The 56331-nt window shown below is 56.5% G+C and carries 50 protein-coding genes, 1 tRNA gene, 1 other RNA gene, 1 pseudogene and 1 CRISPR repeat array (1 of these 54 only partly in view); of the genes and pseudogenes, 29 read left to right on the forward strand and 24 right to left on the reverse strand.

Annotation, left to right across the window (positions count from 1 at the left end):
* Positions 1 to 239: 239 nt before the first annotated feature.
* From ACVW0B_RS05295 to ACVW0B_RS05305, 3 genes are all read left to right on the forward strand, one after another.
* Positions 240 to 1238 (forward strand): hypothetical protein, encoded by a 999-nt coding sequence (locus ACVW0B_RS05295; RefSeq protein ID WP_457491127.1) that lies wholly within the window; start codon positions 240 to 242, stop codon positions 1236 to 1238.
* 32 nt (positions 1239 to 1270) lie between these two features.
* A complete protein-coding gene (locus ACVW0B_RS05300) occupies positions 1271 to 1981 on the forward strand; it encodes a DEAD/DEAH box helicase (protein WP_457491128.1) in 711 nt (236 codons plus the stop codon).
* 115 nt (positions 1982 to 2096) lie between these two features.
* Positions 2097 to 6953, forward strand: a complete 4857-nt coding sequence (locus tag ACVW0B_RS05305) for a helicase-related protein (protein WP_457491129.1) — start codon at positions 2097 to 2099, stop codon at positions 6951 to 6953.
* Between the two features lie 113 nt (positions 6954 to 7066).
* On the opposite strand, the gene surE is transcribed toward ACVW0B_RS05305, so the two are convergent.
* The gene (gene surE, locus ACVW0B_RS05310) at positions 7067 to 7864 is read right to left on the reverse strand and encodes a 5'/3'-nucleotidase SurE (RefSeq protein ID WP_457491130.1); all 798 of its coding nucleotides are present in this window, start codon (positions 7862 to 7864) and stop codon (positions 7067 to 7069) included.
* A gap of 416 nt (positions 7865 to 8280) precedes the next feature.
* On the opposite strand from surE, the gene ACVW0B_RS05315 reads away from it, so the two are divergent.
* Together ACVW0B_RS05315 and ACVW0B_RS05320 are read left to right on the forward strand one after the other, a co-directional pair.
* Complete coding sequence (locus tag ACVW0B_RS05315; protein WP_011432518.1) at positions 8281 to 8946, forward strand: Crp/Fnr family transcriptional regulator; 666 nt, start codon at positions 8281 to 8283, stop codon at positions 8944 to 8946.
* 30 nt (positions 8947 to 8976) lie between these two features.
* Positions 8977 to 9894, forward strand: a complete 918-nt coding sequence (locus ACVW0B_RS05320; protein ID WP_457491131.1) for an alpha/beta fold hydrolase — start codon at positions 8977 to 8979, stop codon at positions 9892 to 9894.
* Here ACVW0B_RS05320 and ACVW0B_RS05325 read toward each other — a convergent pair.
* From ACVW0B_RS05325 to ureG, 5 genes are all read right to left on the reverse strand, one after another.
* Positions 9822 to 10433: a Ycf51 family protein gene (locus ACVW0B_RS05325; protein WP_414343408.1), complete on the reverse strand. Its 612-nt coding sequence runs from the start codon at positions 10431 to 10433 to the stop codon at positions 9822 to 9824. The two genes, ACVW0B_RS05320 and ACVW0B_RS05325, sit on opposite strands and share 73 nt — an antisense overlap.
* A gap of 204 nt (positions 10434 to 10637) precedes the next feature.
* Positions 10638 to 10717: transfer RNA gene (locus ACVW0B_RS05330), tRNA-Leu, on the reverse strand.
* A 58-nt stretch (positions 10718 to 10775) separates the two neighbouring features.
* Complete coding sequence (locus ACVW0B_RS05335; RefSeq protein ID WP_457491132.1) at positions 10776 to 12290, reverse strand: hypothetical protein; 1515 nt, start codon at positions 12288 to 12290, stop codon at positions 10776 to 10778.
* Between the two features lie 51 nt (positions 12291 to 12341).
* Positions 12342 to 13145, reverse strand: a complete 804-nt coding sequence (locus ACVW0B_RS05340; RefSeq protein WP_457491133.1) for an urease accessory protein UreD — start codon at positions 13143 to 13145, stop codon at positions 12342 to 12344.
* Positions 13142 to 13804, reverse strand: a complete 663-nt coding sequence (ureG, locus tag ACVW0B_RS05345) for an urease accessory protein UreG (protein WP_011432513.1) — start codon at positions 13802 to 13804, stop codon at positions 13142 to 13144. Before ureG ends, ACVW0B_RS05340 begins: the two co-directional genes overlap by 4 nt.
* 60 nt (positions 13805 to 13864) lie before the next feature.
* On the opposite strand from ureG, the gene ACVW0B_RS05350 reads away from it, so the two are divergent.
* Positions 13865 to 14119, forward strand: a complete 255-nt coding sequence (locus ACVW0B_RS05350; protein ID WP_414331870.1) for a hypothetical protein — start codon at positions 13865 to 13867, stop codon at positions 14117 to 14119.
* A 166-nt stretch (positions 14120 to 14285) separates the two neighbouring features.
* Positions 14286 to 14843 (forward strand): carboxymuconolactone decarboxylase family protein, encoded by a 558-nt coding sequence (locus ACVW0B_RS05355; RefSeq protein ID WP_414352218.1) that lies wholly within the window; start codon positions 14286 to 14288, stop codon positions 14841 to 14843.
* Between the two features lie 57 nt (positions 14844 to 14900).
* Here ACVW0B_RS05355 and ACVW0B_RS05360 read toward each other — a convergent pair whose 3' ends face one another.
* Complete coding sequence (locus ACVW0B_RS05360) at positions 14901 to 15224, reverse strand: DUF3288 family protein (protein WP_457491134.1); 324 nt, start codon at positions 15222 to 15224, stop codon at positions 14901 to 14903.
* Positions 15225 to 15394: 170 nt separating this feature from the next.
* Between ACVW0B_RS05360 and ACVW0B_RS05365 the strand changes: the two genes are divergently transcribed.
* The 4 genes from ACVW0B_RS05365 to ndhI are packed head-to-tail and all read left to right on the forward strand — an operon-like array spanning position 15395 to position 18662.
* Positions 15395 to 16579, forward strand: coding sequence for an NAD(P)H-quinone oxidoreductase subunit H (locus tag ACVW0B_RS05365; protein ID WP_041437160.1), 1185 nt, complete (start codon positions 15395 to 15397; stop codon positions 16577 to 16579).
* A 39-nt stretch (positions 16580 to 16618) separates the two neighbouring features.
* Positions 16619 to 16822 carry a hypothetical protein gene (locus tag ACVW0B_RS05370; protein WP_011432507.1) on the forward strand — a complete coding sequence of 68 codons (204 nt, stop codon included), beginning with the start codon at positions 16619 to 16621 and terminating at the stop codon, positions 16820 to 16822.
* 56 nt (positions 16823 to 16878) lie between these two features.
* A complete protein-coding gene (gene nuoH, locus ACVW0B_RS05375) occupies positions 16879 to 18000 on the forward strand; it encodes an NADH-quinone oxidoreductase subunit NuoH (RefSeq protein ID WP_414331864.1) in 1122 nt (373 codons plus the stop codon).
* 38 nt (positions 18001 to 18038) lie between these two features.
* Entirely contained in the window at positions 18039 to 18662 is a 624-nt protein-coding gene (ndhI, locus tag ACVW0B_RS05380; RefSeq protein WP_457405761.1) for an NAD(P)H-quinone oxidoreductase subunit I, read from the forward strand.
* Positions 18663 to 19079: 417 nt separating this feature from the next.
* Here ndhI and ACVW0B_RS05385 read toward each other — a convergent pair whose 3' ends face one another.
* The gene (locus ACVW0B_RS05385) at positions 19080 to 20570 is read right to left on the reverse strand and encodes a right-handed parallel beta-helix repeat-containing protein (protein ID WP_457491135.1); all 1491 of its coding nucleotides are present in this window, start codon (positions 20568 to 20570) and stop codon (positions 19080 to 19082) included.
* 296 nt (positions 20571 to 20866) lie between these two features.
* Positions 20867 to 21220, reverse strand: coding sequence for a hypothetical protein (locus tag ACVW0B_RS05390; RefSeq protein WP_457491136.1), 354 nt, complete (start codon positions 21218 to 21220; stop codon positions 20867 to 20869).
* A gap of 220 nt (positions 21221 to 21440) precedes the next feature.
* Between ACVW0B_RS05390 and ACVW0B_RS05395 the strand changes: the two genes are divergently transcribed.
* From ACVW0B_RS05395 to rnpB, 3 genes are all read left to right on the forward strand, one after another.
* Complete coding sequence (locus ACVW0B_RS05395) at positions 21441 to 21794, forward strand: rhodanese-like domain-containing protein (protein WP_457491137.1); 354 nt, start codon at positions 21441 to 21443, stop codon at positions 21792 to 21794.
* Between the two features lie 21 nt (positions 21795 to 21815).
* A complete protein-coding gene (locus ACVW0B_RS05400; protein ID WP_457491138.1) occupies positions 21816 to 23042 on the forward strand; it encodes a C45 family autoproteolytic acyltransferase/hydolase in 1227 nt (408 codons plus the stop codon).
* 32 nt (positions 23043 to 23074) lie between these two features.
* An RNA gene (rnpB, locus tag ACVW0B_RS05405) (RNase P RNA component class A) lies at positions 23075 to 23504 on the forward strand.
* Between the two features lie 200 nt (positions 23505 to 23704).
* Here the strand turns inward: rnpB and ACVW0B_RS05410 are convergent.
* Positions 23705 to 24409, reverse strand: coding sequence for a TetR/AcrR family transcriptional regulator (locus ACVW0B_RS05410; protein WP_457491139.1), 705 nt, complete (start codon positions 24407 to 24409; stop codon positions 23705 to 23707).
* A 310-nt stretch (positions 24410 to 24719) separates the two neighbouring features.
* Here ACVW0B_RS05410 and ACVW0B_RS05415 point away from each other — a divergent pair, with 310 nt between their 5' ends.
* Positions 24720 to 25604 carry an acyl-CoA desaturase gene (locus ACVW0B_RS05415; RefSeq protein WP_457491140.1) on the forward strand — a complete coding sequence of 295 codons (885 nt, stop codon included), beginning with the start codon at positions 24720 to 24722 and terminating at the stop codon, positions 25602 to 25604.
* A gap of 597 nt (positions 25605 to 26201) precedes the next feature.
* Here ACVW0B_RS05415 and ACVW0B_RS05420 read toward each other — a convergent pair.
* The 4 genes from ACVW0B_RS05420 to ACVW0B_RS05435 form a co-directional block, all read right to left on the reverse strand.
* Complete coding sequence (locus tag ACVW0B_RS05420; RefSeq protein WP_414343320.1) at positions 26202 to 26462, reverse strand: hypothetical protein; 261 nt, start codon at positions 26460 to 26462, stop codon at positions 26202 to 26204.
* A gap of 280 nt (positions 26463 to 26742) precedes the next feature.
* The gene (gene pedR / locus ACVW0B_RS05425) at positions 26743 to 27006 is read right to left on the reverse strand and encodes a photosynthetic electron transport-dependent transcriptional regulator PedR (RefSeq protein WP_011432496.1); all 264 of its coding nucleotides are present in this window, start codon (positions 27004 to 27006) and stop codon (positions 26743 to 26745) included.
* A gap of 154 nt (positions 27007 to 27160) precedes the next feature.
* Entirely contained in the window at positions 27161 to 28420 is a 1260-nt protein-coding gene (locus ACVW0B_RS05430; protein WP_457491141.1) for a sensor histidine kinase, read from the reverse strand.
* 72 nt (positions 28421 to 28492) lie between these two features.
* Positions 28493 to 29260 carry an SDR family oxidoreductase gene (locus ACVW0B_RS05435; RefSeq protein WP_011432494.1) on the reverse strand — a complete coding sequence of 256 codons (768 nt, stop codon included), beginning with the start codon at positions 29258 to 29260 and terminating at the stop codon, positions 28493 to 28495.
* 254 nt (positions 29261 to 29514) lie between these two features.
* Between ACVW0B_RS05435 and ACVW0B_RS05440 the strand changes: the two are divergent.
* Positions 29515 to 29698: pseudogene (locus tag ACVW0B_RS05440) on the forward strand (hypothetical protein); the annotation flags it as partial.
* On the opposite strand, the gene ACVW0B_RS05445 reads toward ACVW0B_RS05440, so the two are convergent.
* Complete coding sequence (locus ACVW0B_RS05445) at positions 29685 to 30707, reverse strand: ketopantoate reductase family protein (protein WP_457491142.1); 1023 nt, start codon at positions 30705 to 30707, stop codon at positions 29685 to 29687. The pseudogene ACVW0B_RS05440 and the gene ACVW0B_RS05445 sit on opposite strands and share 14 nt — an antisense overlap.
* Before the next feature lie 124 nt (positions 30708 to 30831).
* Positions 30832 to 30939, reverse strand: a complete 108-nt coding sequence (petM, locus tag ACVW0B_RS05450; protein WP_414329137.1) for a cytochrome b6-f complex subunit PetM — start codon at positions 30937 to 30939, stop codon at positions 30832 to 30834.
* Between the two features lie 477 nt (positions 30940 to 31416).
* Between petM and psbD the strand changes: the two genes are divergently transcribed.
* From psbD to cobW, 3 genes are all read left to right on the forward strand, one after another.
* On the forward strand, positions 31417 to 32475 hold the full coding sequence (gene psbD / locus ACVW0B_RS05455; RefSeq protein WP_414332488.1) for a photosystem II D2 protein (photosystem q(a) protein): 1059 nt from the start codon (positions 31417 to 31419) through the stop codon (positions 32473 to 32475).
* A 210-nt stretch (positions 32476 to 32685) separates the two neighbouring features.
* Positions 32686 to 34035, forward strand: coding sequence for a photosystem II reaction center protein CP43 (psbC, locus tag ACVW0B_RS05460; protein ID WP_457491143.1), 1350 nt, complete (start codon positions 32686 to 32688; stop codon positions 34033 to 34035).
* 131 nt (positions 34036 to 34166) lie between these two features.
* On the forward strand, positions 34167 to 35225 hold the full coding sequence (gene cobW, locus ACVW0B_RS05465; RefSeq protein ID WP_457491144.1) for a cobalamin biosynthesis protein CobW: 1059 nt from the start codon (positions 34167 to 34169) through the stop codon (positions 35223 to 35225).
* Between the two features lie 103 nt (positions 35226 to 35328).
* Here cobW and ACVW0B_RS05470 read toward each other — a convergent pair whose 3' ends face one another.
* Positions 35329 to 36285, reverse strand: coding sequence for an NAD-dependent epimerase/dehydratase family protein (locus tag ACVW0B_RS05470; RefSeq protein WP_457395952.1), 957 nt, complete (start codon positions 36283 to 36285; stop codon positions 35329 to 35331).
* A 234-nt stretch (positions 36286 to 36519) separates the two neighbouring features.
* Between ACVW0B_RS05470 and ACVW0B_RS05475 the strand changes: the two genes are divergently transcribed.
* Together ACVW0B_RS05475 and ACVW0B_RS05480 are read left to right on the forward strand one after the other, a co-directional pair.
* Entirely contained in the window at positions 36520 to 37713 is a 1194-nt protein-coding gene (locus ACVW0B_RS05475; protein ID WP_457491145.1) for an RNA-guided endonuclease InsQ/TnpB family protein, read from the forward strand.
* Positions 37714 to 37794: 81 nt separating this feature from the next.
* Positions 37795 to 38823 carry an ABC transporter permease gene (locus ACVW0B_RS05480; RefSeq protein WP_414332248.1) on the forward strand — a complete coding sequence of 343 codons (1029 nt, stop codon included), beginning with the start codon at positions 37795 to 37797 and terminating at the stop codon, positions 38821 to 38823.
* A gap of 24 nt (positions 38824 to 38847) precedes the next feature.
* Here ACVW0B_RS05480 and ACVW0B_RS05485 read toward each other — a convergent pair whose 3' ends face one another.
* Positions 38848 to 39843, reverse strand: a complete 996-nt coding sequence (locus ACVW0B_RS05485) for an AAA family ATPase (protein ID WP_457491146.1) — start codon at positions 39841 to 39843, stop codon at positions 38848 to 38850.
* 130 nt (positions 39844 to 39973) lie between these two features.
* Between ACVW0B_RS05485 and ACVW0B_RS05490 the strand changes: the two genes are divergently transcribed.
* Both ACVW0B_RS05490 and ACVW0B_RS05495 read left to right on the forward strand, forming a co-directional pair.
* Complete coding sequence (locus ACVW0B_RS05490) at positions 39974 to 40414, forward strand: RrF2 family transcriptional regulator (RefSeq protein WP_457491147.1); 441 nt, start codon at positions 39974 to 39976, stop codon at positions 40412 to 40414.
* 71 nt (positions 40415 to 40485) lie between these two features.
* Complete coding sequence (locus tag ACVW0B_RS05495; protein ID WP_457491148.1) at positions 40486 to 41400, forward strand: S1 RNA-binding domain-containing protein; 915 nt, start codon at positions 40486 to 40488, stop codon at positions 41398 to 41400.
* A 43-nt stretch (positions 41401 to 41443) separates the two neighbouring features.
* Positions 41444 to 43219: a CRISPR direct-repeat array (repeat unit 36 nt; unit sequence GTGCTCAACGCCTTACGGCAATCAGAGGAAAATCAC).
* A gap of 254 nt (positions 43220 to 43473) precedes the next feature.
* On the opposite strand, the gene cas2 is transcribed toward ACVW0B_RS05495, so the two are convergent.
* From cas2 to cas7i, 4 genes are all read right to left on the reverse strand, one after another.
* Positions 43474 to 43767, reverse strand: a complete 294-nt coding sequence (cas2, locus tag ACVW0B_RS05500; RefSeq protein WP_457440190.1) for a CRISPR-associated endonuclease Cas2 — start codon at positions 43765 to 43767, stop codon at positions 43474 to 43476.
* Between the two features lie 3 nt (positions 43768 to 43770).
* Positions 43771 to 45432, reverse strand: a complete 1662-nt coding sequence (gene cas1 / locus ACVW0B_RS05505) for a type I-MYXAN CRISPR-associated endonuclease Cas1 (RefSeq protein WP_457491149.1) — start codon at positions 45430 to 45432, stop codon at positions 43771 to 43773.
* Positions 45433 to 45620: 188 nt separating this feature from the next.
* A complete protein-coding gene (cas5, locus tag ACVW0B_RS05510; RefSeq protein WP_457491150.1) occupies positions 45621 to 46220 on the reverse strand; it encodes a type I-MYXAN CRISPR-associated protein Cas5/Cmx5/DevS in 600 nt (199 codons plus the stop codon).
* Positions 46217 to 47068 carry a type I-B CRISPR-associated protein Cas7/Cst2/DevR gene (gene cas7i / locus ACVW0B_RS05515; RefSeq protein WP_457491151.1) on the reverse strand — a complete coding sequence of 284 codons (852 nt, stop codon included), beginning with the start codon at positions 47066 to 47068 and terminating at the stop codon, positions 46217 to 46219. The genes cas5 and cas7i overlap by 4 nt, the downstream gene beginning before the upstream one ends.
* Positions 47069 to 47214: 146 nt before the next feature.
* Between cas7i and ACVW0B_RS05520 the strand changes: the two genes are divergently transcribed.
* Positions 47215 to 47775: a formylmethanofuran dehydrogenase subunit E family protein gene (locus ACVW0B_RS05520; RefSeq protein ID WP_457491152.1), complete on the forward strand. Its 561-nt coding sequence runs from the start codon at positions 47215 to 47217 to the stop codon at positions 47773 to 47775.
* 114 nt (positions 47776 to 47889) lie between these two features.
* On the opposite strand, the gene ACVW0B_RS05525 is transcribed toward ACVW0B_RS05520, so the two are convergent.
* Complete coding sequence (locus ACVW0B_RS05525) at positions 47890 to 49134, reverse strand: RNA-guided endonuclease InsQ/TnpB family protein (RefSeq protein ID WP_457491153.1); 1245 nt, start codon at positions 49132 to 49134, stop codon at positions 47890 to 47892.
* Between the two features lie 57 nt (positions 49135 to 49191).
* Here ACVW0B_RS05525 and tnpA point away from each other — a divergent pair, with 57 nt between their 5' ends.
* On the forward strand, positions 49192 to 49653 hold the full coding sequence (gene tnpA, locus ACVW0B_RS05530) for an IS200/IS605 family transposase (protein WP_457491154.1): 462 nt from the start codon (positions 49192 to 49194) through the stop codon (positions 49651 to 49653).
* Between the two features lie 35 nt (positions 49654 to 49688).
* Here tnpA and ACVW0B_RS05535 read toward each other — a convergent pair whose 3' ends face one another.
* The gene (locus tag ACVW0B_RS05535) at positions 49689 to 50438 is read right to left on the reverse strand and encodes a Uma2 family endonuclease (protein WP_457491155.1); all 750 of its coding nucleotides are present in this window, start codon (positions 50436 to 50438) and stop codon (positions 49689 to 49691) included.
* A 142-nt stretch (positions 50439 to 50580) separates the two neighbouring features.
* On the opposite strand from ACVW0B_RS05535, the gene csx2 reads away from it, so the two are divergent.
* The 4 genes from csx2 to cmr4 all read left to right on the forward strand — a co-directional run.
* Complete coding sequence (gene csx2, locus ACVW0B_RS05540; RefSeq protein WP_457491156.1) at positions 50581 to 51915, forward strand: TIGR02221 family CRISPR-associated protein; 1335 nt, start codon at positions 50581 to 50583, stop codon at positions 51913 to 51915.
* 202 nt (positions 51916 to 52117) lie between these two features.
* The gene (gene cas10 / locus ACVW0B_RS05545) at positions 52118 to 55111 is read left to right on the forward strand and encodes a type III-B CRISPR-associated protein Cas10/Cmr2 (RefSeq protein WP_457491157.1); all 2994 of its coding nucleotides are present in this window, start codon (positions 52118 to 52120) and stop codon (positions 55109 to 55111) included.
* The gene (locus ACVW0B_RS05550; RefSeq protein WP_457491158.1) at positions 55108 to 56247 is read left to right on the forward strand and encodes a type III-B CRISPR module-associated protein Cmr3; all 1140 of its coding nucleotides are present in this window, start codon (positions 55108 to 55110) and stop codon (positions 56245 to 56247) included. The genes cas10 and ACVW0B_RS05550 overlap by 4 nt, the downstream gene beginning before the upstream one ends.
* A 50-nt stretch (positions 56248 to 56297) precedes the next feature.
* A protein-coding gene (gene cmr4 / locus ACVW0B_RS05555) for a type III-B CRISPR module RAMP protein Cmr4 (RefSeq protein WP_457491159.1) crosses the window boundary here: on the forward strand, positions 56298 to 56331 show its 5' portion. It continues 737 nt past the right edge of the window; only the first 34 of its 771 coding nucleotides appear in the window; the start codon lies at positions 56298 to 56300; its stop codon lies beyond the right edge, outside the window.

The following is a 56331-nucleotide window of genomic DNA, read 5'->3' on the forward strand; positions in this document are numbered from 1 at the left end:
ACAACTCTTTGCCGCAAATCCAAAGAATGAGTCGGCATTCCTTTCTCTCCTTCCTCTTGAATACCTGTACCCTATTTTAAATTAAAAGGCTGTATTACTTCTACTTGGGTATTAAGACAAATGCGCGCTCTGATTGGTCATCCACACAAAACACCCTTGAGCAACTGATTAAAACAGTGAGAGGTATCAGTATAGTTAGGATTCGAAGAGAAGGATTTTGCTGGGAAGATATTCGACACATGGTGGGTATCGCCTATGAGTTGGAACGGGATACCCAACCCATTGAGTATTTCCAAGTCAAGCGGCCACCTAAAGTCAACCCACTTGGTTTGGAAACACCTATAGCAGAGGCGGCAGGAAGCGATCGCTCCCAGCCGTGCGAACAGCTGCTTTGGTGGTTATCGGCAGCCGGTTCTGGTTCTTGGGAAACCTTTCAAGCCGTATGCAGTCACCTAGATCTAGTCCAACCGCGTCGGTTGTGGCGTCGGCTGCAGTTGTTAGGGCATCTTCTGGCAGCTCAGGATGGTCAACACTGGCAAATGCAGCCACCTTCCCTGCAGCCAGTGAGCAAAAATTGCTACGTGCTGTACGGTCAGCGAAACGCCAGCCTGCAAGAGTCTTTGCAGCAGTTTGGTCGCCTTGTGAAGATCCCTCAACCTCGAAGGGATGCTCCACCCTGTTGGCAGCTTGAGCTGCAAGCTGATGCTGCCACCGCAATTGCCGAGTTACGGGTCAAATATCCTGCTCTAGCCATTCGTCCGGTCGAGGCCCCTCCTCCTTGGGCTGATTGGGTAGCTACGCTAAAGGTCGTCGATTGGGTGCCACTTCACCGCTATCGACTAAAGCGCTACGATGGGAGCAGCTTCGTAGATGTGCCAGACGCCGAGGAAACGGGTTTCTACGAGCTGTACGAGGAGGGATCCCAACAGCAGCATGCCCTATTCTACGACCGCCAGCACAACGCTTGGTACAGCGCCGAATGGTACAGTTTACGTTTTTTGGCTTTGACTCATCTTGCTCCCAAAAACCTATCAGTTAGTTACGACCCCAATGCCCAAGAACTATCGATCCCTATCAGCCAGCGCTGGCCGCTAGCCTACGAACGCTACTTGGTCATGCAATCGGGTTGTCTGCCTCGCTACAATCGCACAACAGAAGAACTGATTTATCAGAACATTGCACCAACTGTGTGGCAAGTCATTGGTGAACAGCTGCCGTTTTTTGATCTGGAGAAATAGTTACAGTTTTTGCCAAAGGCAAAGGAAAAACCATGTACGACCTCGTCGGTATCTATCAGCGGTTAGATCGAATCTACCAGCTTTACATTAGAAGTGCTTTTCCCTTACGTTACCCTGCTCTTAGCGCCGAGCGGGATCGCCACTTGCAGTACAGACCTGAGAATGCTCTGCTTAGTACTCCTCCCCTATTGGAGCCTACACCACTCTACCCTTCTTCTGGCAAAACCCTTGAGGAAGCAGCGAAAGCTTTACCCGCTGGTTATGAAGATTTGGTATATCTAGGCCAGTCTTTATTTCCAAACTTTCCGCTGTATGAGCACCAATGGCAAAGTTTGAAGGCAGCCATCGTTAACCAGAAGGATATTGTAGTAACAACGGGAACTGGTTCTGGCAAAACCGAGTGTTTCTTGTTGCCAATCCTAGCCCACCTTGCCCGGGAATCCCGTACCTGGGATCCGATGTCTTCTCAGAGCGGAGATACGTTCTGGTGGAAGCACGCAGATGACAAGTGGGTGCCGCAGCGCCAAGGTCAACAACGACCGGCAGCAATCCGGGCGCTGATTCTCTATCCGCTGAACGCGCTGGTGGAGGATCAATTGCGGCGCTTGCGCAAAGTGTTGGATAGTCCAGAGACCCATGAATGGTTGGATCGCCATCGCGGTGGCAATCGCATCACCTTCGGTCGTTACACGGGACAAACCCCCCTCCCTGGCTATCGCACTCCCAAATCGCACTCCCAATAAGAAGGTAGAAGAACTAGCCCAGCAACTGCGAGAGTTGCAAGCAGAGCAGGAAAAGGCTGCCCAAAGTGAAGACCCAGATTTGAGGTTTTATTTTCCCCGCTTGGATGGGGGAGAAATGCGATCGCGCTGGGACATGCAAGAGCATCCGCCGGATATTTTGATTACCAACTATTCCATGCTCAACATTATGCTGATGCGGCAGATTGAGGAGGGGATGTTCGAGAAAACCAAAAGGTGGCTGCAGGGGGATCCCGAGCGTAAATTCTTGCTCGTCATCGATGAGTTGCACACTTACCGAGGCACGCCAGGCTCAGAAGTGGCCTACTTGCTGCGCTTACTTCTGTACCGCTTGGGGCTAACAGTTGACTCAGAACAATTGCAGGTTTTGGCAACCAGTGCCAGCTTGGAAGACAACGAAGCAGGACACAAGTTTCTCCGGGACTTTTTTGGTCGCGATCGCTTTGTGGTGATTGCCGGAGAACAAGTTCCTCCGGATCCCGAAGCGCCATTGCGAGTGCGCCAGTATCAAGCTGCTTTCGCTCAGTTTGCCCGGGACGTGCAGCCGGATCCCCTCCAGCCGCTGCGGCCCCTCCCCATTGCCAAGGAAGCCCTGACCAGACTGGTGCAAGCTTTGGGCGGCGATCTTAGCTCGGAATTGCCGGAGCGAGCCTTGGGGGAGTGCCTCGAGGAACTCAAAGTTGCCGATGCCCTGCGAGAGGCTTGTCGGCAAGTTAGCGGCAGCGTGCGCGCTACCCCCATCCAAAAAGTTGACAAGCAACTGTTCCCAGGTGCAACCATGCCCGAAGGGGGTCTGGTCTCTGAGTCCTTGCGGGGATTATTGATGGCGACAGCGGTAGCTCAACGAAAAGATGGGCGATCGCCTCAACCTGTGCGCGGCCACCTCTTCTTTCACAACTTGCAAGGGTTGTGGGCGTGCAGCAACCCGCGCTGCAGCGTCGCGCACCGTCCGTCGGGAGACAACCAACCCCCTCCACCTATTGGCGCCTTGCATAGCCAGCACCGCCTCAGTTGCGACTGTGGAGCGCGTGTTCTGGACTTGATCGTCTGCGAAGTTTGCGGGGAGGTATTCCTGGGGGGATATGCTTACCCATTTGCCAAGTCGGTCATCCTCACCCCCGATCAACCCGAGTTGGAGGGCATCCCTGATGATTTAGTGAACCTCACGCAAAAATCTGGGAACTATCGCGTTTTCTGGCCCCTGCCCCACGACCCAAAGCCTTGGGCGACCGAGCCGCAAGATTTGGAGTGGACTGCTAACGAAATAGAACGGCGGTGGCTTAAAGCCAAACTCAACCCCGCTACCGGCGAACTCACACAGGATATAATCCCCCCTAGAGAAGGCGAGGTTCCTGGCTGGCTGTACTGGGTGGAAGAAGGGAATCAGCCTGCCTTGCCGACCCGTTGCCCCCGTTGCGACACTGATCGCGCCCGCCGCGATGACTATCCCACCCCCTTGCGCGTGCACCGCACTAGCTTTCAGAGAGCCTGTCAGGTAATTGCCGGTGCTTTGTTGCGGGAAATGCCGACACCCCGATCCCGCAAGCTCGTGATTTTTTCCGATAGCCGTCAGGATGCTGCCAAATTGGCTGCTGGCATGGAAATGGATCACTACTGCGACATGGTGCGCCTGTTGCTAGTGCGATCGGCGCAGGAGTATTGGCAGGATCTGCGGGCCTTTCTGCGCAGCATTTTGCCTAGCCCAGAACAACAACGGCAGCGGTTGCGTGACTATCCTCGGTTGCTGCGAGAGGTTGAGGGGATGGATGAGGATCTGGATCGCTACAAGCGCTTCGTCAGTGGTCTGCAATCCTTCCTCAATGACGAGGCATGGCGTTGGTCGCAGGACATGCAACCGGCCAATCATGAGATCCGCCAACAATGGCTGGAAATGCTCGAGTCTTACGGTGAGAAAGTCCCGCTCCGCGAGCTTCGACGCACTCTGGCCAACCAACTCTTGCAGTTGGGATTGTGCCCTGGTGGTACGTCCTTTAGCGCCCTTTACTATTCCGTCAACAAGGATCGGCATCCCTGGACCGAGCTCTATAACTGGCAAAGTAAGCAAATAACACAAATTTACCGTCCAACAACAGAGCAAGACCGACACTTCAACAGACTCGACAACTATTTAGCTAATGAAATGATGTTCGCGCTGTTTGCCCATGCGGTTAGAAACATTGAGTCTTTTGGACAGGGCTATGTTACAGCTCAAGTCCCTTCAGAACTGCAAGATGTTGTGAGTTCAGTCATTCGCCAATTGGGAGTTCGCAAGCGGCATAAATACTCCGAATACTACCAGCAGGGTCACAACTGCGAATTACCCCAGTATGTGGCTCGATACTTGGAAAAGTTGGAAAAGTTAGAGCAACTAGGCAAGCCAGGACTGAAATCCCAGATTGAGCAGGAATCGTTCAAAATCGGTGTCAGCAGTAGGGGCGGACTGGTTTTGGATCCAGATCGCCTCTACCTCGTACCTGTCTCTAGCAAAGATCGCAAAGATCTTCAAGGCTACCGCTGTCCTCAGTGCAGCGCCTTTTACTTGCACTCCGCGGGAGGATGGTGCCCTGAGTGCAGCGGCGGTCGCAACACTAGCAGGTGCTCTGACCCCCAGGCAATTCGACTGCAACCCAGCAGCTTGCCGTGCGATTTGGATTACTACGCCTACCTCTCCGATCCTGACAACGAACCGTTTCGGATGAATGCTGCTGAATTGACTGGACAAACGGATAAAGAGGATCGCCTCAAACGGCAGCGCTGGTTCCAAGACGTATTTTTAGAGGGGGAAATACCGCTGGCCCAGGGCATTGATCTGTTAAGCGTGACCACCACCATGGAAGCCGGGGTAGATATTGGCGGGCTGTTGGCAGTGATGCTAGCGAACATGCCGCCTCGGCGTTTCAACTACCAGCAGCGAGTGGGTCGAGCTGGGCGGCGCGGCGCGGGGGTTTCCCTGGCGGTTACGTTTTGCCGGAGCCGCAGCCACGATGATTTTTACTTCCAGCGCCCTGAGGCCATTACCGGCGATCCGCCGCCTTCTCCTTACATCGACCTGCGCAGCCGTACCATTGCTCAGCGCGTCGTCGCCAAAGAAGTTTTGCGACAAGCTTTTCAGGAAGTCTCGCAACACGATCAATCCGCTGCAGTCCATCTTGAAGACGTGACCAGCGTCCACGGCGAATTTGGTCTAGCCGAAAAGTGGCAGGAGGTGGAGCCGTTGGTTCGCCAATGGATTGCTAGCCACGACCAAGAAATCCAAACCGTGATCACCCAACTCTGCCAGCAAACTCATCTCTCGGCTGACGATCGACAAGCCTTGCATCACTACATCTGCAACGATTTGGTCAATAAGATTAGCGAGATTGCCACTTCCAATGCCTACAGCCAATCCCAACTCAGCGAACGCCTGGCCAATGCTGGCATCTTGCCCATGTTTGGCTTTCCCACGCGGGTGCGCCTGCTCTATACCCGCTGGTCGGCTAGCCAAGGCACCATCGATCGCGACTTGGATACAGCAATCGCACAATTTGCCCCCGGCTCAGAAATCGTTAAAGATCGGGCGGTGCACACCGCCTGTGGACTGGTGGAGTTGGTGCCTCACAAAGGGGACGTGCGATCGCGTCCTGGCCTGGTGCCGGCTCTTGACCAACCTAACCGCTGGCTGGGCTTGTGCCGCAATTGCCAAGCCATGATTGAGGACTACCAGCCTCAGGGAGACTTCCCTTCTCCTCCCCCGGCGAACCTCAAGCTGGCGAAGCAAACTTGCCCTGTATGCAGGCAACCCACTCTTCGCTGTATTGATGCCCGAGAGCCGACAGGCTTTCTCACCAACTTGGAGCCGCGGGATTTTGAGGGTCAGTTTGAGTGGCAACCCCGCGTTAGCCGGCCCCTCCTGGGGGTATCTGAGCTAGAGCCTGGAGTGACAGTTGGCAACGCTTACCTGAGGGGAGGCAGCGGCAACATCCTGATCGTTAACGATCACGGCGGCGAGGGCGGTTTCTTACTGCAAAAAGAAGCTACAGTCTATGGCAGAAGGCAGCCAGGAGCCTATGTCTGTCTTGATCCCAATTCGCAAGCCCAAGGGAGACACGTCAAAGGGAGCGGCAATACCTATCGGATTGCCTTGCTGTCTAAGCGACGCACCGACGTGCTGCTGGCTGGCCTCCAGCGTTGGCCGTCTGGGGTGTTTGCCGACCCCAGAACCCTGGAGGGGCGAGCCGCTCTCTATTCCTTCGCTTTCTGGTTGCGAGCGGCTGCCTGTGCCTTTCTAGACGTCGATCCCGATGAGCTGCAGGCTGGCTTTCAAACTACAGCAGAGGGGGATCGAGTGATAGGTCAGGCTTTTCTGTTCGATCGGCTGGAGAACGGTGCAGGGTATTGCCCCCACCTTGCCCAGCCGGAAGTTTTTTCAAAGCTCCTGGAACAGGAAGACTGGACGCAGTCCAACAACAGTTTGGCCGCCCGTTGGCTGAAGCACCTGCACCAAGAGACCTGCGACACGTCTTGCAATAACTGCTTGCGCGATTATTACAACCTGGCTTACCACGGGTTGTTGGACTGGCGGCTGGCCTTGGATATGGCCCGCCTCCTGCGAGATGCCGAAGCGCCCCTCGGTTTGGACACCCCTTGGGAAGGGGAGGAGCAGGTGAATCCCTGGCAGCGCTTGGTGGAGCGAGCCTTGCCACCGCTGCTGGAAAACCTAGGCTTCCAAAGGGCATCTCAGAGCTTTCCGCTGCCGGTGTGGACGGGAAATCGCCAGCGAGAAGTGCGGATTGTACGCCATCCCCTGTGGACAAATGAGCACCCTATCTGGCGGCAAACTCTTGAGCAAGTCAAGCAAGCTTATCCCCAGGCCAACATTCAGGCAATCAATCCTTTTTTGACGTTGCGACGACCGGGAGATGTCCTGGCAAAACCGACAAACACTGCTAACTCTAGGCGTCCTACTACTGCCTGACTCTGTTTTGCCGCCGTCCTAAGTCGGTAAAGTCCAGTGGTAACCCACAATACTGGCAATTGCCCGTTCAACGAGCTGAGTGCGCTGTTGGGGGCAGTGAACTGCGTCAACCCCTACAGAGTCCCCACCGATTCGGAGCCAAAGGCTGAGAGGCCCCAGCGCTGTAGGCTATCGAAGGCCGCGTAGGCCGTTAGATCCGGCTGCAGGGGCGTAATCGACACATAGCCCTCAGCAACCGCCCGCACATCCGAGCGGGGATCCACCCCCTCTTCCACCACCTCTCCAGCTAGCCAGTAGTAGGCCTTGCCGCGCGGATCCACCCGTTTCTCATAGAGATCTGTGTACTTGCGCCAGGCCAGGCGGGCCAAGACCATGCCGCGTATTTCAGCCAGCGCTAGGGGGGGCACGTTGATGTTCAACAGCATCGGCTCCCCCAGGGGTTTCAGGCTCAGTTTCTCCAGTAGCTTCAGCACCACCTGGGCCGCTGGTTGAAAATCCTGATGGGTAAAACTGGCCAAGCTTACTGCCAGGCTAGGGATCCCTTCCAATAGCCCTTCCATTGCCGCCGAGACGGTGCCGGAGTAGAGCACATCCGTGCCCAGATTGGCTCCCTGATTGATGCCGGAAATCACCCAATCGGGAGGACGATCCAATAGCCCGTCCAGACCTAACTTGACACAGTCGGAAGGGGTGCCCGAACAGGCCCAGGCCTGCACTTCTGGAGGAAATCCCTCCCGCACCGGATCCACCCGCAGCGGCTTGTGCAACGTCAGGGCGTGGCCGGTGGCCGAGCGCTCCCGATCCGGACAGACCACCGTTACCTGGTGCCCCCCCAGCTGGGCCAGCGCTGCCGCCAAACACCGCACCCCTGCCGCCTGGATGCCATCGTCGTTGCTGATGAGAATATTCATCCCAGCCACCCCACACCCGCCCTTAGACATACACCAGTCTGACCCAATGATCTGCGCTGATCCCCCAGGTAGCCGAGTTCAGCGGCAGAATCTGAAAATTTACGGCTTCTTGGGGTTATTATTGGACGTAGCCTTTTGAACAATATCAGTAGGAACACAATGTCACCCTATGAGGTCAAGTGCCATTATGAAGCTAAGGTAAAGTAAACCCTGCGGTTTCCTTCCTCTTTGTATTTGCCTTCTTGTGTGTATCTTGCTGTTTCTCCATCCCCATCTTCCTAAGACTCCGTCCCGTTGACGTGTAGGTGCTCCGCACCGCCGGCGCGAACGCGGAAGCGTTGCATAGCCTACAGCCGGGTAAAGCTGGAAAGTCTGTAAAACCCATCAGGTCGCTCGAGCGACAGGAAGTTGATCTCATGTCACTTGTTTCCATCACATCGGCAACAGAGGCTCAGGAATGGCGTGAGCTTTGCCAGTGGGCCGAGGAGCACTACCGCTGTCGCACCTTTCCCAAAGACGTGCGCATTCCCACTCGTCCGGGATTGGTGTACATCACCCAAGAGGGAGTGGTGCGCCTGGTCAGCCAAACTCCAGAGCGGCGGGAGGTCTTTGTTGGGTTCATCACGGCTGGATTTCCTTTTGAGCTGAGCAACCCAGAGCGCTTTGAGTTGAAAGCCTGCACCCACGCCGATCGCACCACGGTGATGTGGTTTTACTGGCAGGATCTGGAGCAGTGGCCCTATCTGCACCAGAAGATTCAGGAAAACTTCCGCCAGCAACTGCAACGGAAGCTGCTGTGGTTGGGAAATCTGGGCCAACGGCGCGCCATCGATCGCCTCAAGGGCTTCTTGAGCCTGTTGATCGAAGAGTATGGACAGCCCTGTGAACAAGGGATGTATCTCCCCTGGCCCCTTACCCATGCCCAGATTGGGGATGCCATTGGGGCCACCCGCGTGACGGTGACTCGTCTTCTGGGATCCCTGCGTTCGAAAGGGTTTGTGCAGGTGCTGGATCAAAACTTAATTTGTATTCCCAACGGGGTAAAGCTCCAGCCCACTCCGAAGAAGGCGGCCAGCGCCTAACCCTGCTGTCTAGATGCTATCCAGAGTGTTATGCCTACAGCAGTCGGGAACTGCACTGCTGACGCGATGGGCCTGCAGCTCCACTACCGTACTTGGGGAAAAGGGATCCCTTCTCTCCCGATCCTGATGCTTCACGGCCACCCCGGCAGTGCCGACTGTATGCAGGTCTTCGCCGCAGCAGTGGCGGGGATCCACCCCTGTGTGGCGCCAGATCTGCGTGGCTACGGGCATTCCCAGGTGACGGATCCCTTTGAGATGCAGGATCACCTAGAGGACTTGGAGCGGCTGCTGGATCGCCTGGGCTGGCAGGAGTTTCTGGTTCTGGGCTGGTCCTTGGGCGGGATCCTGGCCCTGGAGTTGGCTTTGCGGCTGCCGCAGCGGGTAAAGGGTTTGGTCTTGGTGGCCAGTGCCGCCTGCCCCCGCAGCAACCATCCCCCCACCGATTTTTGGGATCAGGTCAACACCGGCGTTGCCTCGCTGCTCAACTGGCTTTGGCCCGGCTGGGAATGGAACATCGAGACCTTTGGCCGTCGCTCCCTTTACCGCTACCTGATGCAGCAACAGACCCCAACGGCCTATCGGTATTTGGCGCACATGGCCTTGCCCGCCTATCTGCACACCTCCCCCCAGGCTCGCCAAGCTCTGCGCGCCGCTTTGCAACGGGGCTACAACCGCGAGGGAGATCTGCACCGAATTCGCATCCCGGTACTGCTTATGGCCGGCGAGCGGGATCGCCACATCACCGCCAACAGCAGCCTGGCCACAGCCCGCGCCCTGCCCCACTGCACCTGCATTGTCTATCCCAACGTGGCTCATCTCTTTCCCTGGGAGATCCCCGACCGGGTGGGACAGGATCTGCGCCGCTGGCTCAGCGCTCAAGACTGGGCAAGTGGGATCCCGGTGGTTGGCTCTTCCGCTCCCTCTGCAGACAAGGCGGCAGAAGCCTGACCCTGGGCCAACTTCCGCAGCCGGGCAAAGGCCTCTTCCTCTAGATGGATCTGCTGCTGCTGTTGTTCTTCTGGGGTGCGCAGGCGCTTTCCCAACGGCTGTTGCAGCGTGCCCAAGAGCAACGGCTCGGAAACTCCCGGCTCGGGATGGATGACGGTGCGGGCCCGCAAGGTGAACACCGGCGAACCGGTGGAGAAGCGGCCCGGGGATCCCAAATCGCTGGCCGCCTGCTTCAGGGTGAGGATCAGTTGCTCTGGGGTGATATCCGGGCTGACAGCAATAACCGCTCGATCCGCCCCTTGGTCATAGACGGTGGTGTAGGGGGCAGCACCGGGAATGCGGGAGCGAAAGATCGGCCCCAAGCTGAGGGCAAAACATCCCGCTGTTAAAACCAGCGCAAACGCCGTGTAGCCCACCAGCGCAAACTTCAAGGGCCAATTGCGGATCCAGGCCAGCAGGGTGAGCACAGCCAGCAAGCCTGCTAGACCTAGCCCAATTTGGGTGGCAGAGGCAAAGAAAGATTCCAAAGTTGCATCCATGATTCCCCAGTTTAGCGGCTAGAGCTTCATCTCTAGGATGCAGGATGAGCCCGATTCTGGCTGCCCTATCTAAGGACTCCGTCCCGCTGGCACCCTGCTCCAGAAGGGCTTGGCTGGTTCTATCACCAAACCCCTGTGAGAAGAGGCAAGACGGATCAACCTACCAAACACAGAAAGCGGCGAGCCCTACAGATTTGAGGAGCATGGGCAAGGTCGGATTCGAACCGACACGGTTTCCCGCCGCATTTTGAGTGCGGTGCGTCTACCAGTTTCGCCACTCGCCCGACTTGGAACCATTATCCTACTGAACTGGCGAAACCTCGTCAACCAATCCCCCGAACTCTATCGGCGGCGGTCTTTCTCCAGTTGCTGGGCCTTTTGCCGAAGCTGGCGGGTTTGCTCCATCACCTCCTCCAGATCCTCGTGGGATAGCCGCTCGACGTAGTTAATTTTGATCTCTTCCAGCAAGTCTTGCAGGAGAGAGCGAATTTCTTCCGAAGCATGCTCCTGGCTGAGTTCCCGTGCCAAGACCTCACCAAACCGCTGCATCAGTTGCGCTGCCAGCTTGGAGCCGACGGGATCCTCGAAACTGCCCGTCAGGGTTTTGTAGGTGGTGGTGGTCAGCTCGTTGGCCAGGCGCTCCGTCAGTTGGCCAGGCAGGGATCCCAGGCCGGGAAGCTGTTCTAGAGTTTGCATGGCGGGCAACTGCTTGAGCAGGCCATCCAGGTTGTAGCGGAGCAGTTGTTGCAATTCCGGTTGCACCTGGGGCAAAACGCGGTAGAGAACAATGCGAAAAACCAGGTTGGCAATCGCCTCCAGCTCGTTGGTGTTGTTGATATCAATGTAGTCGCGCTGGGTACGCGCTGCCGGCAGTAGGGGCAGGGATCCCCGCTGAATGGATACCTGGATTTGGTTGATCACCCGCACGACAATGACTTCCGTCAGATCCTCGGCGAAGTTGGTAACAAAGCCCTGGCTCACCTGGGCGCGTACCCGCTCCAGATCCAGCAACTGTGCTTGTCCCAGCCGGATGGTGACGGGGATCACCCGCAGCCAGCGCCAAAAGGGCAGCAGCAACAGCACATCGTACCAACGCCAGAGCATGGCATCCAGCCAATTGACTCCGGTGTAGCGACGGCTGATGGCCACTGTGCGCAGCAAAAATTCCAGCCCAAACAGAAGCACGAAGGGAAAATCCAGCACCGGGAAAAAGTCAACAGGGTTACCGCTCTCACCAATGGGGCGGAAATAGTTGGTCTCAAAGAGGGGGCGCAGCCGGGTCTGGAAAAATTCGATTCCATCTGCGGGATCGGCGCCGGCCAAGTACTCAGCAGTCCAAAAGCGGGCAAAGGCGGCTCTGGCGGAGTCGGCTTCTGGGATGTGCTCCCGCATCAAGTTGAGGATACGCACAAACTGGCCGGTTTTGTTGGCGCCCTGAAAGGGGTTGGTCTCGATCATCTCGTCGCTGAGCTCCCGCAAGCGGGCCAGGATCGGTGCAGCCGCTTCCGACTCCACGCCAAACCGCAGGGTAACCTGGCGCAGCTCATCCACCAAGGCCAAGTAGCGCTGGGTTTCGGGGTTGGGCTCGATACCTTTGATGGGATCGTATAGGTCGGTCACCGGGGAACGGCTGGTTTCTTCGGAGAGAATCGGCAGCGGAATGGGAGGACCAAAGGCGCCAAAAATTTGCACCCGACCCTGGAGCCAAAAATCTCGCCCAGGCACATAGCTCATGTCGAAGAGCACCAAGCACAGGTTGCTCAGGGCCAGCAGGGCCATCCCCTTCTCGTAGAGGAGCAGCCAGCGACTTCGCCCCCTGAGGACAGAGCGTCTGAGAATCCGTTGAGCAGCGTTCAAAGGACTCCGTCCCGGCCTTGGGTCAACCGGTTGGTTTGAGTCAGCCTTAGTCTACCACCCCTGGGGTGAGCCACCCTTGGCTTGAGCAAGCTGTAGTGCAACCTGGCCAAAGTGCCGCCAAATGGCCTCTGCCTGTGGCCCCACCTGGCGCAGAATCCAACCCTTACAGATGGGATCCGGAGACTTGACCAGCCAGTGTAGGGGCTCTGTCCCGCTGACGCAAACGGTCGGCCAAGGGGGCTCCGGCCAATCCCCCAGCAAGTACAAGGATCCCCAACAGAGGTGGAATCCCAGCACCGACGCGGCGGAGACTTGTCGATGGGGAAAGTGCAGATCCATGTGTTCCTGCAGCCAGAGTTTTCTCCCCTCTGGGGAGGATGGGATCCCGGCAGTGACCCAAACTTGCAAGCAGTTGGCAAGATGTTCAAACTGCCAGCGTTCGTCCATGGCCAGCCGTCCGGCAGTCCAGATCTCGGCATAGGCCAGGCGGGCTGTGGGATCCAGTTCGATCTGCACCTGCTGGCGAAAGTCTGCCCCTGCCCCCGGAATGGTCGGGTGAGGGATCCAGATCAATTGGCTGGTGGAGGCCAGCTTGACCTTGACCTGCTGACGAATCAAGCCGGGATGCAGCCGCGTTGCCCCTTGGGTGCGAATTTCCAGCGCCGAGCCTGGCCCCAGCCCGATCTCGATCCGGTGGCGATCCCCACCCAGCAGGCCGCCGTTGGGGTTGCGCAGGTAGTACACAGGTGGCTCCCCAGGGGATCCCAGCCATTGCAGGGGAGCCTGAGAATACTCCCAAATACGGGTATGTTCGCCTCGGCGGGTTGCCTTCAAGATGGCCTTACCGAAGTTCACAGGCGGCTCACCGAGGGGGGGTCGGCCTTGATGGGGCGAAACAGCACCTCCCGCTCCAGCCAACTGAGAACCTGCTCCAGCCCCTCACCCGTGCGCAGGTTGGTAAAGACAAAGGGCCTATCTCCCCGCATGCGACGGGCATCCCGTTCCATCACCCCCAAGTCTGCTCCCACATAGGGAGCCAGATCGATCTTGTTGATCACCAGCAGGTCGGAGCGGGTGATCCCCGGCCCGCCTTTGCGCGGGATCTTGTCCCCTTCGGCCACGTCGATGACGTAAATGCAGGCGTCCACCAGCTCCGGGCTGAAGGTAGCTGCCAAGTTGTCCCCCCCCGATTCCACCAAGATGAGATCTAGGGGGCAAAAGCGGCGCTCCAGCTCCTGAATGGCGTCTAGGTTGAGGGAGGCATCTTCCCGAATGGCCGTGTGGGGGCAGCCCCCAGTCTCTACGCCAATGATCCGCTCTGCCTCCAGAGCCTTGGCCCGCACCAAAAACTCGGCATCCTCGCGGGTATAGATATCGTTGGTCACCACCGCCAAAGACAGGTGGTCCCGCAGCGCCAAGCAGAGCTTTTCCACCAAAGCGGTTTTTCCAGATCCCACCGGGCCGCCAATGCCAACCCGTACCGGCTGGGAAGTTTGCGCAACTTTGCCCGACATCTGACCACCTAATGCTCTTTGAGGGCATTCTAGAATCAGAAGCTTGCAAGGGATCCGAGTATGGTTCGGCTTTTGGTGGCAACTGCTGTGGTGCTGGTGGGATTTTTGCTGGTTAACCGCCTCTATCGCAACCCGCTGAGTTCGGAGCCGAGACCAGAGCAAGCCAGCCCAGAAGCTGCCCAGCAAGGGATCCCTCAAGGTGGGCCGCTGCAGATTTACCAATCGCGGGATCAACTGCAGCAAACCCTCAACCAAGGGGCTACCGCCACCCAGCAGCAGGTGGAAGCCGTTGAACAATCCTTGGGCAATCCTTGACAGGTTGCAAGCCCTGCAGGAGTGTCTGGAACGAAACCAAAAGACCAAGGTCCCCTTCTCAACGGGAGAAGGGATCCCTCCCCCAGACCGTGAAGCGCCCCTTAGGCTTGGGTGGATCCCCCAGACGCGCTAAAGTCGAGAATGCTGCAATTTTTATAGACCGTCCATGCGGATCCCTCCTGTTACCCCAGAGAAAGCCGATAAGCAACTGCAAAAGGTTTACGAAAGCCTGGAGAAAACCTACGGCACCGCCCTCAACCCCCTGCAGGTGATGGCCCACAAGCCCCAACTGATGCGAGCCGTGATGAACCTCTACGGGGCGCTGCACACCCAAAACCCCAACTTGCCTGAAGAGCTGAAGGAGCTGGTCAGCATCCGCATTGCCCAAATCAACGGCTGCCGCCACTACTGCCTTCCCTACCACACCCTGCAGGCGCAAAAGTACGGCGCCTCCCCTGCCAAAATTGCGGCGGTGGCCCAGGCCCGCACCAGCACCCTCTACACCGAAGCGGAGAAGCTGGCCATCGAGTACGCTGAGCGGATGACCGTGCCCAGCATGGTGGTGACCGACAGCTTCTTTGCCCAGCTAAAAGCCATTTGGTCAGATGAAGATCTGGTGGAGCTATCGGCTTGGATTGGCTTTATGAACTTCTGGACCAAGGTGATTGCCGCCCTAGATGTGCCTTTGGATCCCGTCTTTGCCGAGCAACTTCACGTCTCATGAACAACCGGCAAACTCCCCTCTCTCAGGGGGGTAAGGGATCCCGACCCAAACCCTCCACTAGGCCCAGTCGTCTCGCGTGCTAAAGCTGCGGTCGTACACCTGGCCGCGGGCATGGATCTGGCGAGTCCGGGCGAACAGCTCTTCTTCGCTCAGGCCCCACTGTTCCAGGATTTGATCCAAATCCCGCTGCAGATCCCAGGCACCGGGGAAACCGTGGTAACGGATGCGCAAACGGGCGACTTCCGCCAGCACCCACTCGGAGAGGGGCCTCTCCTGAGCCTGCACCATCAGCTCATCGAGCGCAGCCCGGTCGGTGGCATACTGCGGATGTTGCTGCTCTCGTCGGGATGGGCCATTCGCGGGTGAACGGGATACAGCCATCGGTCTCCCTCCTTTTTCTCTCACTCTAGTTGAGTTCCCCTGGAGATTTTCAATATCGAGGATTGGGATCCCTGATGGCATGGGATCCCGAGAAGGCAGAAGAAAACCGCTATACTGCAAATGTTGCAGACCATGAACATTCTTCAGTTGCGGAGGCGGCGGCTATGCCCATGCCCATGATCGAGACCCGTACCGACCGGATGCTGCTCAACTTTGGGCCGCACCATCCCTCTATGCATGGGGTTTTGCGTTTGCTGGTCACCCTAGATGGCGAAAACATCGTCGATTGCGAACCGGTGATCGGCTACTTGCACCGCGGCATGGAAAAAATCGCCGAAAACCGCACGGTGGTGCAATACCTGCCCTACGTCTCCCGTTGGGACTACGGGGCCGGCATGTTTAACGAGGCCATCACCGTCAATGCCGTCGAGAAACTGGCCGGGATCAGCGTGCCCAGACGGGCCAGCTACCTGCGGGTGATCATGTTGGAGCTAACTCGTATTACCAACCACCTGCTTTGGTTTGGTCCCTTCTTGGCGGATTTGGGCGCCCAAACCCCCTTCCTCTACGCCATGCGGGAGCGGGAGTGGATCCTAGACTTGTTTGAAGCCGTCACCGGCATGCGCCTGATCAACAACAACTATTTCCGGGTGGGCGGCGTGGCGGTGGACTTGCCCTACGGCTGGACGGAAAAATGCCTAGACTTTTGCGAGTATTTCTTGCCCAAAGTGGATGAATACGAGCGGCTGGTGACCGACAACCCCATCTTCCGCCGACGGCTGGAAGGGGTGGGAGCCATCTCCAAGCAAGACGCCATCAATTGGGGTCTGTCGGGTCCCATGTTGCGGGCCTGCGGCGTCAACTGGGATCTGCGCAAAGTGGATCACTACGAGTGCTACGACGACTTCGACTGGGAGGTGGCCGTTTATCCCGAAGGGGATTGCCTGGCCCGCTATCGGGTGCGCATGAAAGAGATGCGCGAGTCCTGCAAGATCGTGCAGCAAGCCGTCAAGGCTTTGCCAGGAGGCCCCTTTGAAAACCTGGAAGCCAAGCGGATGCTGGAGGGGCCGAAGTCGGAGTGGAACAAAGGGGACTACCAGTTCATCAGCAAAAAGCCTTCCGCCAATTTCAAGATCCCCAAGGGGGAAGCCTACGTGCGGGTGGAGAGCGCCAAAGGAGAGCTGGGCATTTACATTGTTGGTGACGACAACGTCTGCCCGTGGCGCTGGAAGATCCGTCCCCCCGGCTTTGTCAATTTGCAAGTGTTGCCTCAGCTCATTCGCGGCATGAAGGTAGCCGACATGATCGCCATCCTCGGCAGCATTGACATCATCATGGGCGAGGTGGATCGCTAGGAATCGCTAAGATACTTACGGAAAGCGAGGACAAAGGCGATGGCCTGGGCGATCTTGGTTCTGCCGCTGTTGATTGTGTCTGTCATTGCTGCGGTTATCGGCCCCAAGCAATGGGCTAAGTACCAAGAGGAAAGGCGCCGCCGCGCGGAAGAGCTATCTGATGCTCGCCTTCAGGCCATCATCCAGCAGGAGCTACGCCGCCGTAACCGCCCCCCCCAGTCGGATCCCAACGGCAAAACCTAGCTACAGGGATCCCAAACCCTACCCAACCCGCCATCTCTAGGGAGCTACTCACCCCCATGACAAACGCTGGTATCGACCTACAACTTGGCTTCGAGACTGCCCTACAGAACCTAGGCTTGGGAGCAGGTGCAGCCCATGCCCTCTGGATGCCCCTGCCGATGTTGCTGCTGATCATCGCCGCCACCTTGGGGGTGATGGTCATGACTTGGCTGGAGCGCAAGATCTCGGCAGCAGCCCAACAGCGGATTGGCCCCAACATGGCCGGCCCTCAGGGGGTGCTGATCCCCATTGCCGATGGCATCAAGCTGCTGACCAAAGAAGATGTTCTACCCATCTTGGCCGACCCAGTCTTGTTTACGCTGGGGCCGATATTGGTTTTCCTGCCCGTCTTTTTGTGCTACCTGGTGGTTCCCTTTGGCCAGAACCTATTGATCTCCAACATTGCCATTGGCGTGTTCTTCCTGATCGCCACCTCCAGCGTGCAACCCATCGGTTTGTTGATGTCGGGCTACGGTTCCAATAACAAGTACTCCTTGCTGGGTGGGCTACGCGCGGCAGCTCAATCGATCAGCTACGAACTGCCGCTGGCCCTGTCGGTGTTGGCCGTGGTGCTGATGAGCAACGGTCTGGACACGGTGGGGATCGTGGAGCAGCAGAGCGGCCTGGGCATTCTGAGCTGGAATGTGTGGCGGCAGCCCATTGGCTTTGTCATTTTCCTGATCTCGGCTCTGGCGGAAACGGAGCGGATCCCGTTCGATTTGCCGGAAGCAGAAGAAGAGCTGGTAGCCGGTTACCAAACGGAGTACTCCGGCATGAAGTTTGCCCTGTTTTATCTGGGATCCTACGCCAACCTGCTGCTGGCTTCCCTCATTGCAGCGGTGCTGTACTTGGGGGGTTGGTCGTTTGTGGTGCCGGTGGAAACGATTGCCGCCTTGGCCGGGATCCCCTTGGATAACCCCTTCTTGCAGATCGGCGCAGCGGCCTTGGGCATTGTCATGACGATGGTCAAAGCTTTTATCTTCATCTTCTTGGCCATCCTGCTGCGCTGGACCTTGCCGCGGGTGCGCATTGACCAACTGCTGGACTTGGGGTGGAAGTTTTTGCTGCCCGTATCCTTTGTTAACTTGCTGCTGACGGCAGCCCTAAAGCTCGCCTTCCCCACCTTTTTTGGGGGTTGAATGAGAAGTAAAGAGGCAAGAGAGGGAGAACATAGGTCATGACGTTTCTCAAGCGTGTCAAAGAATATGTGGGCGATGCCTTCCGAGCCGCCAAGTACATCGGCCAAGGGATGGGGGTTGTCTTCGACCACATGGGCCGGCGCCCGGTAACCGTGCAATACCCCTTCGAAAAGCTGATCCCCTCTGAGCGCTTTCGGGGACGCATCCACTTCGAGTTCGACAAGTGCATTGCCTGCGAGATCTGTGTTCGAGTTTGCCCAATTGACCTGCCGGTGGTGGATTGGGCCTACAACCCAGAGCTGAAGAAAAAGGAGCTTTACAGCTACAGCATTGATTTTGGGGTGTGCATTTTCTGTGCCAATTGTGTGGAGTTTTGCCCCACCAACTGCCTCTCGGTAACTGAGGATTATGAGCTGGCCGCCTACGACCGCCACGACCTCAACTACCATCAGGTGGCGATGGGCCGTTTGCCCTCTAAGGTTACCGAAGACCCGATGGTGACCCCCTTGCGAGAATTTGCCTATCTGCCCAAAGGGGTGATCGATCCCCACGACTTGCCTGCTGGATCCCAGCGTGCCGGCAAACGGCCTGAAGAGATTTTGGCAGAAATGCGCGCTGCCAAGGCAGCTAAGGAGAAAGAAGCCAAAGCTGCAGTGGAATAGTCCGCCCAGTTATAGTCGTTTCAGGTTAGGGTGAGACGCCTGGGCTATTGAGAGAAGTCTTCCGGCTCCGTACAGTCAACATTGGGTTATGAGTGCAGTGTTCTATTTTGAATCGAAATGACCATCATTGATCGCTGTTGGTAAGACATAACCCTTTTCCACAGAACTTTGGAACCGGCAGATTTTCTTCTGCTGTTGCTCCAGGCGTTCATGGATGGATCCCGTGCTCCCCTCTTCCCTTAAAGGGGAGATAGGGGTGGTTGCAATATCTGACCATGTGCTTGCAGGACTGTGTTCTGCTTCCGGTTGTTGCCATGCGATGCCTAGAGGCAATGACCTCTTCAGAAGAAAGAAAAAGCACTGGAGCTTGCAAACTGCCTGATGAACCCAAGCGTGCAGGATGGATAGCTGCAAGTTTTAGGGGAAGGAAAAGGCAAACCTACCTGCCAACCCTGGCGAGGTGGCCGACCCGCCGAAGGTTTGTGTGACGACTCCGCTCCTACGAACCGTTACGGTGAAGGGAATGGGAGCAGTTACTTGGGAACAGCGTCGAAACAATCTCACATCGATAATGTATAGCCCTGTGGGAGGAGTGGAGATCCAGAAGACATTTTCGACAGGGCTTGTGGTCGCTCCAACACAATCGCGATTGGCATCCACATCCAACCGCCCCCCAGAAGGAATGGCAGGATTGTTGAAAAACACCGTCTGCTGTGTGGGATCCGTAACATACAGGTCAAGGTCATCGATGGTGTTCCAACTCAAGGTAACTTGAATGGGGCCGGTGCCCAATACTGGAGGTGTGGGGGTGGGAGAGGGTGTCGGTGCAGGAGTTGGCGTGGGCGCAGGTTCCCCAGTGACCCTCTGAGCAAAGTTTCCTTGGAAAGTATTGCCAGCCAGGTAGGCTGCGACTACCGCATCTGGGGTGCCGGGGGCTGCTTGAATTGCTATCCCTATGCCCTCGCCCCGAGCTAGGAACGTATTCCCGGAAATGGTACGGGCCTGGGTTCCCTGCAAAATACGAATGCCGACACTGCCGGCTATCCTGCCCACGCCGATCCGGTTGGATTGAATGGATGGAATTGAGCCTGCCCCATCCAGCTGAATCCCGGTAGTGCCACTCGTACCTGCTTGCCGCGCCTGCAGTACCAAGCCGGCTCCAGCCGTGGGTGGATCCCCTTCGATTTGGTTGTTGCGGAAGATCCCGCCGGAGTTGTCACCATAGCGAACGGCCAAAGCCCCCAAAGCCTGCAGGAGAATTGTGTTGTTTTCAAGGATGGGATTGCTGCCCGGCACAGTGCCTATGCCCACCCCACCCGTTTTACTGACAATCGGCGAGACACGGCTGACCCGGCCATTCCCAGAGATCTGCACACAGGGATCCAAAAATTGCTGGCACAAAATCTCGGCCAATTGGTTCAAGGCTCCCTCTAGAACCGCAGCATTGCCGTTGACCAAGATGTTGGAGCGAGGGTCGTTGAGGGTGACCTTGCGCGGCTGAAAAGTGCCGTTGTTCACCTGCACCCGTCCACCCCCCAGCACCACATCTACCCCCTGCAGGCTGGTTTGGCTGGCTACAATCACGTCAAAGAGCCCGGTCAGGATCTCATAGGCGGTGGAGCTGGTGATGCGAATGCGACCGCCGTTGGTGCCATCGCCGCCATCCAGGGCCAGGTTGCTTTGCAAAGTTTCCCTGCCCGTCCCCAAAATCTCGATCAGCACCTCCAGGCCGGCTGTGGCAGTCTGAAGTCGCTGCGCCTCTGCAACTGCGTCTGCCAGTTTGGTAAAGGGGCCACTGGCCGGATCCACTCTCAGGATGATGGGCCCGCCACCTGGCGGAGGAAGAGGTGGAGAACTGCCGCCGCCACCCCCACAGCCGAGGGCAACCCCCGCCAACAGAGGCAGCAAGGCTGAACAGATCCCCCAACCAGATTTGGATACTTGGCCAAGCATAGGTGGAAAGCCCCTTACAAGCGCTTAGCGGTTAAGGTTGTTACAGCAACAAACAAGAGCAACAAACAACTGCCACGGGGTCAAGGTACAGATGGCCAAGCTGGGATCCAATGCCCTCAGCAAAAGCATCCTCTAACGAATCCCCTCCTCAGTCAAGGCTTCGCAAGGGATCCGCAATCAATCGGCAACAAAAATCTCAAAAATCTAGCGCTCTCCAGGAACTTGGAGGGTTCCGGCGATAATGTTCTGCTTCACCGCTTCCACGGCGGCCACCAAATCCGCTGAGAGCAAGGCTTGGTTGTACTCATCCAGAGCATAGCCCACACCCTCGTTCTCCAGGCCAAAGGTTTGAATGCCGCCGACAAAGTTGCCTTAAAGTTGCCTTCCACCACGCTGCGAATCACTTCATAGGTGGCCATATCCACCCGCTTCAGCATCGAGGTGAGACCGTGGTTGAGGGTGGCAGGGTTGTTATCGGTATCCCCCAGGTAGTTTTGGTTAGCATCCACACCGATAAAGAACAGCGGACGGGTATCTCCGCTGCAGATGCTGGCATAATCGGCGGGTTTGGGCACTTCCGCAAAGGGCTCTCGAATGAAACTCACCCCGGCGGGCAGCCCTGTAGGATGCTGTTGGGCCAGAGCAGCCCAAAGAGCAGCGAGGTAACATCATCTCCCGCCGTATCCGTGTCGATCAAAAAGCGTTGCACAGCCATACCCAGGCTAAGCCCAAATCAGGGTGACATCTTAACCTTTGCGGGCAGTCTCAGGGCAGCCGCTGAGCCGGTGTATCTTGAGAGGGGATCCCTGTAGACCAGAGTTGGCGATGTCCTTCTCCATCCGCTCCATTACACCGCAACAGATGGCCCAACACCTACGGGATCCCGAGGCCGGCCCTCTGCAATTGATCGATGTGCGGGAACCGGCAGAGCTGGAGCTGGTGAATTTAAATGCCCTGGGCTTTCGCAACTACCCCTTGAGCCAGTACGAGGAATGGAGGGAACGGATCCTCACAGAGCTGGATCCAGATCAGCCAACTTTTGTGCTCTGTCATCATGGCCTCCGCTCTGCTCAGATGAGCCAGTGGCTACAGGCCAACGGGTTCACTCAGGTTCATAACATCAGCGGCGGCATTCACGCTTGGGCTTGTGAGGTGGATCCCTCCCTGCCCACCTATTGAGGTCACGGGCAAACCAGCACCATGTTCCCCATTCTTCATCTGCAGGGGGATCCCCAACAACGAGGCCAACAGTATGGATCCCAGGCGGCTCCCCTCATTCGCCACAGCATTGCCAGCTACGCCCGCCAATTTGCCTACCGCTGTGGTCTCACCTGGCAGCAGGCCCAGACCCAAGCAGAGGGATCCCTGCCCTGGCTAGAGCGCCACGTGCCCCACCTGCTGGAAGAAATCCAAGGCATTGCCGCGGGGAGTGGCTTTCGTTTCGCCGAGATTCTGGCCCTCAATTTGCGCACCGAAATTTTATCCAGATCGGTTCCCAGGGGATCCCATCCCGACTGCGCCGCTGCTCTGGAACACAATCTCCAAAACGGAGTACCCCAGTACCCAGCGGATCCTGTTCACGAATGCAAGGTGATTGAGAATCTCATCAATCCAAGCCCAGCCAAATCAGATTGGGGAGAATGCACTACCCTAGCAGCCTTGCCCCAGGTTACCTCCACCCACCACACCTACTTGGCCCAAACCTGGGATTGGATCGGGGAGCAGCGCAGGGCCTGTGTGCTGTTGTGCGTTCGCTCCGATAACCACCCTGCCTACCTCACCCTGACCGAAGCTGGGATCCTGGCCAAAATCGGCCTCAACCGAGCAGGGTTGGCCGTGGCCCTCAACCTCTTGCGCTCTACCCTAGATGGGCAAACCGAGGGAATGCCGGTGCATTTGCTATTGCGCTTGTTGTTGGAGTGCGAGGAGTGGCAGCAAGCTGTGGAGAGGGTGAGATCCTATCCTTACACCGCGTCCTCTTGTGTCAGCGTTGCGGGTACCGCAGGACAGGCGGTAGGCCTACAGCCCGCTAGTGCAATCAGCTTTGAAATCAGTCCACGAGGAATTGGCCTGCATCTCCCTCAAGGAGGGATCCTCGCCCACGCCAATCATTTCCTGGATCCGGCCTTGCGAGAAGATGAGCTGCCCCCCCATATAGGATCCTCCACAAGGCTAGAACGGGCCTATCATTTGCTTCGCCAGAGCGCTCAAACGGGAACCCTAGACGCGGTCGCTCTTCAAAAAATCCTACAAGACCGGACGAATGCCCCCCACTGCATCTGCCGCTATCCGGATCCCCATCTGCCCGTCTGGGATCGCACCGAAAGCGTGGCGGCTGTGGTGATGGATTTGAACCGGCAAATCTTACACCTGGCCCCCAACATTCCCGATCAAGTGGAGTTTGTACCGATTTCCGGGATTTTCTAGGTTTGGAAGATGCAGTAGGATCGAGCTGAAGAGAGAGGAGGGGCAGGCGATCGCGTCCTTGCTGTCGCCACCAGACAGCGGGATGAGGAAAGTCCGGGCTTTCAGAAGAACACACCGCTGGGGAAAGCCCAGTGCGGGTAACCGCGAGGATAGTGCCACAGAAACATACCGCCGATGGCTGGGAGCCCAGCACAGGTAAGGGTGCAAAGGTGGGGTAAGAGCCCACCAGCAACGTCGTGAGGCGTTGGCTCGGTAAACCCCGGTGGAAAGCAAGGCCGCAGCCGCAGGACTATGGCTGTTCTTCGCCCCTGTTGGCTGCATCGAGATCACGGTACCCAAAGCGGGGAAGGGTGCTCTCGATGGTGGTGAGCCGCTAGAGGGTGATGGCAACATCACTCCCAGATGGATGATCGCCAGTGCAACTCTGCACTACAGAACCCGGCTTACAACCTCCTCTCTTTTCTACTTGCACATCTACCTGTTTGCACATCTATTTGCACACAGAGAGAGTTTGTTCCGAGCTCACGGGAGTTCTGCAGGTTGCCGGGATCCCTGTGGTCTGGGGCTATTTATTGGCCGTAGTCAGTGTGTCGTTGGGAGAAGCTGTATCGCATGCCCACCTAGGGCACTTGGAGAGCCTTGTCCAATTGTGGGTGGCTGCGCTACGGCGTAGGTTCTGTCATTCTGGTCACGCCTGCCATCCACAGCTCCACGCAGGCTTGCAGGAGGGAGGGTATCCTGTCGGGTTCAGCGCTTTCTTCTGATTGTTTATCTGCCGGTTTCTCCTCATTCTGCTCCTCGACAGAGGGCTCCGCCCCGTCGGCGTGAACGGTGGGCAACTCGGCGGTTACTGCCAGCATGGCTGCTCCCAAAATCATCACATGCAAAACCCCAACGGCTGCATAAAGGCGATCCGGCTCGACAGATTGCAACTCAGAGTTGGGAAATCGCCGCAAATACTCTGTCAGCTGTTCTTGGGCCTGAGAAAAACCCATCCGCAAGGCGCGACGATGCTCCTCAGAATAAAGGCCAGCCTCCCCGACCAGGGAGCGCACCAGTTCAGGATTATCGGCCAAAGCCCGAAAACAGGTGTGGACATAGCGCAGGAGAATGGCTTGCAACCCAGAACCTTGAGAGGGGGCGGGATCCGCCTTCAGAGGCAGATCGGCAATGCCGGAAAAGACCCCCAGCTCCCCAAATACGGCCAGGAGTAGCCCCTGCTTGGTGCCGAAGTGCCGAAACAGGGTGACCTCATTCACTCCGGCCAAATCCGCAATTTGACGGGTGGTGGTCTGGGTGATGCCCTGACGAACGAACAGCTCCCGAGCCGCATTCAGCAGCCTTTGCCGAGAAGAAGGACGTGCCATAGTGAGGAGAAAACCTGAAGAATTGCGGCGGGCTGCAAGTGACGCTTGCATTTACGGTGGAATACCGCTAGGCTTAATGTCAAGCGAGAGGATGTCGGCAGCGTTGCCTCTGCTCCTCTTCTTCCTGTGTAGCCAAGTTCATCACAGCGGAGCACATAGCAAGTCACCGCTGGCTATGGCGGTGTCTTCAGGGGTTTGACTCCGTTTTCACGTTGGGCCGCTGTTATCCGGCGGCGTTAACTTGGGCTTCGTGTTTTGGCTCTTTCCTAGTCAGTCTAGTCTACTTCTTCTTCTGAGGTTTTGTGGGTTCATGACCACTTCTTTTTCTCGCCAATCGCTGAATCATCCCGCTCCGCTCAATCGGCCCGAGCCCCAAGAGTCCTTTCGGTTTGCTTGGGAACATGTGCTCTTCTTTGCCATTTTTCACGTGGTGGCTTTGGTGGGAGGCATTTTCTTCTTCTCCTGGCCCGCTCTGGGAGTAGCCCTATTTCTCCACTGGTGTTTCGGTAGCTTGGGCATCTGCTTGGGGTACCACCGCCTGCTCAGCCATCGTAGTTTCCAGGTGCCCAAGTGGCTGGAATATGTCTTCACGACTCTCGGTGCCCTGGCCGTTCAAGGGGGGCCGATCTTTTGGGTGGGCGGCCATCGTCAGCACCACGCCTTCACCGAAGACGAGGAGAAGGATCCCTACTCTGCTCGTAAGGGCTTTTGGTGGAGCCACATACTCTGGCTGATCTACCACCGCGAAGAATTTTTTAACCCTGAGAAGTATTTTGCCTTTGCGCCGGACTTGGCTCGGGATCCCTTCTACCGCTGGCTGGATAGGTACGCCCTGCTTCTGCAGCTGCCATTGGCCGCGATACTCTACCTGCTGGGGGGCTGGTCATTCGTCGTGTACGGTATCTTTGTGCGGACAGTGCTGCTACTGCATTGCACCTGGTTAATCAACTCGGCCAGCCACTTCTGGGGTTACCGGACTTTCGAGAGCAACGACAATGCCCGTAACCTTTGGTGGGCGGCCATTCTAACCTATGGTGAAGGCTGGCACAACAACCATCATGCCGACCCGAAGTGTGCCAGAGCAGGTCTGCGCTGGTGGGAAATTGACATGACCTACTGGGCCATTTGGCTTCTGGCGCGGTTGGGATTGGCTCGCAAGCTACACGCGACCCATCAGCTTCAGGCCAATCGATAGAGATTGATTGGTTGCCAAGTGGCTACCTCCCACTATAATCTTGTCTAGGCTCTAAAGAAAACTTTGAGGGGATCCCTGCTTCTAGGGATCTCTACTTTCTTTGAAAAGGCTAGGCGTCTTCTATTCAGCGACGCATGGATCTCGACCCTGCAGAGTGGTAGATCTGGCCAATGCTGAGGGCTGCACGCGGCTGTGAAGCAGTCAAGGGGATGGAAGGGATTGCCTTGATCTTTGGAGGCCAAGGCTAAGCAGAGGAGAACTAAACTATACTCTGACGAAAGCCAGCCTAGAGAAGTTGGCCGCCAATGCCTATCCAGGGACAGTTTTTTTGCACGTGCGCGTATGGATGCCCAAGATGGCCCAGCGCGCCGCTGCTGAAGACGCTCATGCAGTACCTGGCCAACCAGGAAAATGTCTACACAATCCCTATCGGCGCTCCCAATGGAAAAGCTTTAGTGCAGAGAATGTCACGTGTTCAATCTAGGCCTATTTATTCGATAACTGCACCTGCCCCGGGTCAAACTCCTCACTGAGGCAGTTTTGTCTTAGAACTTGTAGAGGAATCATCCGGGGAGCGCTTTTTGTTTGTAGAGAAGGCTAGTCTTCTAAGGGGCTATACTGCCACGCTCCATAGTGGTCAAGAATACGCTTAATTTGTTCTATGTCGGCATCGGGTTCTTGATGAATATGCAATGCCTCTATTTGGCTGTCTTGGTAGCGAAAGGTGGAGTTTTTTTTCCACTCCAGCTCCGTTTTCACCCCTGAAACACAAGCCAAATGGGCAGCCAATTCCCGATAAACCATCAGGGGCATAGAATCGTAGCGAACAGCGTAGCGTTTCAGCTTGGGGACGCTCACGTATGACAACCCAATCAACGTAGCTCAAAACAACTCAAGTATAGTCACTTCAAGTTAGATTAAGACGCTTCCTAACTACTCCGCGGTGTCGCCCAAATGCTCCGCATCACTTCCGCGAGCCCCCCAATCCCTCTCCCTAAGAGAGAGAAGAGCTAGGAAGCACTGCAACGGAACAGTTTCATTCCTCATTGAAATGACTATAACTTCTGGGCAATACAGTCACCAAAACCCCCCGCTCAACACTCTTTGCTGGACACTTGACCGGCAAAACAGGATAGGACTAAGCAATTTTGTCATCGACCAAAGTGCAGCAGTTTACCTGATCCAGGCAAATCTTTCCCCATTGCAAGGCCCAGCGTACTAAGGCCACCCGATTTGCCGTTCGGGTCTTGCTCAAAATGTTGCTGATGTGATTGTCAACGGTGCGCTTGCTGATCTCTAGGCGTTCCGCGATGTCCTGATTGGTCAGTCCTGCTGCAATCAACTCAATGACCTGCAGCTCCCGTTCGGACAACAAGTCTGCGGAATGATAGTCAGTACCCATTCCGAATGCCTGCTTAAGATGAACTGTAAAGATTACCTACCCCAATTCTAGGGGATCACCCCTGAGATGGATAGCCCTGCAGCAGGGAAATCTTGAGCGATTCTCGGCCAGACTCCGGCTGCAGGCCACTGATGCGAGCGTTTTCGGATAGGCTTCACAAGGGATCCAAGTGCTTCCGGGGCAGTTCCACCTGAACCCACAGCCCACCGGTTTGTGGGTGATTGCGCAATTGGATGGTGCCCCCATGAACCTCGACAATCTGCCGCACAATTGCCAGCCCTAGGCCGGTTCCGCCTTTGCTGCGGGCCCGCGCAGTGTCGGTGCGGTAAAAGGGCTGGAAGACCAACTCAAATTGATCCTCTGGCAGGCCGGGGCCGTGGTCGTACACCTCTAGCCGCACCTGGGATCCCTGCTCCGAAAGCACCACATGGATAGGAGAGTCGGGCTTGCCATACTTGACGGCGTTGTCCAAGAGATTGAGGATGAGGCGGTATAGACGTTGCTCATCTCCCCAGAGGTAAATCTGGGACAATCCGCTCAGGTGCAGTTCCTGGTGGCGGGGTTTGGCCAACGGCTCTACACTTTGCCAGGCCTCGCGCACCAAACTTGCCAGATCCACCCAACGCCATTGGGAGCGGGATGCGGCTCCCAGATTGAGGGCACTGAGTTCGAGCAAGTCTTGAACCAAATGGCTCAGGCGCAGAGTTTCATTTAGCAATCGTTCCACCCAGACTGCTTGAGCGGCATCGACCCGGCTTTGTAAAGTTTCGGCCAGCAAGCGAATGGAGGTGAGGGGGGTTTTCAGCTCGTGAGCCACATCCGAAGCCCAGCGATCCCGCTGTTGGGCCAGCATTTTTGCTTCCAGCCGGTCTTCCAAAAAAATGGCCACGTGCGCTTGCGGCAGCAGCAGCCCCCAAGCCCGCAGCGGAATCGGTTTGCCATCCCCACCGGAAGGGTAGAAAATCCATTCGCGACTTTGGACAGGAGCAGCGGTCTCCTGCCGGCGGGTAGCCTCGATGAGCTGATCCAACTCATAGGAGCGCACCCATTCCAGCAAGAGCTTGATGCCCGGCTGCCATTGGCTGATGCGCAGCAGGCGCTGGGCGGCAGGATTGCACTCCAGCACCACGTTGTTTTCGTCCACCCGCAGATATCCCCAAGGGAGCCGCTGACTCAGGTATTGCCAGTTTTGCAGTTGCTGTTTTTGGTTGGCCCAATCCAGATCTTGTTGGCGAAGATAACGGCTGAGCAAGCTGAGCATCTGTTCCAGGGAGTGGAGGGGCATGGCCAGATGCACCAGGGATCCCAACCGTTGCAATTCGCGGCTGAAACGGCGCCGAGTCTGCCACAGCAGGAGCAACGTGCAAAGCAAACCGATTCCCAACCCGATCAGGATCCCGGCTTCCAGTCCCATGTTCCCACCACCTTTGCTGCCATTGTCGCTCAGGGAAGCAAGAGTGGAGGCGAAAGCCCGGTTGCCGGCCTCTTATCGACGATGTACGAGGGTGGTACTGGCTTGGTCGGTGGGCACAAGCAAGATCTCGCTGATGTTCACGTGGGGGGGACGGGTTGCCGCAAACACCACCACTTCAGCCACATCCATCGCCGTCAAGGGGGTGAGGCCCTGATACACTGCTGCCGCACGGGCGCGATCCCCACGGAAGCGCACTTGGCTGAACTCGGTTTCCACCAGGCCCGGCTGAATCTCGGTGACGCGAATGGGGGTGCCCAGTAAATCCAGCTTCAGCCCCTCGGAGATGGCCCGCACGGCGGCCTTAGAAGCGCAATACACAGCGCCACCTGGGTAGGTCTGCCGACCGGCAATGGAGCCGATGTTCACCACATGGCCTCGACCTCGCTCCACCATGCCGGGCAAAACGGCGCGGGTAACATAGAGCAGACCCTTGAGGTTGGTATCGATCATCTCTTCCCAGTCTTGCAAGGCCCCCATGTGGAGCTTGTCCAAGCCACGACTTAAACCTGCATTGTTGACCAAGATGTCGATGTTGGCCCACGGCGAGGGCAAAGATTGAAGCGCCTGCTGCACGGCTGCCCCATCCCGCACATCCAAAGCCAGCAGGTAGGAAGGAGTGCCGTAAGCCTGCTGCAATTCCCCAGCCAGTTCCTGCAGCCGATCCTGACGGCGGGCCACCAGAATCAGGCGGGCTCCAGAACGGGCAAAAAGGGTGGCACAAGCGGCCCCAATGCCGCTACTGGCTCCGGTGATGAGCACGATGGAGTTTTCAAGCATCATTTGCTAATTCAAATGCTGTGATTTCAGTTGGGTTGAGTCGGAGAAAAATGGACAGCCACCTTCAGCTTCCTCGTCAGTTCGAGGCTACAGCCATTCTAGAGTTCGAGCCACTTCCCCAGGGGGGAGCCTGGGATCCAGCAAACGAATCGTTTCTCTGCCGTTCGGTAGCGACCCTACCGCTCCCTGCAAGAGCCTAAAGAGCATGACTCTAGTCAATAATAAGCTCAACTATACTGAAAATAATGTATAATATGTTCAGTACGGATTACTACCAGTTGATCTTTCTGTTTACTTTCGAGTCTGCCAACATGGTAGCCAAAGCAAAGCAGAAAATTGGTAGTAAGACGACACGGAAACTGCGCTTTGGGTATTCTACTCAAAGCTTTGCGGGATACCGCCATTCTGGTTGGAAACAAACAGAATGCTATCGCTGCATAGTTGAACAGTGATGTTCAGCAGTGTTCAGCGTAAATGTATCAGAGCGCTCCAGCAGCTTGACGCAAGCATACAGAGTATCCAAATGGGGAGTGGGCACCCCCACCAAACGCCCCAGCTCGGTGATGGCTCCCACAATGGCCTCGATCTCCGTCCGTCGCCCCAGCTCAATATCCTGCAGCATCGAGGTGCGATGGGATCCCACGCGGGCTGCATCTTCTAGCCGCTCTTCCAAAGAGACCGGCAGCCGGATCCCCAGAGCTTGGGCTACAGCCTCAACTTCCCGCATCACCGACCGAACTAGAGCATGGGTGGGTGGGTATTGGGCAATTTCATCTTGAGCAGCCCGGGTGAGGGCGCTGATGGGATTGAAGGCGGCATTGCCCCACAGTTTCTGCCAGATCTCGGCCCGAATCTGCGAGGTGAGAGTGGTGGCAAGCTGCGCCTGTTCAAAGATGGCGGCCAAGGACTGCAACCGCCCTGACAGGGATCCATCCGGCTCCCCCAGAATGTAGCGCCCACCCCCTGTGTGCAAGACCACTCCTGGCTCTGCCAACTGCACGGCGATATACACCACACAGCCGATCACCCGCTCTATCGGCAAATGAGCAGCGATAACCCCTTCTGGATCCACGGAAGTCAGGGAATGCCCCTCAAACTCGCCGCCATGCCGGTAGAAGTACCACCAGGGGATACCATTCTGGGCAATCACAATGGGGGTGTCGGGGCCACACAGGGATCCCAGCCGAGGGGCAAGCTGCGGCAAGCTGTGGGCCTTGACCGTCACTATCAGCCAGTCCTGTGGGCCCAGGGCAGCCGGATCGTCGGTGGCTGTCAACCGCTCTACCCAGGTTTGGGAGGGATCCCCCTGCCGGATGAGCTTCAGACCTTGGGTGCGGATGGCCTGCAGGTGAGCTCCACGGGCCACGACACTGACGGGAAAGCCAGACCGAGCCAGGCATATGGCCAAGTGACTTCCCACCGCCCCAGCGCCAACGATACAAATCTTCATGAGTTTATCATCTTTCCGCCACCCACCTCATATCCAGGTGGCCAATTGACATGGAATTGACATGGAATTGACATGGAGCTGTAACAAGGCCCGATACCGGGCCCGGGAGAAATCCTCGACAGCTTTACTCTGCCCCCCCTTGGGTCACCCTTAGGATCCCATATCCAAGTGCCACGCCCACCAGGGTCAGCACAATGCAGAGTCCAGCAATGGTGAAGATCTCGCCAGCCATAGATTCAGCTTCCTCGCAAATGGGATACATCGCCTTCTCAGGATATCGGATCCCGAGCCCTGGCCTTCACTCCAAGGGTGTAGCGGCCCAAACCCAACTCCTCGAAAAACAGTCGTTCTCCCGGACTTGATGAGATCCGGCTATCCACCTCTATAATGAAAGCAATTTACAAGTCTTTACCGGCATAGGCTAAATTGTAATGCCTACAGCCGTAAAACTTGTCCGGTGGCTCTCGAATGCTCTGTTGGGCCTCGTGAGCCCTGGAAACGGTTCTCGATAGGGTCTTGGAGCGCTGGGAATTCTAACCCACTGGAAAGTTCCCAGGCAGTTCTCGCCAAAGAGCCGTTCAAAGAAACTGAGGCAAAAGACCCGAGGGTTGAGTCTTTATACCTAGGCTCCGCTCTTGCTTCGAAGAAGCAGACTTTGTAGTTTCATTAACGTCCTCATTCATTTAGATGTCTTTAAGGAGTAGTTCAGATGACCATAGCGGTAGGGCGCGTGCGTCAGGAGCGAGGATGGTTCGACATCGTCGATGACTGGCTCAAGCGCGACAGATTCGTGTTCATCGGCTGGTCCGGGCTGCTGCTGTTCCCCTGCGCTTACCTAGCCCTGGGCGGCTGGCTCACCGGCACCACCTTTGTAACTTCCTGGTACACCCACGGGTTAGCCAGCTCCTACCTGGAAGGGTGCAACTTTTTGACCGTAGCCGTCTCCACCCCCGCCGACAGCATGGGGCACAGCCTGCTGCTGCTGTGGGGCCCCGAAGCCCAGGGGGACTTCACCCGCTGGTGCCAGATTGGGGGGCTGTGGACCTTTGTGGCCCTGCACGGGGCGCTGGGACTGATTGGCTTTATGCTGCGGCAATTTGAGATTGCCCGGCTGGTGGGGGTGCGGCCCTACAACGCCATTGCGTTTAGCGCGCCGATAGCGGTGTTTGTGAGCGTGTTTTTGATTTACCCGCTGGGGCAGAGCAGTTGGTTTTTTGCCCCCAGCTTTGGGGTGGCGGGGATTTTCCGCTTTTTGCTGTTTTTCCAGGGGTTCCACAACTGGACGCTGAACCCGTTCCACATGATGGGGGTGGCTGGCGTTTTGGGTGGAGCGCTGCTGTGTGCCATCCATGGGGCGACGGTGGAGAACACCCTGTTTCAGGATGGGGATGCGGCCAGCACCTTTCGGGCTTTTGAGCCGACGCAGTCGGAGGAGACCTACTCGATGGTGACGGCCAACCGGTACTGGAGCCAGATTTTTGGGATAGCGTTTTCCAACAAGCGGTGGCTGCACTTTTTCATGTTGTTTGTGCCGGTGACGGGTTTGTGGATGTCGAGCATTGGGGTAGTGGGGTTGGCGCTGAACCTGCGGGCGTATGACTTTATCAGTCAGGAGGTGCGGGCGGCAGAAGACCCGGAGTTTGAGACGTTTTACACGAAGAACATTTTGCTGAACGAGGGGATTCGGGCGTGGATGGCGCCGCAGGACCAGCCGCATGAGCGCTTTGAGTTCCCTGAAGAAGTCCTCCCCCGCGGCAACGCGCTCTAAGCGGGTGCTAACCCTCGAACGCTCGATTTTCCTGGATTCCTTGCATGAGTGTTGAGGTCGAGCGTTCGCCTGTTGGATCCCTGGATTCGATGGGTAGGCGCTCGGCCACTAGCAAGCCCTTTTGTTTTGGATCCCTATTTTGATTGCACTGGTTGTTACTGTTTTTGGAGGCTGGCCTCAGTGACTTCAACGACGTTTGGTTCCGTAGCGATGCAGGATCGCACCCAAGGCGGATTTGCCTGGTGGGCGGGGAATGCTCGCTTGATCAATCTTTCTGGTCGGCTTTTGGGTGCCCATGTGGCCCATGCTGGCTTGATCGTCTTCTGGGCGGGAGCGATGCTGCTGTTTGAGGTGGCTCACTTCACGCCGGATCGGCCTATGTATGAGCAGGGCCTGATCCTGATGCCCCACGTGGCCACTCTGGGCTGGGGGGTTGGCCCGGGGGGCGAGGTGATTGACACCTATCCCTACTTTGTCATCGGGGTGCTGCACCTGATCTCCAGCGCCGTGCTGGGGTTGGGGGGCATTTATCACGCCATTCGCGGCCCAGAAACTCTGGAGCAGTCTTTCCCCTTCTTCGGCTACGACTGGAAAGACAAGAACAAGATGACCACCATCCTGGGGATCCACCTGATCCTGTTGGGGTTGGGGGCTTTCCTATTGGTGGCCAAGGCCATGTGGTTTGGCGGTGTCTATGACACCTGGGCTCCAGGAGGTGGCGATGTGCGGGTGATCACCAACCCCACCTTGAACCCCGCCGTGATCTTCGGCTACTTGTTCAAATCTCCCTTTGGTGGGGAAGGCTGGATCATCAGCGTTGACAACATGGAGGATGTAATCGGCGGCCACATCTACATTGGCATCATCTGCATTGCCGGTGGGATTTGGCACATCCTCACCAAGCCCTTTGGTTGGGCTCGCCGCGCCTTTATCTGGTCTGGGGAGGCCTATCTCTCCTACAGCTTGGCGGCGGTTTCGCTGATGAGCTTCATTGCCACTTGCTACATTTGGTTCAACAACACCGTTTACCCGAGCGAGTTCTACGGCCCCACTGGCCCAGAAGCATCTCAGGCTCAGGCTCTCACTTTCATCGTGCGCGACCAGCGCCTGGGGGCGAACATTGGCCAAGCGCAGGGGCCGACCGGTCTGGGTAAATACCTGATGCGCTCCCCCACGGGCGAGATCATCTTCGGCGGCGAGACGATGCGCTTCTGGGATGTGCGCGCTCCTTGGAAAGAGCCGCTGCTGGGCCCCAATGGGTTGGATCTGGATAAGCTGAAAAACGACATTCAGCCCTGGCAAGCTCGCCGTGCGGTGGAGTACATGACCCATGCGCCGCTGGGATCCCTGAACTCGGTGGGGGGTGTGGCTACCGAGATCAACACGGTGAACTTCACCAGCCCGCGCACCTGGTTGGCTGCTCACAACTTCATCTTCGGCTTCCTGTTCTTTGTCGGCCACCTGTGGCATGCCGGTCGCGCCCGCGCCGCTGCTGCCGGTTTTGAGAAAGGGATCAGCCGCGAGAACGAGCCGGTTTACCGGATGAAGCCGATCCGATAAGGGCATAAGTCCCTCTGGAATGTACCTTTGGCCCCCCTTGCCGGGGGCCTTTTTTTGGGCATCCCCCCCTCAAGGATTGGCAGAAAGAAAGTTTGGGGTGGAAACTGAAGAGCGCTGAGTCATCAGAGCAGATGCACAAGATCCCTGTTACTGTCATCACCGGATTTCTGGGATCCGGCAAGACCACTTTGATCCGTCACCTTTTGCTCAACAACCAGGGCCGCCGCATTGCCGTGTTGGTTAACGAGTTTGGCGAAGTGGGCATCGACGGCGAGTTGCTGCGGGATTGCCAACTGTGTGAGGGGGAGGGATCCATCCCCATTCTGGAGCTGGCCAACGGCTGTCTCTGCTGCACGGTGCAGGAGGAGTTTTTGCCCACCATGGAAGCTCTGTTGCAGCGGCGGGCGGAGCTAGACTGCATTTTGATTGAAACCTCAGGACTGGCCTTGCCCAAGCCGCTCGTGCAGGCTTTCCGCTGGCCCACCATTCGTACAGGCGCCACGGTGGATGCGGTGATTACGGTGGTGGATGGTCAGGCTCTGGCCTCCGGGCAACTGGTGGGGGATCCGGCGGCCCTGGAGGCGCAGCGGCAGGCTGACGAAAGTTTGGACCATGAGACTCCGCTTGAGGAATTGTTTGAGGATCAGTTGAGTTGTGCCGATTTGGTGGTGCTCACCAAGGTGGATCAGATCTCTTCTGAGCAACAGGCGCAAGTGGAAAGCTGGCTGCGCCGGCGGTTGCCCCCTGGGATCCAAATTCTCCCCTGTGAGCGGGGCCAGGTCTCCCCAGAAGTGCTCTTGGGCTTTAATGCAGCGGTGGAAGACCAGCTCGAGCGCCGCCCCAGCCACCACGATCACGGGGAGGAGCATGAGCACGAAGCTTTTGAGTCTTTCTACCTCAGCTTGGAGGGAGGTTATGAGCCGGGATCCCTGGTGGCTCAGCTACGCCAGTTGGCCCAAGAGGAATGTCTTTACCGGATAAAAGGGTTTGTGGCCGTTCCCCACAAGCCGATGCGCCTGGTGCTGCAGGGGGTGGGATCCCGATTTGAAACCTACTACGACCGCCCCTGGCGACCCCAGGAGCCGCGCTTGACCCGACTGGTGCTGATTGGGCAAAACCTCAACCGCGAGCGCATTGCCGCCCAGCTCCAGGCCTTGGCCATCAGAGAAACGGTGGCCCCCACCGGCTGATCCCTGTCGGAGGCGAGTGGGATCCCTTAGGTCCTCGGCTCTCATCCCCCCGTCCCAGAGGGAAAGGAAGTAGCGTCCAGTTCTACTGTTACTCAAAGGTGGTCTAGAGGTAGGTATCCAAAAGAGAGGCCACGGTGGGGAAGTGGCAGCGCAAACCCAGGGTTTCTGGGGAAATGGCCGGGTAAACAAAATGGCGCTGGCGCAGACAGAACTCATCCCAGGCTGAAAGCCGCACCCGAAATAGAAAGGCCAAGCCGCGAACGAGAGCCGGGGGCAGAGGCACTCGGAAATAGATCCGTTTTTTGAAATAAGCACACATCTGTTCCACACATTCATCCCAGGAGAGGGGGGGATTGCCCAACACCCAATCGCCGCCACCAGGCAGATGGGCCACCCAGTGGGCGACCATCTCAGCCACATCGGCAGCGTGGATAAAGTGGAAGCTGGCATCCACCCGCAAAAAGCGGATCAGATCCAGCCAGCGGAGAACGTCCTTGAGGCCGGCAGTGATGTGGGAGTAGGGGTGGTGGGGGCTGCCGCCAAAGAGCAGGGTGGGATAAAGGGTGAGCAGGCGCTCCGGCCAGAAGCCGCTTTCCTGCCGCCGCAGCAGCATCTCGTACTTGCTGCGGATGTAGTCGGTGCCGGCCCGTCCGGCAATGGCCAAAGGCTCCAGGTCCTGGTTCAAAAGGCTGGCCGTGGAAAAGTAGATCACCTGCTGACAGCGCTCCGGATCCAACAACTGAAAGAGCTCCAGGGTGTGGGTAACATTCACGGCCCAAGCCAGGGCGGGATCCCCCCAAGCTGCCGCCATGTGGATCAGCCCGTCCATCTGGCGCAGCAGAGCGGCGTGTTCCCGGATGCGCAGGAGATCGCCGGGTACTAGGGTGATAGGGGCGGGCAGTCGTTCCAGGGGCAGCCGCAGGCGGCTGGTCTCGCGGATGAGAACGTACAGGTGGTAGGCGGGCTGCTCAGGAAAATCGGGATCCCTTTGCTGGGCCAGGCGCTCCAACACGTAGTGTCCCAGGCAGCCGCTAGCGCCGGTAAGAAACAGATTTCGCAAGAGGTCTTCCCAACGGGACTCGATGAAAAAAGCTTCTGACTAGTGTACCGCTTCAGCTTCTGTCTGCCGGACTGCCTGAGCCCTCAATTCCCCTGCAAGAGAGCCGCTCGACTTGGCAAACCCCACACTGGAAATCTGGCCGCAAGGATGTCAGCTAGAAATCGCAGGAGCCCCGCACTGTACCCGTAGGGTCAGTGCCGGGAGGAATGCGCTTTGATGAAGTACAATGAACTTATGAGCCAAGTCCTGACCATATCCTGCAAGCTCAAGGTTTCCCCGTCGCAAGCCGCCAAATTGGACGCGACTTTGAAGGCTTTTGGCCAAGCCTTGAATTGGGTCAACCAGAACACGCCGGAGAAGATCGTCAACGCGGTCAAGCTGCAATCCCTTTGCTACTACGAGATTCGAGCCCGGTTCGGCTTGTCCAGTAACTTGGCTCAACAGGTGTGCAGACGGGTGGCAGGCGCTCGCAAAGTGGCGAGACAGCGCAACCGTCCGGTTAAAGAGTTCAAGCGTAGGTTCGTTACCTACGACGCACGTATCTTTTCATTCCGCGAGAAAGACTGGACGGTGTCGCTGACCACGGTGGAAGGGAGAGAACGCTTTGAGCTAGCCATTGGTAACTACCAGAGGGGAATGCTGGCTGGCTCTAACCCCAAATCGGCCACCCTAGTCCAGCGGAAGGATGGCTCCTACTCCATCCAGATTTGCGTAGAGAAAAACCCACCCAAGCAACAAGATACCGACAAGGTGATCGGGGTGGACTTGGGAAGGACAGATATTGCCCATACGTCAGAGGGGGACAACTGGAATGGACAGCAGTTGAACAAAGTCCGAGACCACTACTCCCGGTTGAGGGCGGTACTCCAACGCAAAGCCAGTAAGGGCACACGCAGTTCGCGGCGCAGATGCAGAGAACTGTTGCAACGGCTGTCTGGCAAGGAGAGACGCTTTCAAGTGTGGGTCAATCATCGCATCTCCAAAGCTATTGTCTCTAGGGCAAAGGCGACAAACAGCGCTATTGCTCTGGAAGACCTGACAGGGATCCGGGAAAGGGTCAATCAACAGCCACGCAGCAAAACCGAAAGGCGCAGGGCCAACAGTTGGGCGTTCTACCAACTACGTCAATTTCTGGAGTACAAGGCGAGGGTTGCAGGGGTTTCTCTGATTCTTGTGCCGCCTGCCTACACGTCGCAGACCTGCCACAAGTGTTTGCATATCCATCCCGATCCTGCGCAATCCTACCGCAGTGGCAAGTCGTTCAAGTGTGGGCACTGTGGATGGGAAGGGGATGCGGATTTGAATGGTGCGAATGTGATTGCGCTCTTGGGGGCTGTCGTAAACCAGCCTAGAGGTCCGGGCTTGTTTTGTTCTCTGGTAGAGCAGAACAGGCTCAGGGCTACTGAAAGCCCGCTCCGTACCGCTTAGCGGTCGGAGCCGGGTAGTTTACCATAGTTCGACAAGAATCCAACTCAAAGAGCGCACCACTTAAGGTATCCATCTGCATCTGTGGCTGTAACCTCCTCTCCGCCTTCCCGTTCCCGCGCTTTTGACCTTTGGCCTCCCCTGGCCTTAGTTTTGCAGCGGATCACCCAAGCCGTACCGGTGCTGCTGTTGATCACGGTGCTCAGCTTTTTGCTCTTGCAACTGGCCCCCGGAGATTTTTTGGATCCCTTGCGGGCGGATCCCAGTTTCAGCCAGGAGTTTATTGCCCAAGAGGAAGCGCGGCTGGGGTTGGATAAGCCCTTGGTTTGGCAGTACTTGACCTGGCTGGGCAACCTGCTGCAAGGGGATTTCGGGGTGAGCTACACCTATCGCGTGCCGGTAGCACAGCTCATCCTCTCCCGCGCCGGCGCTACCTTGCTGTTGGCGGTGTCCTCTGTGGTGCTGACTTGGCTGGTCGCCATTCCCCTAGGGATCCTGGGGGCGCTGCGGCAGAACACCCCCCTGGATCGGGCGTTGCAGTTGCTCAGCTACCTGGGCCAGGCCATGCCCAGCTTCGTGCTGGCCATTTTGCTGCTAATTGTGGCCCAAAACGTGAGCTGGCTGCCGGTAGGGGGGATGACCAGTGTTTATTTTGCCGAGCTTAGTTTGGGGGAAAAGTTGCTGGATCTGGGCCGCCACCTGCTCCTGCCCACGCTGGCCCTGAGCATCACCAGCTTTGCCGGGCTGCAGCGGATTACGCGCGGCAATTTCTTGGATGTGCTGCGGCAGGAATACATCCAGGCGGCGCGGGCCCGTGGGATCCCGGAGTGGCGGGTGATCTGGTTGCACGCGCTGCGCAACGCCGTCAACCCCTTGATCACGATCTTGGGCTTTGAGTTTGCCAATCTGCTCAGCGGCTCTTTTATTGCCGAGTTTTTCTTCAATTGGCCGGGGCTGGGCAAGCTGCTCTTGGAGGCTGTTCAAAGTTTCGACATCAATGTGGTGATGGCGGGGCTTTTGCTGGGGGCCGTGATGCTCATTCTGGGCAATTTGTTGGCCGATTTGCTCCTGATGTGGATGGATCCCCGGATCCGACCCGACTCACTGCTGTAGTTAACCATTGCTGCTACGGATCCCTCAAACAGGCGGCTCAATTGTGGAGACAATATCCCGAATCACCGCCTCAGCCTCTTGCCGTCGGTTGCCGGCCATCTCTCCCGACCCGGCCAGAGAAACCCGATGGGTCAGTACCGGCACGAACAGTGCTTGCAGATCTTCTGGTAGACAAAAGCTGCGCCCTTTCACCAGCGCCTGGGCCCGTGCTGCCCGCGCCAAGGCCAGGGCTCCACGGGTGGATACCCCTGCCCGCAGCAGCTTGGACACGCGAGTGGCCTGCACCACCTGCAGAAGATAGTCCGCCAGGGATCCATCCAAATACACCTGATCCACCGCCGACTGAATCTCTCGCAACTCCATCAGGGAGAGAACCGGCTGCAGAGCATCCACCGGCTCGGCCTGTTGCCGTTGCAACAGCAAGGCTCGCTCTATCTCAGGGCTGGGGTAGCCAATCGACAGCCGTACCAAAAACCGATCCAACTGGCTTTCTGGGAGGGGATAGGTGCCGTGGTACTCCAAAGGGTTTTGGGTGGCCAACACCATAAATGGGCTGGGCAGCGGGTAGGTGCGATCGTCCAGCGAAACCTGCTTTTCCGCCATTGCCTCCAGCAGGGCACTTTGGGTGCGGGGCGAGGTGCGATTGATTTCATCCGCCAAGACCACGTGGGCAAAAATGGGGCCGGGACGAAATTCAAAATCCCCTTTTTCTTTGTTGAAAAGGGTGAGGCCAAGGATATCTGTCGGCAATAGGTCGCTGGTAAATTGAATCCGCTGAAACTTGGCTCCCAAACTCTGGGCAATGGCCCGCGCCAAAGTGGTCTTGCCTACACCGGGCACATCTTCAAGCAAAACATGACCTTCCGCAACCAAGGCCGTGACCACCGCCTGCACCACCTGCGATTTGCCCTGAAACACGGATTCGATATTGGCAATCAGCTTGCCAATCTGTTGGTGCAAGGTTTGTAATCGCTCCGCTGGGATCCGTGCTGAACCAGACCGGGTGCTGACACTCGCCATAAACCATTCCCAAAGGGGCCTATTCCACCTTACAGGCTGGATCCCATTGCCAGCTCAGGGCGGGATCCCGCTAAACCCCAGTGAAAAACCGGAGTATCATAGACCTAAGCCCTCCACAAGGATGGATATCTTGGAACTGTCTTGCAAAAGTGAATATGCTCTCCTGGCCCTTCTGGAATTGGCCCAGCACTACAGTGATGGCCAGGTGCTGCAGATTAAAGAAATTGCGGCCCATCAGTCCATACCCGACCGCTACTTGGAGCAACTGCTGGCCACCTTGCGCAGACAGGGGTTGGTGCGCAGCCAACGGGGATCCAAGGGAGGCTACTTCCTGGCCCGAGCGCCCTGGCAGATCTCGCTATGGGACGTTATTCAGGCCATCGAGGGGGAGGATCTCACCCGTTCCCGCGACTTACCCTCAGGGGATTTCACCCCGGAGCGGGCAGTGCTCCTGAAGACCTGGCAAGAGGCTCAAGCTGCGGCGGTAGCCATTCTCCAGAAGACCACCCTACAAGACCTCTGCGACCGGCAGGCACAACAGCAACAGGCTCGGCTCATGTACTACATCTAGGCCAGAGGCTGGGATCCTTGGAAGGTTTTGGGTTATCCTGAAACCCACTGCTTTTCGAATTGAGCCCTTCCATGACCGTTCGCTCTTCTCGCTCTCAGGCTGCCGATACGTTTTCCGCGGAAGATTTTGCCCAAGCTTTAGACAGGCAAAACCTCAGCTTCCAACCGGGGCAGGTGGTGCAAGGCCGCATTTTCCAATATCAGAACGATGGCGCTCTGGTGGATATTGGCGGCAAATCCCCGGCCTTTTTGCCCCTCAAGGAAGCAGGGATCCGCCCAGGGGAAGATTTGAGTGCGCTCTTTCCTTTAAAGACAGAAGCCGAGTTTCTCATCCTGCGGGAAGATGCAGAAGGACAAATTGTGCTCTCGGCGCGGCGGCTGAGGCTGAAGCGGCTTTGGGAAGAGCTGGCCCAGAAGCAAGCCAACGGCCAGACGGTAACCGTTCCGGTGATCGCCACCAACAAAGGGGGGGTGGTGGTGGATGTGCAGGGGCTGCGCGGCTTCATTCCCCGCTCCCACCTCAGCCAACGGGAAAGTCTGGAGGAGTTGGTGGGGCAATCCTTGACAGCAAGCTTTATCGAGGTGAACCCAGAAGCCAACAAGCTGGTGCTCTCCCAAAGGGCGGCTGTAAAGTCCGAGAACCTGAGCCGCTACACCAGTGGCCAAGTGGTGGAAGGCAAAGTCAGCGGACTAAAACCCTTCGGTGTGTTTGTGGACCTGGAAGAAGGGATAACCGGGCTGTTGCACATCAAGCAGGTCAGCCAAAGTTTTGTAGCCTCGCTACCGGATTTGTTCAAACCAGGCCAACGCATCAAAGCTGTTGTCATCGATGTGGATGAGGCCAAGGGACGGATGGCCCTCTCCCTGCGGGTGCTGGAAAAGCATCCGGGTGAGGTGCTGGAGCAGCTGGACAGGGTTATGGAGGAGGCCGAAGAGCGGGCCGGTAAACTCAAGGGGAGAATAACATCCGACGGCCAAGTCATCTGATCCCATCTCTGCCTCGAGTTCGGATGCAAAACCTGCAGAGGGAAAGCAAGACGCCTTACGGCAATCAGAGGAAAATCACGTCGGTAGCAGGCTGGAGTTTATCTGCCACGTTTCCTAGTGCTCAACGCCTTACGGCAATCAGAGGAAAATCACCTGGTAGGTCAGGACCTGGAACCGGCCATACCTACCGTGCTCAACGCCTTACGGCAATCAGAGGAAAATCACCTTCGAAGACCTTGAACATTCAACTTCAAAGACTTTGAAGTGCTCAACGCCTTACGGCAATCAGAGGAAAATCACTCCAATATCCTGACACGGGCTGAGACTCTCAGTCTACGTGCTCAACGCCTTACGGCAATCAGAGGAAAATCACCTGAACGGGGTTAATTGCAGTCCCCCGGAGTCACAACTCGTGCTCAACGCCTTACGGCAATCAGAGGAAAATCACTCCAACACTTTGGAGGTGAAATTCAGACTTTTCACGCGTGCTCAACGCCTTACGGCAATCAGAGGAAAATCACAACGTTGCCCGCAAACTCTGTGCGCTTGGTCATTCGTGCTCAACGCCTTACGGCAATCAGAGGAAAATCACCCACGTCCAAGCCGTCAAGAGCCGTCGCGGATCTGAGGTGCTCAACGCCTTACGGCAATCAGAGGAAAATCACGGTGCCCAACTGGGAATAGGGATGTGAAGTGTTCTGTGCTCAACGCCTTACGGCAATCAGAGGAAAATCACACACCACGTTTTGAGACACTCTAACTCCTCACAAGTGCTCAACGCCTTACGGCAATCAGAGGAAAATCACTTGTACGCACCACCACCGACCTGCTATCGACCAAACACCAGTGCTCAACGCCTTACGGCAATCAGAGGAAAATCACACCCCGCCTACAAGTTCTACGAGCAGTTTATTCCGTGCTCAACGCCTTACGGCAATCAGAGGAAAATCACACGCCCTTGCCAACAGAATACGGGGCTGCACCGGCGTGCTCAACGCCTTACGGCAATCAGAGGAAAATCACAAGAGTGCGCCCGCCTCGGCTACACCCCTGTCATCGAGTGCTCAACGCCTTACGGCAATCAGAGGAAAATCACGCCCTGGACATTGCTGGCGAATTCCCGCCGCAGTCGGTGCTCAACGCCTTACGGCAATCAGAGGAAAATCACCCTTAGGAAGTCTGCTATCTCTTTCCGTTGTCGTTGGTGCTCAACGCCTTACGGCAATCAGAGGAAAATCACCCTGGGGGAAAGCCGTCGGGATCTTGAGGATTTGGAGCGGTGCTCAACGCCTTACGGCAATCAGAGGAAAATCACAGCCAGGGATCCCCAGACTTCCCCTTGCTGCAGCAGTGCTCAACGCCTTACGGCAATCAGAGGAAAATCACAGTAGAAACCTCCACCTCCGTAGCAGTAGCACGAGACGTGTGCTCAACGCCTTACGGCAATCAGAGGAAAATCACATTCTTACGCGTGGCCCGGCATGAGGGATCCGTTTAGTGCTCAACGCCTTACGGCAATCAGAGGAAAATCACCCGGGATCCCAAGAAGATGGGATCCCGGTTTTTGTGGTGCTCAACGCCTTACGGCAATCAGAGGAAAATCACTGTCCCGTCTAGGCCAACGATTACCAATCTTGGTCGTGCTCAACGCCTTACGGCAATCAGAGGAAAATCACTTCTTGCGCGTGGGTCAGCACGAGGGATCCATTTAGTGCTCAACGCCTTACGGCAATCAGAGGAAAATCACGTGGCGTTTTCAGAGAGAGAGTGGCGTTATTGGGAAGTGCTCAACGCCTTACGGCAATCAGAGGAAAATCACGGCGCACCCCAGGATTCTTACTCTGCAAGGCTCGGATGGAGCCTTTGCAAGCATGTACCCTTATTCTATACACCAACTGCCAGCTAGAAGACAGGTCTCCTAACGCACTGGGCCCGGCAAAAGGTTTTCTCGTAAGGGAGCCGGGATTTTGCAAGCAACTCCAGGTGGTCAAAAATCTCTGGAACCCGCTTCCGACAAGACTTTCAGGTCTTTTGGGGGCTAAAGCGTCTTTCACAACGATAGATCCTTGCTTTTTAACAGATCCTGTAGCCATCCTGTCGTTCTGGCCAACTTTCTGGTCGGTTCGAGGCGAGCACCCGCTCTAAGCAGCGGTTGCAGATCCCCACAAGCAAGAGGCCATCCTCTGGTTTTAGAATTTTCTCTAGCTCCCAACGCAGTTTCTCTCGTTCTCGCAATGTTAGCCAGGCACGAAAAATTGAGTACTGAATTCGTTCTCCATATCCCTCCAATAACTTGAATGCTTTTCGCCATCGCTTCTGACAGCGAATATCGTAGCACACCAAGTAACAAACCTTATGCTCGGCCATAATCTATCTCACAACTAAGTTTCCAAACAAGTCTGCTTCGCCGTTCCACTCTTTTTCCAAAAGACGAACCTCTAGCTCTATTAAACGGCAGTAGGTAAGAGAGTAATGAGTAACTGGGTGCTTCCACTTTTCTCGCTTGCGCTCTTCGTAAATCCGAATCATCTTCTTACGTCCCTCTTCGCTGAGCCAAACTTGTTGGCCCCGTACTGTAAAATCTGCGTCTGGATCCCATTGCCGTCGGTTAACTGAGGCTACGACTGGCATATCTACAAGAGGAACACGGAAGATCTCCATCAAGTCAAGAGCCAGAGGATGCGCTTGGGAGCGAGGCTGGTGATAAAAACCCAGGGCGGGCTCTAATCCAACTGTCAAAATAGCATTCATTACATCTTTAAGCAAAAGAGCATAACCAAACCCAAGTAAGGCGTTAAAGCGATCCTTGGGAGGTCTTCGATTTCGTCCTGAAAATCGCATTTCCTCAGGTACTGCATCAGACAGCAGATGAGGCAAGGCAGAAAAGTAGAGCGCTGCTAAGTTTCCTTCCAGTCCCAATAGACTTGACAAAGAGTCTGCCTGATCGACTTGCTTGAGCAATCGCTTCATTTGTTCGATAGCTTGTTCTACCTCTGGCGAACGCTGGGATCCCAAGCGCATTAAGAACTTGCGCTGGCTCTGGCCTCGACACCTCACCAACTTTCGAGCTAATTTCAGGCACATCTCGGAGCTGCTCAGGGCCTGATACTGTCGGATACGTCGCTGGATGCTCCCGTGTCGGGGATCCAGGCTGCCGACATAGCGTCCACCTCCCGAAATTAAGTGAATTCCAATGTATTGTTCGGCGCAGAAATGAATGGCTTGAGTTGAAATTTGAGAGAAACCATGAAGCACAATTTGTCCAGTTTGCTGAGCGGAGATAAACTCTTCGCTTTGGTTTCGGTAGGTAACTTTGAGACGGGATCCACTGCGCCCTACCCGTGCCCCTGGCTCTAGAATGTGGACACATTGCCGTTCGTCATCTTCCGGGAACAGGCGAATAGGTTGCCATTCTCTGTCATGAGCTAGCCTCGCTTCTTCGGGCAAACACACGGGAGCTAAGGAGCAACCCGCACACAGCCGCTCATTGTCGGTAATTGGGGGCCGCAGAGGAGATTGGCGCAGCAGCCTCGCTTGTTCGATTGCCTGACGTACAGCTTGGCGCCCAGCATCATCAAGGGGTACGTGTACGAGCACATTATCTGCGTGGTACCGAATTCTTCCTTCGGGAATTGGGATCCCCAAAGCTGTTTCCACGAGATAGGCATAGGCCAAAATCTGCAACCGGTCACTTTCCCAAGCTTGAGGCTGATTGTCTGGATCCCGTGCTGACCGACCCCTTTTATGCTCGTAGGGAATGATCTGTCCATCACGAGTGCGCAAAGCATCCACTCTTCCCCGCAAGCCCAGTTCTTCGCTTTCTAGAAATAGATCCTCCCACTCTTCTCCCTCTTGCTTTTCCAGCTCTACGTGCAGCCGCCGACCGGCAAAAATAGCTGCGTTTTCCGTATAGAGCTGCTCGACCTCCTCTAGATAAAATAGTCGTGGGCAGTAGGCCAATGCGTGCAGTGCTGAAACACGAATCAAATCTGAATCTATCTGTGCGGGGAAATCGATTAGTGATGCCGGCATAATCTGATACTCCGAAATATGAAAATATAGAGTTCTTCAGCAATCTTAGAACAGCTTTCTCTTTGAGCAGAGACAAAACTCAGGCTCCACGCAAGATCTTCTCCTGGCAGGGTTAATAGGCTGTTCGGAAATAAGCCTTCGACCTAAGGTTGATAAGTCTAGAACCAACAGCTTGGAATTCTCGCTGCCTAGTTTGGGCAAATTTCCGTCCAGGCTAACTCCGGCACATCATCACCTTCAAGAGTTTGGAGTGAGTATCTTCGCCAGCGAGTATCCCGCGATCCCACGTGATCAACCCAATACGGCAAGGTCAGGATCCCATCCTCATCTTGAATTAGCCATCTTCCCCCTGAAGGGACTTTCTGAATTGGTCTTACCGAGTTAACTAAGTCACGACTCTCTCCTAGGCTTAGTCCCCCAGATCGGTCAATTAATTCAGGATTTTCAAAGGCTCTTTCTAGGTCATGAGCAAGGGATCCGTTGACCAAAACTGCGATTTGCACATCGGTCAGCAATTGTTGGTAGTCAGGACGGGCATTGTTTGGATGCTGAATATCTTTTGTCTTAAAACGACGAAGGGTACGGATCACTGTAGAAAGCTGGGGTTGGCTCAGGAGAGCAATTGCCAGTTGGGATCCGCAATATCGATGCCGATCCCATTCTCCCAGCAAGGAAAGCAACATTCCATAAACAGTAGCCGGTGGCGGCACCGGATAAGTTTCGGCAAACTCCCTGGCCCAAGATTGACGGAAACAGGCGATAGGCACCTCAACCTGGAGCTGAATCATGCTGCCTCCTCACAAGAAATTTGCTGCCTAATCAAGCTGATAAGTTGATCAACTGTTGATTTAATGCCTGAGCTTACATGAGCACCCAACCGGTCTAGCTTCTCCCCGTCCTCAGTTTCGGCAGCGGCTCCTGCCAGCCATAGCTCTTGAGGATCTATATCCCCCACTTGCACTCGACGCACTAAGTCCGGCGTGCTGATTTCTCCATCAGAGTTTTCTTCAAAACAGTAGAGCAGGCGTGGCGAAAAGTCGTGTGTCCAGCGCAGGACTATGCTATCCGGTGAAAAGTCATAGAGAAAGCGAGAGTGATTGCCGGCTACTTCCCCCAACGAAACCAGTCCGTTTAACACTTCGATTACTCGGTCTTGCCGGTGGAGCCGAGCAGGAGTCATTGCAAAGCCGTACTGATAGCGAGTAGCATGGACTTCCGTTCCGTAGAGAGAAGTGGATCCCTTCTGGCCACTTTTCGCGTTGAAGGTTACATCTCCGCTGTAGGGGCGAGTAGAAACTGCCCGAGTTACTTCCAAAACACCTCGCCGAGCAGTGGTAGTGCCCTTTGGTAACTTCTCTCCCTTCTTCCTGGATGAGTTTTCGTCTGAGGCATCTACTTTAGCCCCTTCCGCACGCATAAAGCCTAGGACATCATCATCGATATACCGCTCGGGATCAAAGTTAGGCACTTGCCACTCGTTGTCGTTGGTTTGATCATTCCAACGTCGGTTAACTTCGCAGCCATTCCCTGAGACCTGCCAATAGTAACGCAGGGCCCAACGGATTGCTTCAGCAGAGACGGTAGTGTGCACCTCATTTTTCCAGAGGATCTTTTGCAGGGTAGTGATGAATACCATTGGTCTTAGCCCTCTTCAGCCAGGAGGTGATTTTCGGAAGAGTTCCCAGAAGAGGGCTGGATCCCCTACCCCCGCATAGGCAACCTCGAAGGGTAGAGCTTAGGATGGCTTGACCCATCTCCTCTTTATCAGCTCTCTCGCTGCCTATGAACCTGTCATCCATTGCCAAGCCACAGCAGCTTTCTCTTTTGCTGATTGCCCTTCAGCTAGCTCTGGGAGCACCAGCGACAGCTCATCCGGTCACCAGTTCTGCAACGGACTCGACAGCGACAGCCGTTCAGCGAGTAACGGAAATTCATGGCGGAGCTGGCCCTTGGGCTATGGTCGGCTATCGCATGGGGATGCGCGCTCTGCAGGAGCTGGGCTTGATGAGTCCAACTCCCCACACTTCTAGGAACCGTTTTCTGGTGGAGGTCATTCACGAGTCGCCGGCAGAGATCCCGTTTGTGTGCATTGTGGATGGCTTGCATGCTGCAACAGGAGCCAGTTTGGGCAAGTTGAACTTGAAGCTGGTGGAGGTCGAATCTCTTGAAAAAATGCGCAGTGTGGTCATCCATCGAGAGACCGGCAAGCGGGTGGAGTTTCAAGTTTTGCCCGAGTTTATTGACAAATACCGGAACTTGCCCCCGGAACAACTGGCGGCTGCAGGGCAGGAAGTTCTTCAACTGGCCGATGAGAAGCTTTTCCGTCTCGCCATTAGCCCATAGCAGGGAATATCGCTGCGGGATCCCTTCGGCATTCCTGAGCCAATCAGCTCCAGACCCGAGCGGGTGGCCACCTCTGCCGGATGCTCTCTTTCTGGAAGTGACATACTCCCGCACTCATGCTGACGCAAAGCGCTCCGCGCCGCTAAAGCGAGAGAGTGCGGGCTTCTCAGTGACTCCTGTGAAGGACGTTTCCTGAGCTTTAAGAGCGGGATGCCCCACCGCTCTGTATTTGATGTTTATCGCCGCGTTGTGGTCTCGGTGTAGTTCCAGTCCACAATGCGGGCAAGAGTGCCACCTGTCTTGAATGGTCTTCGGTACCTTTTGGCCGCACCGAGAGCAGTTTTGGCTTGTGCCGTTTGGATCCACTGCGATCACCCTCAGCCCAGCTCTTTCAGCCTTGACTGCGAGAATCCGCAGGAATTGCCCCCACCCGGCATCATAAGTAGATTTCGCTAGTTTGGTTCTGGCAATACCTTTGATGTTGAGCGCCTCATACGCAATATGCTTTCCCTTGCTTACCAGCTTCTTGGCTGTTTTGTGGTGGAAGTCTTTACGCTGGTTGGCTACCCTGAGATGAGCCTTGGCTACCCGCTTCAGGGCTTTCTTGTGACGGTTTGATCCTCTCCTCTTGCGAGACAAGGCCCGCTGCAACCTCTTGAGCCTGAGCTCTGCCTTGCGATAGTGCTGGGGAACTGGAACAGACTCCCCCGTGTCGGTTACCAAAAAGGAGTCCAGCCCCATGTCGATCCCCATGGTGTTCTCCGGTGTTGGCAGGTCAGGAGTGAACTCGGGGACAGACGTATCTTGCAGGCTTAATGTCACATACCACCCGTCCGCTTTGCGGGTGATGGTAGCAGTCTTGATGACAAAACCGTCGGGCAACGGGCGGTGTTGAATCAGCTTGACCGCGCCAATCTTGGGCAGGTGGATGAACTTCCCTTGGATGCACTCCTGCTTCATCTGAGGGAAGGTGAAGGAGCGATACCGGCCCGCCCCCTTGAATCTCGGCCTCCCTGCCCTTTTGCCGTTGCGGTTGCCTCTCAGCCACCGGTCGAATGCTTTGTGTACTCGCTCTACGCAGTTCTGGAGGACTTGCGCGTGGACTGCTTGGTATTCGGGGAACCTTGCCTTAGTGTTCACTAGATCCCGTTTTTGGGAGTAGTAATCGGGTCTGTCTTTCAGCTCAGGCAAGTGGCAGATTAAAGGGCAAGCGTTGATATCACAGCGGTTTTGTTCCCACCAGTTAAGCCGCTCTGCCAACCGATAGTTGTACTGCTTGCGCAACAGCTCCAGCCATTGCTCCATCAGGATAGCTTGACTGGGCGTAGGCCGTAGGCGGTACTGATAGGCAGTCCTCATCTTAAGCGTACTCAGAAACCGCTACACTGATTATAGCACCAGTAAGGATTAGCAGCCATGAAGCGTGATTTTGTTTCCAGCGGCAGAGCTGTATCTGATTTGAAGGCACACTTGGTCTTAACCACCAAGTACCGTCGCAAGGTATTTACTAGAGAAATGTTGCAGCGATTGCATGAAGTTATGTATGACCTCTGCCAGAAGTGGGGCTGCAAACTTATTGAGTTTAACGGCGAGGCAGACCATATTCATCTGCTATTCCAGTACTATCCGCAGATAGATCTGTCCAAGTTGGTAAACAACATTAAATCCGTCTCTAGCCGTAGGATGAGAAGCGAGTTTGCGGACTACATCAGCAAGATATATCGGAAAAATGTACTGTGGAATGAATCTTATTTCATCGCTTCATGTGGTGGGGTGACGGTCTCGGTTTTGTGCCAGTACATTGAAAACCAAGGAACTCCCGCCTCTCATCCCGACCCTCGTCCTGCGGACAGAGGGCGGGGCTTCTCGGCGGACTAGCTAACTCTGATTATCGTGGGCTCGCTAGGTACCCCCTAAGGGATCCGGGCTTGAGCGAATACATCTTGAGGGATCACCTTTAGACCCGGCAGGAAATCATCTTGAATGGCTTGGGATCCCGTAAAGGTGCGCGGCGGGGCATCGGGATAGAAGACGGTGATGCTCTTGGCTTGGGGATCCACAACCCAAACCCTGGGGATCCCAGCTTCTAGATAATCGGTTGCCTTCTGGGCTATGGCCCCAAAACTCTGGCCAGCAGAAAGGATCTCGATCACCAACTCGGGAATGGCAAAACAAGGCTCATCGGTCATGGCCTCAACCGGCAACCGCTCGTTAGAGATGTAAGTAACATCAGGAACTGGGATCCAGGGCTCTGCCTTTCGTGTTAAAACAACTGCCCACTCAGTATGTGCTGACCCAGGCTTAGGACACTCAGGGCTAGAGCACCAGTCCTCCAAAATTTGCCACAACACCGGTTGGAGACGAGCATGGAAGCGTTTTGGCGACATGGGTTCGTTTTTGGAGACGGCCCGCCCATCGACTAGCTCATAGACAATATCCCCCTCCGGCAAGGCCAGAAACTGTTCGGGAGTTAGCTTTTGACCTGAAATGGACAACTCTGGAGTCGATAGCATCACAGGATCCCCGTTGTTTAGGATGGCCGAATCTCTGTCTAGGCTAGCTCTGACATCCCCCACCTTCACCGTTTTGAAACAGTTGTCGAGCAGGGATCCAAATCCAGCGGCAAGATGGCTCCACTCAATTTTGGGGGTAGAGATCCCCATCTTTCTGGCACCGGCTGAGCAGAGGATGCCACTTTTCGGGAGAGGATAGGGCAACATTCAACCCAGAACCCTCTCCAGGCAACTTGAGAAGGGGGGGCTTCCAAGCTGCAGTAGCTTGAAAGCCGTCATCGAGAGGATCCCTATGGCTAATACCCTTTTGACCACTCTAGGCACCAGCCCCTACAGCGAGACGGTGTATGTTTTTGGGGAGCGGAAAGCCGATAGAACCCGTTATGTTGCCAAAGCCCTCTGTCAGCTCTTTGACATCGAGAGGGTGATTGTGCTGCTAACCCAAGAAGCACATGACACCCATTGGAAGCATCTACAGGACTGCCTACCCCCCCACGTGGAGAAAATTGCCAAGGCCATTCCTGAAGGGAAAACCGAGGCAGAGACCTGGGAGATCTTCGATGTGCTGGTCGATAGCATCGAGCCCCATACGCGGCTGGTTTTCGATATCACCCACGCCTTTCGCTCCATCCCCGTACTGGTGCTCTTGGGAGCCGCCCTTTTGCGCAAGGCCAAGAATGTAAATATTCAGGGGCTGTACTACGGTCTCTATCTCAAAGACCAGCAGGAAACACCCATCATCGATCTCACCCCCGCCCTTCGTCTTTTGGACTGGCTGACGGCTACCGACAAATTCATTAGCACCGGCTCGGCGCTGGAGTTGGGCCAACTTTTGGATACAGTTCAACGGGACTTTTACCGCCAACCAAAGCTCGGCAAAAGGGATCCCAAGCCCATCCGGCTGCAGAACTTTGGCCAAGCCATCCGCAATGTCTCTCGTTCCCTGGAGCTGGTAAGACCGGTCAGCCTTTTGGAGGATGACTTGCTTAGGTTGCAAAGGCACTCCACCCAGGAGTTGGCAGAAGAGGTGGGCCAATTTGCCAAGCCTTTTGGTCTGCTGCTGCGAAGCATTCAGGATAGCTACAGCCAACTGGCTTTGCCAGCAGACAGAGCTACGGATGCCAAGGCTCAAGTTCAAAAGCAATTTCAACTGCTGCGCTGGTATGTGGAGAAACGCTTCACCACGCAGGCAATTCTCTTAGCTCGGGAGTGGGTGATCTCGGCCCTCTGCTTGTGTGAGGGGCTGCCCAACTACCGCCAGCGGGAAGCGCGGCAGGAGATCGAACACCAACTGGGATCCCTCATTCCGCGGAAAGACCAGCCCCTTGGAGATCCCCCTGCGACTGGCGAATCGGGCCGATCCCTCATCCCACGGGAAGACCAGCCCCAGGCGCTTCCTCCTATTACCACCCATGTGCCCGACGCCAAGCAGCTTGCCGATCTCTGGTCTCGCCTCAGCCAGTACCGCAACGATGTTGCCCATGTGCAGATGAATCCAGACCCTTTGAACAGCGAAGCTCTAGAAAGCTTTGTTTTGCAAGACCTGCTGCCTGGCCTGGAAGAGCTGTTTCCCAAATTGACCTGGGCAGAAGGGAAGTTGGAAGGGGATCTTTCCACTTCTCCGTAGGCTAAAGACATCGGTTCGCCCTCAGGTTCTGGGTTTTTGGTCAAACAACGGCTATTGAGAAATACTGAAGAAAACTGAGGGCTGGCCGGGATCAGATCGATTTTGTTTTGTAGCTTCTGTAGCCACGACATCGGGTGGCTACCGGGGTTTTGTTCCTTGTTCGAGGAGTTCCTAACTGTTCTGTTTCTCCAGCGAAAACACCATGTCTCACTACTGGCAAGCTAAGCTCTGGGGTCTGTTACATGATCCCGCCCTCAAAGCCCTACACGACAGGACTGGCCGCTCCAAGGAAGGGCTGTGGACCAGACTGGCGGCGATGCAGGGATGGTCTTCTCCCAAAGCCGAGGGATCCCCTCTCAGAGGTGTGGGAGATGCGGATCTCATCGCCTCGGCCAGCGACCGGGCTGCCATTGGCCATTTGCCTGTAGCCATCGACTACCAGGTTGAGGATCGCGGCCAGGGGTTAGGCTCTGGACTGGAGATGAGCCATCTGCTCTCGGGGCGCAAGCACTTTTGGCAATTGGCCAATGAGCAACACCAAGCCCTCAAGAATGCCCCCTCCCGTGCAGACTACCTGATGGAACGGGAGGAGAACGCCATCCCTGATTGGGTTCGGCAGGAGACGGATCCCCAAAAAGTGTTTTGGTGGTTTTGGCGGTGCTTTCCCCAAGCTATTTGTCAGGAGTTTGGGGATGAAAGCTTGCTGCTATTGCCGGCAGAAACCCGGCTGCCAGACGGATCCCTGTGGAGCCACGCCAGCGTCACCGCAGCCCTAGCGGGATGTTTGGCCGGCTACGACGAGCCCAAGTTCGCGCGTCCCTTCTTGGTGAGCTTTACCTTCAACCCCATCCAGGAGCTGATCAAAGCCAGCCGCAAAATGCGGGACTTCTGGGCTGGCTCCTGGCTGCTGCACTACCTTTCTGCTCGCATAAGTTGGCGGCTTGCCGAGAAATACGGCCCCGACTGTCTGCTCTACCCCAGCCTCTATGGCCAGCCGTTAATCGACCACTGGCTGCGGGAGAAGTACCCCGAATTTGAAGAATGGATCCCTCAGCCTTCGCCTAACGCCCTGCTCACCGCCGGCTTTCCCAATGTGCTCCTGCTGCTGCTGCCAGAAGAGCGGGTGGAGGCGGCCATGCAGTTTGCCCAGCAGACCCTCAAGGAAGAATGGAAGCAGTTGGCCCAGAGGGTGCTGGATCACCTGCAGGCGGATCGCCGCTGGATGGTGCAGTTGCACCCAGAGGATCCCACCTGGCAGGGATGGCTGGAGCACCAGTGGCAGCACTACTGGGCAGCCGTGCCCCTGGGATCCCCGGCTCACTCTCTCAAGGATACCGGCATCCTCAAGCCCCCTCAGGTTTCCATTGATGAGGATCCCTGGGTCAGCGCCCAAAACCGCACCCATCACCTAGAGGCCAAGCAAAAGCTCTTCGGGGATGAGGAGCTGGAGTTTCTGCGGGCTAGCTTCTGGGATCCCCAAAGACAACAGCGCCGCCAATACAAGGCCGGACTCAACGTGGGATCTTGGTGGGCAGCCGCAGTGGAGCAAAGTCGGCGGCTACAAGCCGCTTGTAAGCAGGCCCGCGATTGGCAGCTCCCCGTTGCGTTTGGGCCGCGCAGCACCGTTTCGGGCTTGGGGCCAGTGGTGCATCCCTCACCGCGGCAGGGGTGGATAACAGAAGGGGAGAGTCGGCGGCTTTGGCAACGGCAGGCCGGGCTCTTCGATGGCCGGGAACAGCTCAATGCCACCGAAACCCTCAAGCGGGGCTTGTACAAAGTGCTGCCGGAGCTCTTCCGCGAGCTGGATGAAGACCAGATTGCCGCTTCCTACCCGGATCTCACGGCTGGGGTGGCTGGCTACCTCAAAACCCAAGGGCGACGGGAACGAGAGCACTTCGAGCAGGCCTGTCAGGCAGTGGAGGCCCGCTACCCGGAGGTCAGAGGGGTGCTGCGGGAAATGCGGGGCAAATGGGGGATCCCGTGGGCCGACCAGCAGGAGCTGTGCTACCATCCCCGTCTGCTCAATGCTGGTTGGCTGGTGGAAGACCTGGAGCTGGACGAGGAAACGCAAAGAAGCTACCGGCAGGACATCGAGACGCTTCTAGGCCGCTACTACCCCAGCGTTAACCCCGCCAGTTGGTACGTGCTGGCTGCCGGGGATGGGGACGACATGGGCAAATGGCTCAGGGGCGAGAAGATGAAATCCTACTACGACTATCTGCCTCAACCCCTACAGCGGCTGGCCAACGGGCAAACGGAAGCCATTGGCGAGGTCTTTGGCAAGGACAAGGAGGAGCTGGAGCAAGTCAAAGACGCTTTTCAGAAGTTTGTCAAAAACAGCCGCAAGCGCATGGGGCCTGCCACCCACAGCGCCCTAAGCCGCGCCCTGCTGGATTTTTCCGGCCAGTTGGTGCCCTACCTAACAGAGCAACGCTATGCAGGCAAGCTCATCTACGCCGGTGGGGACGACGTTTTGGCCTACACCAACCTCTGGGAGTGGGATGGCTGGCTGTGGGATATTCGCCAGTGTTTCCGGGGGGGAGAGGATGACTGGCGGGAGTTTGAGAACCTGGGGGACTACTGGCAGTGGAAAAAAGGGCGGCCTCCCGAAGGTTTGAGCCGGCGCCCCCTCTTTACCCTGGGATCCGCAGCCACCATCAGCTTCGGCGTGGTGATTGCCCATCACTCGGTGCCTCTGGCCATTGCCCTGGAAAACCTTTGGCAGGCGGAAGAAGAAGCCAAGGGCCACCTCTATGCCCATGGCTGCCCCAAAGACAGCGTGCAGGTGCGGGTGCTGTTTGCCAATGGCAACCAACTGGTGAGCACCAGCAAGTTCGACACGTTCGACAAGTGGAAAGACCTCCTTGATTTTGACTGGAAGCTCATGGGCCAGCAGCAGGATCAAAGCTCCTTGTTTGAGCAGGCAGCCCAACTGTGGGAGCAACATCCTGCCCCCAGCCCAGAGGCGGTGCGCGAGTGGGCCCGGTTGTTCTGCAGCCGCCGGGATCTCTTCAAACAGGAATCGGAGCAGAAAGAGCACTTCCAGAACAAGCTAGTGGAGTTTATCCAGCATTTTTGGCAGCACAGCCTGCCCGCCCAGCCCCAGGAGTGGGATCTGGAGATCAAAAACTGGTTCAAGTTGGCAGCTTTTGTGCTGCGCAACCGCACCGTGAAATTGGGGAGGAACGGCCGATGAGTTGGTTTACCCTATCACCCTTGGATGTGTGGATGTTTCGAGATGCTAAGCCCTTTGCGCCGGGAGAGCGGGCCTGGGCCAATAGCAGCTTTCCCCCCAGTGGCCACACCTTGGCCGGGGCTGTTCAAGCCTACCTGGGCCAGCCGATGACGCTGCGGCTGCGGGGCCCCTTTCTCTGCCACGACGAAAGGCTCTATTTCCCCGCCCCTCTGCATCTGGAAGACGGATTCCCCCTTGTCCCTGTGCCTTGGTTGGACGAGAGGGATCCCTACTTCCATTGCCACTGGGATCCCACCCGGCCAGCCCCGTTGGTGTCCCTGAGGCCAGCAGAGGAGGAACCCGAAGGCAGCCAGAGCAGCAAGAAGAAGAAAACAGGAGGCTACCTGCCCTTCGAGGTGGTGCAAAAGGCGCTGGAAGGCAAAGGCTGGGATCTCAGCCAGGCCGTTAAGCCGCCGTTGAAGTATGAAGTACGGCCCCACAACACTCTGCAGGTGAGCAAGCGGCAAGTGCGAGAAGCCGATGGCTACTTTGTGGAGACCTGTATCCGTCTTCAGCCGGGCTGGAGTTTGGCCCTTTCCATCGAGGGCTGGGATCCCGATCGCGAAGCCTGGGATCCCTTGCCCCTGCAGCAAGAAGTGGTTGTGCGGCTGGGGGGAGAAGGCCACGGTGCCTTGCTAGCCCCTTGTCCGAAGTTGCAGGCGCAGTGGCAGCAGTTGCAGGACCTTTCTCAGGCCGCCTTTTGCCAAGCCGGACGCGCTTTGGCCTACTTAGCGACCCCAGGTGTGTTCATCAAAAAGGTGGACGGGCGTTCCCTCTGCCGTGCCTGGCCGTGGGAATGGCGATTGGCCACTCCCCATCCTGCTCACTCCCTCACCGGCCCCCTGGTGAGCGTGGCCACCGGCAAGCCCGTTCCCATCAACGGCCGCCTGCGGGTAGATCACCCCCAAGAGCCGCGACAGATGAGCCTACCCGCTCCTCAAGTTTTTGCAGCGCCTCCTGGCAGTGTCTACTACCTGGAGCAACCGGCCCCCCTCAACCAAGAAGAGCCCGAGCTGGAAGATGGCCGGCTCAACGTGTTCTATCGCTGGCGGCTTTTGGGCTACAGCGAATTGCTTTGGCTCCGTTGGGCCGACTGAGCGCAGGTGTTTGAAGTTCTGTTTCAGAGTTGATGAAGGAGTGTTTTCCTATGGCTTTTCACGTAGTCTATCTCACCTTGTTGA

The organism is Thermostichus sp. MS-CIW-23, from assembly GCF_054059455.1.

Excerpts from the sequence above, each read along its gene's own strand:
- ACVW0B_RS05295 (WP_457491127.1), top strand. The coding sequence starts at position 240 with ATGGTGGGTATCGCCTATGAGTTGGAACGGGATACCCAACCCATTGAG.
- ACVW0B_RS05300 (WP_457491128.1), top strand. The coding sequence starts at position 1,271 with ATGTACGACCTCGTCGGTATCTATCAGCGGTTAGATCGAATCTACCAG.
- ACVW0B_RS05305 (WP_457491129.1), top strand. The coding sequence starts at position 2,097 with ATGCGATCGCGCTGGGACATGCAAGAGCATCCGCCGGATATTTTGATT.
- surE (WP_457491130.1), bottom strand. The coding sequence starts at position 7,864 with ATGAATATTCTCATCAGCAACGACGATGGCATCCAGGCGGCAGGGGTG.
- ACVW0B_RS05315 (WP_011432518.1), top strand. The coding sequence starts at position 8,281 with ATGTCACTTGTTTCCATCACATCGGCAACAGAGGCTCAGGAATGGCGT.
- ACVW0B_RS05320 (WP_457491131.1), top strand. The coding sequence starts at position 8,977 with ATGCCTACAGCAGTCGGGAACTGCACTGCTGACGCGATGGGCCTGCAG.
- ACVW0B_RS05325 (WP_414343408.1), bottom strand. The coding sequence starts at position 10,433 with ATGGATGCAACTTTGGAATCTTTCTTTGCCTCTGCCACCCAAATTGGG.
- ureG (WP_011432513.1), bottom strand. The coding sequence starts at position 13,804 with ATGTCGGGCAAAGTTGCGCAAACTTCCCAGCCGGTACGGGTTGGCATT.
- ACVW0B_RS05350 (WP_414331870.1), top strand. The coding sequence starts at position 13,865 with ATGGTTCGGCTTTTGGTGGCAACTGCTGTGGTGCTGGTGGGATTTTTG.
- ACVW0B_RS05355 (WP_414352218.1), top strand. The coding sequence starts at position 14,286 with ATGCGGATCCCTCCTGTTACCCCAGAGAAAGCCGATAAGCAACTGCAA.
- ACVW0B_RS05360 (WP_457491134.1), bottom strand. The coding sequence starts at position 15,224 with ATGGCTGTATCCCGTTCACCCGCGAATGGCCCATCCCGACGAGAGCAG.
- ACVW0B_RS05365 (WP_041437160.1), top strand. The coding sequence starts at position 15,395 with ATGCCCATGATCGAGACCCGTACCGACCGGATGCTGCTCAACTTTGGG.
- ACVW0B_RS05370 (WP_011432507.1), top strand. The coding sequence starts at position 16,619 with ATGGCCTGGGCGATCTTGGTTCTGCCGCTGTTGATTGTGTCTGTCATT.
- nuoH (WP_414331864.1), top strand. The coding sequence starts at position 16,879 with ATGACAAACGCTGGTATCGACCTACAACTTGGCTTCGAGACTGCCCTA.
- ndhI (WP_457405761.1), top strand. The coding sequence starts at position 18,039 with ATGACGTTTCTCAAGCGTGTCAAAGAATATGTGGGCGATGCCTTCCGA.
- ACVW0B_RS05395 (WP_457491137.1), top strand. The coding sequence starts at position 21,441 with ATGTCCTTCTCCATCCGCTCCATTACACCGCAACAGATGGCCCAACAC.
- ACVW0B_RS05400 (WP_457491138.1), top strand. The coding sequence starts at position 21,816 with ATGTTCCCCATTCTTCATCTGCAGGGGGATCCCCAACAACGAGGCCAA.
- ACVW0B_RS05410 (WP_457491139.1), bottom strand. The coding sequence starts at position 24,409 with ATGGCACGTCCTTCTTCTCGGCAAAGGCTGCTGAATGCGGCTCGGGAG.
- ACVW0B_RS05415 (WP_457491140.1), top strand. The coding sequence starts at position 24,720 with ATGACCACTTCTTTTTCTCGCCAATCGCTGAATCATCCCGCTCCGCTC.
- pedR (WP_011432496.1), bottom strand. The coding sequence starts at position 27,006 with ATGGGTACTGACTATCATTCCGCAGACTTGTTGTCCGAACGGGAGCTG.
- ACVW0B_RS05430 (WP_457491141.1), bottom strand. The coding sequence starts at position 28,420 with ATGGGACTGGAAGCCGGGATCCTGATCGGGTTGGGAATCGGTTTGCTT.
- ACVW0B_RS05435 (WP_011432494.1), bottom strand. The coding sequence starts at position 29,260 with ATGATGCTTGAAAACTCCATCGTGCTCATCACCGGAGCCAGTAGCGGC.
- ACVW0B_RS05445 (WP_457491142.1), bottom strand. The coding sequence starts at position 30,707 with ATGAAGATTTGTATCGTTGGCGCTGGGGCGGTGGGAAGTCACTTGGCC.
- petM (WP_414329137.1), bottom strand. The coding sequence starts at position 30,939 with ATGGCTGGCGAGATCTTCACCATTGCTGGACTCTGCATTGTGCTGACC.
- psbD (WP_414332488.1), top strand. The coding sequence starts at position 31,417 with ATGACCATAGCGGTAGGGCGCGTGCGTCAGGAGCGAGGATGGTTCGAC.
- psbC (WP_457491143.1), top strand. The coding sequence starts at position 32,686 with ATGCAGGATCGCACCCAAGGCGGATTTGCCTGGTGGGCGGGGAATGCT.
- cobW (WP_457491144.1), top strand. The coding sequence starts at position 34,167 with ATGCACAAGATCCCTGTTACTGTCATCACCGGATTTCTGGGATCCGGC.
- ACVW0B_RS05475 (WP_457491145.1), top strand. The coding sequence starts at position 36,520 with ATGAGCCAAGTCCTGACCATATCCTGCAAGCTCAAGGTTTCCCCGTCG.
- ACVW0B_RS05485 (WP_457491146.1), bottom strand. The coding sequence starts at position 39,843 with ATGGCGAGTGTCAGCACCCGGTCTGGTTCAGCACGGATCCCAGCGGAG.
- ACVW0B_RS05495 (WP_457491148.1), top strand. The coding sequence starts at position 40,486 with ATGACCGTTCGCTCTTCTCGCTCTCAGGCTGCCGATACGTTTTCCGCG.
- cas2 (WP_457440190.1), bottom strand. The coding sequence starts at position 43,767 with ATGGCCGAGCATAAGGTTTGTTACTTGGTGTGCTACGATATTCGCTGT.
- cas1 (WP_457491149.1), bottom strand. The coding sequence starts at position 45,432 with ATGCCGGCATCACTAATCGATTTCCCCGCACAGATAGATTCAGATTTG.
- cas5 (WP_457491150.1), bottom strand. The coding sequence starts at position 46,220 with ATGATTCAGCTCCAGGTTGAGGTGCCTATCGCCTGTTTCCGTCAATCT.
- cas7i (WP_457491151.1), bottom strand. The coding sequence starts at position 47,068 with ATGGTATTCATCACTACCCTGCAAAAGATCCTCTGGAAAAATGAGGTG.
- ACVW0B_RS05520 (WP_457491152.1), top strand. The coding sequence starts at position 47,215 with ATGAACCTGTCATCCATTGCCAAGCCACAGCAGCTTTCTCTTTTGCTG.
- ACVW0B_RS05525 (WP_457491153.1), bottom strand. The coding sequence starts at position 49,134 with ATGAGGACTGCCTATCAGTACCGCCTACGGCCTACGCCCAGTCAAGCT.
- tnpA (WP_457491154.1), top strand. The coding sequence starts at position 49,192 with ATGAAGCGTGATTTTGTTTCCAGCGGCAGAGCTGTATCTGATTTGAAG.
- ACVW0B_RS05535 (WP_457491155.1), bottom strand. The coding sequence starts at position 50,438 with ATGGGGATCTCTACCCCCAAAATTGAGTGGAGCCATCTTGCCGCTGGA.
- csx2 (WP_457491156.1), top strand. The coding sequence starts at position 50,581 with ATGGCTAATACCCTTTTGACCACTCTAGGCACCAGCCCCTACAGCGAG.
- cas10 (WP_457491157.1), top strand. The coding sequence starts at position 52,118 with ATGTCTCACTACTGGCAAGCTAAGCTCTGGGGTCTGTTACATGATCCC.
- ACVW0B_RS05550 (WP_457491158.1), top strand. The coding sequence starts at position 55,108 with ATGAGTTGGTTTACCCTATCACCCTTGGATGTGTGGATGTTTCGAGAT.